Origin of the sequence: Hyphomonas sp. GM-8P (assembly GCF_003263315.1) — a bacterium.
GTDB lineage: Bacteria > Pseudomonadota > Alphaproteobacteria > Caulobacterales > Hyphomonadaceae > Hyphomonas.
In genome coordinates this window covers 1-56,060 of the sequence record NZ_AWFE01000013.1, presented here as the reverse complement: position 1 = coordinate 56,060, position 56,060 = coordinate 1, and the positions used below count along the sequence as shown (strand labels likewise).

The window sequence follows — 56,060 nt, the reverse complement described above, 5'->3', positions numbered from 1 at the left end:
TTCGAGGAAGGCACGACCTGCGCCGGGGTCTACACGGTTTCCCGGACGGCGTCGGCTGACGTGCTCTGGTGCCGGGAAGCGCTGCAAACAGGTAGCGGTACGGCGCGTGCCCTTGTCGCCAATTCCGGCAATTCCAACGCGTTCACCGGCCCGAAGGGCAAGGACAAGAACGACGCGACATTGAAGGCAATGAGCGAGGCACTGGGCGTTGCGAAAGAGCACTGCTTCCTGGCGGCGACCGGCGTCATCGGAGAGCCGCTAGCCGATCCGAACTATGTCGGCGCGTTTGTGCCCGAATTGGCGGACAAGCTGGGCACCCCGGACTGGGAGGCGGCCACGCGCGCCTTCATGACTACCGATACGTTCGCGAAGGGCGCCGGCACATCGATGGAAATCGACGGTCACACCGTGAACTTTGCCGGGATCGTGAAGGGCTCCGGCATGATCGCGCCGAACATGGCGACGATGCTGGCCTATGTCTTCACCGACGCCGCCATTGCGCACGATGTGCTGCAGGAATTGCTGGAAGAGATCACGAACGAGACCTTCAACTGCATCACGGTCGATGGTGATACATCCACGTCTGATACGCTGATGGTGTTCGCGACCGGCCAGTCTGGCATGGACCCGATCACCTCGAAGAGTGACCCGCGGCTCGACTCCGTCGCCATGGCTCTGCACTCGGTTTGCCTCGAACTGGCCCAGCTGGTGGTGAAGGACGGGGAAGGGGCGCAGAAATTCGTCACCATCCAGGTCGAGAGCGCCGTGTCGCAGATGTCGGCGAAAATCATCGCCTGCGAGATTGCCAATTCACCCCTGATCAAGACCGCGATGGCGGCCGGTGACGCAAACTGGGGGCGGATTGTCATGGCTGTCGGCAAGTCGCTGGAGCCGATTTCGGCCGCTGACCTCGCCATCTGGTTCGATGATGTTCAGGTCGCAAAGGATGGCGCGCGGATGCCGGACTACAGCGAGGAGGCTGCCAGCGCTGTGTTCGCGAAACCCGAATTCACGATCCGTGTCGATGTTGCCGCGGGCGATCAATCAGCCACTGTCTGGACCTGCGATCTGACGCACGGATATGTCGACATCAACGGCGCTTACCGGACATGACGCACCGGTTGGTCCTGGTCGTCGCCGCTGCGCTGTACAATGACAAGGGCGAGATCCTCCTGGCGCAACGCCCGGAAGGCAAACAGCTCGCGGGCCTGTGGGAGTTTCCGGGCGGCAAGGTAGAGCCCGGCGAAACGCCGGAGGCTGCGCTCGTGCGCGAGCTTCATGAGGAGCTGTCGATTACGGTTAAGGAATCGGAACTTCAGCCGCTCACTTTTGCGAGTTTCACTTACCCCGACTTTCATCTTCTTATGCCACTCTACAAGTGTCAGGCATGGTCAGGCGAAGTGCATCCACGAGAAGGCCAGGCCATCGCGTGGGTTCCTCCGGCAAACCTGTTTGATTACCCGGCCCCTCCTGCGGATCTTCCGCTGTTCGAGGTTCTTTCGGGGGGACACGCGACGGAGGGACCATGAGAGCCGCACGTGAACTGTTTTCGCATTTCCTCGGTAACGAGGAGGGTGCAACCGCGATCGAATATGCGCTGATTGCAGGCATCATCTGCCTTGCGATCGTTGGCGGCGCGACCGCCGTTGGCGCGTCAACCGGTGCTTCTTTCAACAAGGCAGCTGCCGGCTTCAACGGCTGAGCCGTCCTATTCGCCTTCGCTTTGCCGGCGCACCGCGTCGGCAAGGCTTGCCCTTGCAGAACCGGGCTTCAGGGGCTTTGGCTGTCCTGGAGCAGGGGCCCAACCCGAGACATGCACAATCTCGAAGCTCGCCCGTACCCGGCCGTCCGAGTCTACGTGGCGTTCCCGGTAGAGGCTGAGCGCCCGCTCCAGCACGGCTCGCGGCAGCGGCCGGATCATCCCGGGTGCCAGCGCGCTTTGCTCTCCCATCCCCTTCAGGTCAGACAACAGGCGCGCCGGATCGCGGTAGCGCACCACCACCGTGTCCCGGTCTGCCACAGGCAAAGCAAAGCCCGCCCGCTGCATCAGGCCCGCCATGTCTTTCAGACCCGGTAGCGGAGAGAGGCGCGGGGAGACGCCGCCGGTCAGGTCCGTTTCCGCTTCCATCAGGCATTCGCGAAGTTCTGCGAGCGTGCCCGCACCGAACAGGGCACCAAGGAACAGGCCGTCCGGCTTCAACCCCTGACGCAGGCGCACCAGCGTGCCGGGCAGGTCATTCACCCAGTGAAGGGAGAGGGCCGATACGATGAGGTCGAAATTGCCGGCTGCCAGATCCGGTGTTTCCTCGTCCAGCACGCCGGCATGGGTGCCGGCTGCGCGGGCAACTTCCACCATCGCAGGAGACAGGTCGCTGGCCTCGATGGCGTCAACCCGGCCGGTTTCGCCGAGAATCCGCGCCAGCCGCCCGTCGTGGCAGCCAAGGTCCAGCGCGCGCTCGAAACTGCGCGGCGTATCCTGAACACGGTCCGCAATGTCTCTCGACACACGCTCCTTCAGGAACGCATAGTCATCATAACAAGGGGCTGCCCGGTCGCGATTGCGCGCAACTCGGGCACGGTCGAACAGGCGCGGGGGAGCAGCGGGCGTCATGGCACGCGATATGGAGCAGCAGCGGAGCCGTTCAAAGGGCTTTCTGCGGATGGCGGCGGATTTCTTCTGGCCGCCACGGTCGCTCGTCAGCCGCGAACGTGGTCTCGGCAAAGGTCCGCTCGCCCCGCATGAATTCGGACAGATCCACTTTCTGAGCGGCGGCGTATGTGACCGTTGCGGTACGCCACTTGGCGCCGAACGGGATGAAGGGGGCGACTTGCGCTGCCTGCATTGCCCGGCCGCCGCGCTGGGACCGCACCCGCGCAGCATTTGTCTACGAGCCTGCCTCCCTGCGGCTGGTCCTGGACCTAAAGCGCTCCGGCCGGCGTGATGGGCTTGGCACGTTTTCCAGCTGGATGATGCGGGCGGGCCGGGGGGCTCTGCTGGATGAAGCCGATGTGATCGTTCCGGTGCTGCTGCATTATGCCCGGCTCGCCAGCCGCGGTTTCAACCAATCTGCCTGGCTTGCCGAGGCGCTGTCGCAACGGACGGGCGTGCCGGTCTCGGTCGATGCGCTGAAGCGGACCCGCCGCACACCGACCCAGGGCGGACTTTCCGCCAAGGCGCGGCGCCGCAATGTGGCCGGCGCCTTTGAGTTACGACCCAGCCGGGCCGGGCATGTCGAGGGTAAACGCGTCCTGCTGATCGATGACGTGCTGACCACGGGGGCGACACTCAGAGCCTGCACGCGTGCCCTGAAACGGGCAGGGGCGCGGCATGTGGACGTCCTGGTGCTGGCGCGCGTTGTACGGGAAACCGACATCACCATATAATTCCTGTAACGGTTCCAAGGAGCGAATTTATGGCGAAAGTCACGATCTATACCCGAGCCTTCTGTCCCTACTGCTCGCGCGCGGTGTCGCTGCTGCGAGAGAAACAGGTCGAGTTCGAAGAGATCGATGCCGGCATGAGCCCGGAAAAGAAAGCTGAGATGATCCAGCGCTCGAATGGTGGACGGACCTTCCCGCAGATTTTTGTCGGTGAGCATCACATTGGCGGCTGCGACGACATGATGGCGCTGGAACGGGCCGGCAAGCTCGACCCGATGCTTGCGTCGCCGTGAACGGAGAGGGCTGACCAGTGATCCGCTACGCGCTCCATTGCAAGGCCTGTGACGAGGATTTCGAAGCCTGGTTCGCTTCGTCTTCAGCCTATGAAACGCTCAAGGAAAAGCGCCAGGTGCGCTGTTCTGCATGCAATTCCTCGCGTGTGGAAAAGCAGATCATGGCGCCAGCGGTGAAATCCCCGAAGAAGAAAGACGCTGCCGCCGATCCGGAGAAGATGTTCGCCGCGTTCGCCGAAAAGGCACGCCAGCATGTGGCGGAGAATTTCGACTATGTTGGCGGCGATTTCGCCGAAGAGGCGCGCTCGATGTTTTATGGCGAACAGGAAGAACGTCCGATCTGGGGCGAGACGACCGAGGAAGAGCGCGAAGCCCTGAAAGAAGAGGGGGTGCCGGCCGCGCCTCTGCCGGAGCCTTTCACACCGCCCGTGCCGAAGCCAAAGGGCCAGCTGAACTGACAAAGTCTGCACCGTCTGCCATCTGCGGCAATACGGGCGCTATCATCCGCTTGACCCTTCGGCTGCCTTCGATAATACGGCAGGCAGCAATGATTTCACGGGGAGAGCCCTAAATGGCTGCCAGCGAATACCACCACGGCGAAATGGACATCCACGACCAGCAAGCCACCTGGGACGGATTCATCAAGGGAACCACTTGGGGCAGCCTGATTCTGACGCTGATGCTCGGCCATGCCGTTCTGGCTGTGGCCATCGGCATTCACTGGGCTGTTTCCCTGGGCCTGATGACGCTTGTAGGGATCGGGTCCGGCATCGTGCTGAACCTCGGCGGCCGCTGGTATGCGACGCTGGTGATCCTGCTGCTCACCGGCCTGTTCGTTCAGTTCATGATCTGGCTGTTCGGCGTCTTTATCTGACGCAGCCCTTATCCACATCGCAGGTTTCGCACATCGCTTCGGCCGGGTCGGCTTCGAGGCGATGCAGCCCTATGCGCCCTTCACATGTCAGGCAGAAGCCGTAGCATCCCTTTTCCATCCGGGAGAGCGCAGCTTCAATCCTTGCGAGTTTCTGGGCATAAGACTGCAGGCTGGTGCGCGCAGCCTGCTCGCACTCTTCTGCCGCCAGCCCAAGGCTTGACGGTGCAAGGGGGATGACATCCGTCTTCATCGGAAATCATGCTGCGACGGCTTTAAGGGGTTGGCAAGACGCGCCGGGCCAAAGAGTAGGCAGCCATATCGACTCTCGTGAAAAGCGAGCGATTTTCAGACGGATTCGGAGATACGGATGGCCCAGTCCCCCCTCATCCTCACGGATGTGACCAAGCGTTTCGGTAACTTCACGGCGGTCCGGGACCTGTCACTGGAAGTGCCGGAAGGGCAGATCATCGGGTTTCTGGGGCCAAACGGGGCCGGCAAGTCGACCAGCCTGCGTGTTTCGCTGGGCGTGATCCCGCCGGATGAGGGCGACGTGCGCTTGTTCGGGGACGTGCCGCACATACTTTCCCTGCGCAGGGTTGGCTTCCTGCCGGAGGAGCGCGGCCTCTACAAGAAGATGACGGCGCGGGAGACGATCGCCTATTTCGCGCGCCTCAAAGGCATGAGCGCCAGCGCAGCCAAGGCGCGCGCAGACGAGCTGATGGAGTCGACCGGTCTCGGCGAGTTCCGCAATACACGGGTCTCCAAGCTTTCCAAGGGCATGGCGCAGAAGGTGCAGATCCTCTCCACGCTCGCCCACCGGCCGGACTTCCTGATCCTGGACGAACCGTTCTCCGGTCTCGATCCGGTGAACCAGCAGGTGCTGGAAGACCTGATCCGCGCCGAGCATGCGCGGGGGGCGACGATCCTGTTTTCCACGCATGTCATGGAGCATGCCGAGCGGCTGTGCGACCGGATCGTGATGATGGCGCGCGGGCGAAAAGTGTTCGACGGCACGCTGCCGGAAGCCTTTGCCACGCTGGAGAAGGGCGCGAGCCTTGAGGTCGAGGAAGGGTTCGATCTTGGCGCCGCATTGGCACCGAAAGGGTTCGAAGCCCACCGCGCGGCAGACCGGGGTCATGGCGATGCCTGGCGGATTGCGCTGCCGAAGGGCGCCGGTCCGCAAGACGCGCTGCGCGCGGCCATCGAGGCTGGCGCGCCGATTACCGGCTTTGCGCCGGACGAGTCCCGCCTGCGCGATGTGTTCGTCTCCCTTGTGGGGGAGGCGGATGCGGCGGCGCTGGATGATCCGCTAGCGGAGCTGGAAGAGGGGGAGCTGGCCTGATGAGGAACATCTATCTCGTCTTCCGCAGGGACTATCTTGGCTATGTGAAAGCCTGGGGCTTCTGGCTGAGCCTTGCCGCCGTGCCCGCGCTGATGCTGATCGGTTCGCTGTTCGCGATGTTCGCGGCGCAGTCTTCGCCTGTGCGCTATTACACGGTGATCGAGCCCGGCCAGCTTTATGCTGAGGCGATCGATGCAGAGTTTGCCCGGAACGAAGCCGCGGCGATGGCGCAAGACCTGGCGGACCAGATGCAATTGCCTGATGGGGCCATGAACAATGGTGCAATGCAGACGCTCCGGGAACGGAAATTCATAGAGGTCTCACCGCCCGCTCAGGATATCGATGGCCTGCGCCCCTACCTGTTGGGTGAACAGCTCGTCTCGGGTCCGTTGGGCGACAAGCCGCTCTTCGCCGCCTTCATCCTGTCGAATGACGGCCAAACGCTCGAATACTGGAGCGATGACGTCAATATCAACACGCTGCGCTATGAGGCGGAAGACGCTGTGCGCCGCCTGGCCCGCAAGCACGCGCTGGAGGCGGCAGGCCTGGATCCAGACTTCATCCAGCAGGCGGACGACGGCGCCGTTCAGGTGCCTGCCCGGCGTATCCGAAGCGTGACCGAACAGGAATCCGCCGGCTCGGAAGTGACGCTGGCAGACCGGGCACCGGTCTTCGTCGCCGGGGCGCTCGCCTATTTCCTTTGGCTGATGGTGTTCTCGATCATCCAGTACCTGCTGATGGGCACGATCGAGGAGCGCTCCAACAAGATCTTCGACACGCTGCTGACATCTGTGCGCATGCCGGAACTGCTGGCAGGCAAGCTGCTGGCCGTGTTTGCGGTGACGTCCACCATGATGCTGGTCTGGGGTCTCTTCGCGCTGTCAGGCTCTGCCTTCCTTGCGACGCAGGTGCCGGGGGCAGGGGACATGATCACGCCATTCCTGGCCGCGGCGGCCAGCCCGCAGATCCTGCTGCCTGCGCTGGTCAGTTTCGTGCTCGGCTACATCATGTACGGCATGATCTTCATGGCGCTCGGCTCCCTGTGCGACACGATTCAGGAGGCGCAGACGCTGCTCAGCCCGATGATGATCCTGCTCATGCTGCCCATGTTCGCGATCTTCATCGCCTTCCAGGACCCGGGCTCGCCCGTGGTGGACTTTGCCACCTGGATCCCGGTGTTTACGCCGTTCCTGCTGATCCTGCGCATGCCGCATGATCCGCCCATGTGGGAAGTCGCGATGCAGATGGGCCTGATGGTGGTGACAACGCTCGCCGTGCTCTGGGTCTCCGTCCGCGTCTACCGCGCCGGGGCCGTCAACGGCGCCAGCATTGGCGACCTCGGCAAGATGCTGAAGGGTGTGGTACGAAAGAAGGCTGCTTAGCCCTCTACTTTGGACCTCGCGGCGATTGACAGAAAGCGAACAGTCACCCCAAATGTTATTTTGTAACTCTTGTGTTGACTATGCGTGCTTCCATACTTCTATTCGCAGTTTGCGCAGCTTGCGTCCGTCCAACTCCTGAACTCGACAGGCTTTTAGTGTTCGAGGGGAATGCAGAAGCTATGGCAGCTGCTTCTGCCGCAGCAGAGCAGTGCCAGATATCTCCAAGAGTCATTTGCACTTTCTCGGAGTGTAAACGGATCGACCCGCAATGTGCCCCCAAGGACGTGCCTTTCGACCGTGAAGCTTGCGCAGAATTTGATAAGGCAGTTCGGGTCGCTGTAGCACCGCTGTCAGTGTGTTCAGATCAAAATGCACTGGATGAAGATGAACTGCTGAAACAATGGTGCGATGTTTTTCTCGATGACTTCAATCACAACTCCTGTGTTGGACCATACGCCTATCGAATGGCTGAACGGGATTGGGCGGGCTCGCAGGCATATCGGCAAGCTGTTGAAAACAGCATGAGCGAAGAGCAGGCTGCTGAACTCTACTTGTCCGAAGTTGTACGGTATCGGGAGTTTGCACCGGATCAGAACTAAACAGACCGACGCCCCTAAACAAAAACCCCGCCAGATCGCTCTGACGGGGTTTTGGTTATCTTGCGATAAAAGCAGCGTCCTAGATGATGCCTTCGCGTTGGGCGCGCTTGCGGGCCAGTTTGCGGGCGCGGCGGACGGCCTCTGCGCGCTGGCGTGCTTTTTTCTCGGACGGCTTCTCGAAATGCTGGCGAGCCTTCATTTCGCGGAACAGGCCTTCACGCTGCATCTTCTTCTTCAGAGCGCGCAGGGCTTGCTCAACATTGTTATCGCGGACGACGATCTGTACGATGGTACTCTCCATTGGCTGGGGGCGTCGCCCCGATTGTGACCTTGTGTCGGCCAGACAGGCCGGAAAGCGGGCGCTATATCACGTGAAAAGGGATTTGGCCAAGCCCCCCTTTGCCATGGAGTTCAGTCATGACTGTCACACCTTCCCAAAAACTTCGCCGCCGCTGGCTGGATGCACTCCTGCCTGAGGTCGCTTTTGACGGCTGGACGGAGGCCGCTGCGGCCCGAGCGGCCAAGCAGGCCGGGCTTGGCGATGGTGAACAGGCCCTTGCGGCCCCGCGCGGCGTGATCGACCTGATCGACGGGTTTTTCGAAGACGCAGGGGAGGCGGCAAAGGCGGATCTTGCCTTACAAGACCTCTCCGCCATGCGCATTCCCGACAAGGTGAAGGCCGGCGTGCTCGCCTGGCTGAATGCGCTGGAGCCGAACCGGGAAGCCGTTCGCCGGGCGGTTTCGCGCGGCATGGTGCCGTGGAATGCCGGGCCAGCGCTGCAACGCGGCTGGGCCGTGGCCGATTTCATCTGGGAGGCCGCAGGCGACACGGCAGAGGATTACAACCGCTACTCCAAGCGGGGGCTGCTGACCGCCATTCTGCCACCGATCGTGCTGTATTGGCTGGACAACCCGTCCGAGGAAGACCTGGACGAATATGTCTCCCGCCGCCTTGCTCAGGCTTCGGGCGCCGGCCGAACCGCCGGCAAGATCCTGGGGCCGCTGCTTGACGCCATTGGATCTAAGAGTCCCAATAGCGGAAAGGCGCCGGGAGCGCGTAGCTAGGCAGAGACGGCTTGCGATCGATTTTTGAGGAAGTGTGTCGGACGAAGGTTTATCAAGCGCCCCAGGGGGCTGGGGGGGCTGATGGGTCCGGGGTGCGTGATATTCACCTCCGTCCGACAAGTCAAAGATGGCCGCGTGCGGGGGCGCAAGCAAGACCGAAAGGTGGCGGGATTGCCCCAATTCCTGCTGTTTCAGTGGAATTTCGGATTAAAAGACGTTTAGGCGAGCTTTCCCGCCCTCAATTCGCATTACAGGGGAGTCATAAACAGAGAAAATGAGCGAATTTCCGTCCCGTCGGGCCCAGAGCGAGCCGCGAATCGCTTTCCACAAAACCGAGATGAGACCGATTCTCGACGTCTACGGACGTTTGGTCATGGCAGGGGAGGCACGTGACTATGCGATCGGCATGCACAAGGACCACGCCATCTTCGCCATCTTCCGCCGGCATGCCGAGAACCCGACCTGGCGGATCGAGAAACAGCCCCATCTCGCCAACATGCAGGGCCAGTATGTCGTGTACGGACAGGCCGGCCAGGTTCTGCGCAGGGGGCGTGATCTGCAGCAGGTCTTACGGGTCTTCGACCGCAAACGCTTCACCGTCGTGAAGTAATTCCACAGGCGCTCTGTTAACCCTTTGTTTACTAAAAACTTCTTGCGAACAAGATGAGAACAAGATAGGAACATGCTTATTGGAACGGAGCATGAACATGAACATCTCAGTCAGTTTTCGGGGACGCTCTGGCAAGGCATGGGACTTCCAGCGTGTTCCAAAGGACGCCGCATGGGCCCGCAGCCCGGGCGCCGTCATCTTCGCAGCCCCCGACTCCTATGGCTGGCGCATCATCCGCGTGATGGAGCTGACCGGCCGGCCGCATGACCTGCAGCCGATCTGGGCGCTGGCAGAGGCGGAACGTTACGGCGCCTCGGCCGTGTTCCTCGCCCTCGAATTCGACGCCCGTGAACGCAAATGCATGGTCGCCGATATTGAGGAGGGCTTCAGCCCGGTCTGCCTCAACCCGCGAGACGCGCAGGACGTGCAGGCGGCGCCTGTCGCAGAAGACCTCGCCGCCTGATCCATCTTACTGCTCGGGCCCTTATTGCTCAGGCGCAGGCCGGTTCAGCGCCGCCTGTGCCTCAGCTGTTTCCGCCAGCCGCGTCAGCTCGATGAATTCTGCCCGGTAGCCGAATTCATCCTCGCCCTTGGCGCCTGCCGCCAGATCGCGGATTTCTTTCCAGCCAAAGCCTGCGCCGAGGTTCTCACCGCCGCGCAGCATTTCCCCGAACCCGGCCACGGCCGTTGCGAAGCGCACCCATTGCGGGGCTGCTGCCAGGCTGTCTGCCTTGTCGGCATCGGTCACGGCATGGGTCAGCAGGATGGACTCCGGCTCGCCCGGCGGCTTGTAGCGCAGCTTCACGAAGGCGTACTCGCTGGATGGGTCACCGCCCGCAGCGGGCCGGTCACCGTAGCGTAGCGGATCGATCTGCGCCGCGTCCGATCCGACAGGCGTGATGTCGTAGATCGCCGTGACGCTGGCGCCCGCGCCGATATCTCCGGCATCCACCTTGTCATTGTTGAAGTCAGCCCGGTCGAGCATCCGCGTTTCGTAGCCGATCAGCCGGTATTCCGCGATGCGGGCCGGGTTGAACTCGACCTGGATCTTCACGTCATCGGCAATCGGGAAGAGGTTGCCGCCAAGATCGTCGGCCAGCACTTTGCGGGCCTCGCTCAGCGTATCGACATAGGCCGCCGTGCCATTACCGGACTGGGCGAGTTTCTGCATCAGCGCGTCATTGTAATTGCCGCGTCCGAAGCCGAGGACGGAAAGATAGATGCCGCTCTCCCGCTTGCGGGAGATGAAGTCTTCCAGCTGTTCGGAGTCCGTGATGCCGACATTGAAGTCGCCATCGGTCAGCAGCATGACACGGTTCACCGCATCTTCTTTCAGGCCCTGTTCGGCCAGCGAATAGGCTAGGCGCAGGCCTTCGCCACCGGCGGTCGAGCCGCCTGCGCGCAGGTTTTCAAGGGCCGCGTAGATCTTGCGCTTCTCGCTGACCGGCGTCGGCGCCAGCACTTCGCCCGCTGCACCGGCATAGACCGCGATCGAGATCGTGTCGGCCGGGTCCATCTGGTCCAGCATCAGTTTCAGTGCCTGCTTGGCCAGCGGCAGTTTGTCGTCCGAATGCATGGAGCCGGAGACATCGACCAGCAGGGTCAGGTTCACCGGTGGGCGGGCATCGCGGTCAATGTCACGGCCCTTGATGCCGATCTGCATCAGCTGGCGGCCTTCCGCGAAAGGGGAGGGGGCGAGCGTTACGTATGTCGCGAACGGGTCGGCGCCGTCTTCCGGCTGTGGATAGGTATAGTCGAAATAATTGACCATCTCCTCGATCCGTACGGCATCCTTCGGCGGCAGCACGCCGCTTTTCAGGAACCGGCGGACATTGGCATAGGAGGCCGTGTCCACATCGATGGAGAAGGTGGAGACCGGCTCTTCGCTGGTAAGCTTTACCGGGTTCGGATCGACATCTTCATACTGGTCGCGGAATTCCGGTTCCGGCGCCATCATCATCGCGGGTGGCGGCGGCGCGGCGGCGGCATAGTCACCTGCGCTCATGGCGACCCTTTGCTCAGCCTGGGCCGTTGCAGGCGGTGGTGGTGGTGCGGGCGGCGGCGCCGCAATTTCAGTCGCAACTTCGTCGCTGCTGCCGCCTGTTTCGCTCGCACATCCTGTCAGAAGTGCAGCCGCTGCCGCACCTGCCAGAAGAAACCCGATTGTCGTGTTGCGCATGATCGTCCTCCACCTGCGTCCTGTTCATGACAGAATGGCAATATGGACGTGGCGGGAATTGGGCGGCGGCGGGACGATTCGGGCCCAATCCGGAAAAACCGGAGCGAAGATAAGGCTCAGTCCCGGATCTTCGCCGTGTACCAGCGCTCGATATCCTGTTCGAGGATGGAGAGCGGGCGCGGTCCTCCGGTGAGCACTGTGTCGTGGAACTCCACAAAGTCGAAGTCAGGCCCCAGCACACGCTCGGCCCGTTCGCGAAGGTCCAGCATGCGCTTGCGCCCGATCCAGTAGGCCGCGGCCTGTCCGGGCCAGACCGTGTAGCGGTCGACTTCCTGCGCCATCGGGCCTTCGGGTTGTCCGGTGATGGAAACGAGATAGTCGATCGCCTCCTGCCGGGTCCAGTGCATGCTGTGAATGCCGGTATCGGCCACGAGGCGTGCGGCGCGGAACAACAAGGACTGGAGGTAGCCAATCCTGGCCAGCGGATCGTCATGGTATAGTCCGATATCGTCCGCCAAAGTCTCGGCATAAACGCCCCAGCCCTCGCCATAGGCAACGTTCCAGATCATTTGCCGGATGAGGGGCAAGCGGGCTGTCTCAGCCGTCAGCGCGCTTTCGAGGTGATGGCCTGGCACCGTCTCGTGGAACACCAGCGTCGCCAGCGTAAAGGCCGGCCAGTCGGTCATGTCGGCCAGGTTGATCTCGAACAGGCCCGGGGCCGACCCATTCGCCGGAGCGGCAGAATAGAAGGCCGCAGGCGCGGAAGCTTCGAGGAATTCCGGCACCGCGCGAAGGGCTACCTTCGTGCGCGGTACTGTTGATACGATGGAGGGTAGGGCGGCTTCTGCCTTGTCCAGATAGGTCTGCATCAGTGCCAGAAGGGCGGCGTGGCCCTCCGGCGTCGCCTCGAAGATCTGCCCCGGTTCTGCTGCAAGCAGCGTCAGGCGCTCTGCCGCGCTGCCTTCGGTCAGGCCGGCCTCGAACAGGGCGAGTTCCAGCTCTGCCGTCAGCCGGTCGACTTCGCTGAGGCCCAGCGCGTGCAGGTCCTCGGCGGATACGCCCTGATCGGTATAGGCTTGCAGGGCGGCCTGGTAATACGCATCGCCATCCGGCTGCTGCCAGACGCCCGGTTGGGACGGCGCGCTGGCCTGCAGCGCCGTGAACGCGTCGGCGAGATGCAGGTAAGCGGGCTGGATTTCCTCGCCGACGACACGTTTCGCGCGCGCCAGAATGTCCCCCGCGTCTTCGAGGCTGAGGTCTTCCGGCCCTGCCAACTGGCTTTCCAGCGTGGTGATCAGCACATGTGTCTCGGTCGGCCCTTCCGCGAATTTAAGAGCAACGTCTTTCATGCGGGCGAGGATGAAATCCGGTGGCAGGATGCCGGATTTCGCATCGGCTTCGAGGCGCCGGCGTTCATCTTCCATCGCATCGGCAAACTGGGCGAGGCGGTCGACATAGGCCCGCGCTTCGGCAGCAGTGCGAACCGGATGGGCCCGGCTGAGCAGGTCCGGCACGTCGATATAGGCGCCGCGCATGTGGTCCATGACATAGGGGTAGGAAACACCTAGCCCGGTCTGCCCATGCCCGGATACGAACAGGGTTTCAGCCGTCTCGTACGCCGCCATGACCGTATCCAGGTGACGGGCCTGCGGACTGCCTTCAGCGGGGCGGGGAGTCGCGGCCAGCGCTTCCAGGATTTCCAGCCGGCTGACCCGGCGGCGTTCATAGGCGGCCTGGGAACGGTCTGTCAGATACCGATTGAAGGGAAAGCCAACCGCACTTTCGGTCAGGCCCAGCCGCGTGGCCAGTTCCGGATCGGCAGCCAGTTCCGTCATGGCGATGGACTGCAGGGTCTGATCCACCTCGCGTGCAATCCGTCGGGGCGTGCCGGCATCATCGACCTGCGGGCCGCAGGCGGCGAGCGACGCGCCCGCAGCCAGGCCCGCCAGCACCGTGCGGCGGCGGATGAGAAAACGCGTGTCAGACGTGGATTTCATGACGGTTTCTTCACCTCGTGATCACTGCATTTCAGGCTGGTTCGGGTGTTGTAGCCAGTGTTTATTTCCGGTAGGCAAACGCCCAATTATCTCAGATCGGAGAGACACACGTGAACACGCCTCCTGCAGCAGGCCCACAGGCCCTTACTGGCCAGGTCCTTTTTTACAAGCAGCCGCAGCCGCTGTCTCTGGAAGATCATGCCGGTCTCGGCGTGAAGCAGATCGACCAGCCGTTCGGATTCATGCGCGAAGCGCACGCCATTCCGGTAACGGTGACAGAATTCGGCCTCTGCGCCAGCTCGTACCCGGTGATTTTCGTCGGCGATGACAGGACACCGGTTGCCGTCATGGGCATCCGTCAGGGTCAGAACCTTTACGTCGGTGCTGATGGCCGCGTGATTGAAGACTATTACGTGCCGGCCTTCGCCCGCCGCTACCCATTCGTTTTCGCTGCGGATGACAACTCCGACCGTCTGGTCCTGTGCGTCGACCGTCAGGCACCGATGGTCACCAACCAGCCAGAAGTGGCGTTCTTCGAGAATGGCCAGCCGAGCAAGTTCACCAATGATGCGATCGAGTTCTGCAAGGAATTCGAGCGTCAGCGCCGCGCGACAACGGATTTCATCAAGATGATCCGTGACCTTGATCTGTTCGAGCAGAAGACCGTCACCTTCCAGCCGCGCAATCCGGACGGCACAGAAGCCGGCCCGCCGCAGAAAATCGCCGATTACTGGGCGATCTCCGAAGAACGCTTCAATGCGCTTCCGAATGAGAAATTCCTGGAACTGAAAGCCAATGGCGCGATCGGCGCAATTTACGCACACATGGTGTCGCTGCTGAACTGGCAACGCGTCATCCAGCGTGCGATGCGTATCCCGGTGTCCCCGAACCCGCAGCCTGCCAACGCCTGATTGCAGGCCTGTAAGCTAAAGAATGAAGGCGGCCTCTCGGGGCCGCCTTTTTTCTTGCAGGGCAGGTGCGTCGGGCTGACACATTTGCCATCACGCTTCCGCGAGGCCCTTCTGTAGGGGCCTGTTTGCGGGCATATGGGCCGCAACTCCAAGAAAACGGATCTGCTCAATGAAGTTTTCCGCCTGCCTTGCCGCCCTGTTTGGCGCCGTCTTCGTCTTCCTGCCGGCTGCCGCTGCACCGGTGGATGCAGGCCATGCGCGGGTAGAGCTGATCTCGGAGCGCGACGCCGCCCTGCCAGGGGAGACCGTCTATGCCGCGCTGAAAATGGATCTCGACGATGGCTGGCATGTCTACTGGCTGAATGCCGGGGATGCTGGCCTGCCGCCTCAGGTCATCGCCCAGCCGAGCAGTGACATCAAAGCCGGCGCAATCGGCGATATCGTCTGGCCGCTGCCGCATCTTCTTCCGGTCGTGGAAGGGGAGATCATGGATTATGGCTACAACCATCAGGTCGTGTTTCCTTTCCCGATCACCATTCCGGAAGATGCGATGGGGCCGGTGACGCTGGATGTCGTGGCCGATTACCTGATCTGTGAAGATACCTGCGTGCCGGAACAGGCGCGTGTGAAACTGAAGCTCGAGACCGATCAGGCTGAGGCCAATATCCGCGAAGGCGAACTGATCGGAAAATGGATTGCGAAAAGCCACGTTCCATTCCCCGGAGAAGCGCGGGTCCTGAAGAAGGATCTCAACTGGTCGCTCAGCCTTCGTCTTGATGGCGGCTTCGGCAAGGTCCGCTCCATCCGCTTTTTCCCGTTTGGTCACGATATACTTCACCCGGCCGCTCAGCCTGTTGAACTCGGCCGCCATGGCGCGACTGTGTCGCTGAGCGCCGCCGACATGACAGACGTCTCGAAGCCGCTCGACGGTGTGGTCGTGATCGAACAGGAGGACGGCGCCCGCACGGGCTATGAGATCAGCGCAGTGGAAGGCCCGCCTTTGCCCGACACATCCGGCCTTGGTCCTGTGGGGGGCGTAGGAATCCAGGTTGCCGCGTGGAAGCTGATCCTGCTTGCCATTCTGGGCGGCCTGATCCTGAACCTGATGCCTTGCGTGTTGCCGGTCTTGTCGATGAAGGCGTTCGGCATGGTGTCGGCGGTCTCCAGCGGCCATGCCGGGGAAGTGCGCCGCCATGGTATCTGGTACACGGCGGGTGTGCTGGTCTCCTTTGGTGTGCTGGCGGCGATTATTGTCGCCCTGCGGGCAGCGACGGGGCCGATCACGCTGGGCTTCCAACTGCAGAATGCGCCGGTTGTGGCCATCCTTGCCCTTGTCATGTTTGCCGTCGGCCTGTGGCTGATGGGCATGTTTGAACTCGGCACATCGCTGCAGAACCTTGGCTCAGGTCTGGCCGACCGGGACGGGGATGCGGGCGCGTTCTTCACAGGCGTCCTGGCGGCGGTTGTTGGCTCGCCGTGCGTCGGTCCGTTCCTTGGCGCGGCGCTAGGCGCTGTGATGGGGCATTCTGCGCCGGTCGTTTTCACTTTCTTCCTCGCCATGGGCTTTGGCCTCGCGTTGCCATTCCTTGTGCTGAGCTTCGTACCGAACCTCTACAAGCTGCTGCCGCGGCCGGGGAAGTGGATGGACACGTTGAAGCAATTCTTCGCGTTCCCGATGTTCCTGACCGCTGCGTGGCTGGCGAAAGTGCTGGGTGATCTGGCCGGGTCCGGCGCGGTGGCCTGGACGGCTGCTGGCGCGGTGGCAATCGCTTTTGCCGCCTGGCTCTGGCAGCGCGAGGCGCGACTGCCGCGCATTCTGGCAGCCGTCACGCTGGCGCTTACGCTGTTCGGTGTCACGGAACGTGCGATGGCGCCAGCACCTGCCATTGGCGCGTCATCCGCCTATGCCGCCAAATATGAAGCCGAGCCATGGAGCGCCAGCCAGGTGCAATCTCTGATCGCTGAGGGCCGGCCTATCTTCATCGACTTCACGGCCAGCTGGTGCGCGACCTGTCAGGTGAACAAGGCAACCACGCTGAAATCCAAGGCAGTGCATGACTTCTTCGCTGCCAATGATGTTGCGTTCCTGGTGGCGGATTTTACCCGCAAGGATCCGGCCATTGCCGCCGAACTGGCGCGGCATCAGCGCGCAGGCGTTCCCATGTATCTGTGGTATCCTGCCGGTTCCGATGAGCCGCAGGTCCTGCCGGAAATTCTCAACCAGGGGCTCGTCACCAGCCTGCCAGTCAATCCCTGACACAGACGGGACATGAGGGAAGAAAGAGACGGATGATCACGATCAATCGGCGAAACCTCTCGCTTGCCGCCGGTATGGCAGCTGCGGTCGCGCTGACGGCCGGGGCGCTGATTGCCTCGACAGCGCGTGCGGATTCAGGTCTCCCGGTTGGCCGCCCGGCACCTGCGTTCACCGCGACGGATTCCAATGGGGAGCAGGTCTCTCTCTCTCTGATTTCACAGGCCGGACTGTCGTGCTGGAATGGACCAATGAAGGTTGCCCCTTCGTGCGCAAGCATTATGCCCAGCCGCCCGGCAACATGCAGGGCCTGCAGGCCGACGCCAAAGCTGACGAGACGGTCTGGCTGACGGTGATCTCTTCGGCGCCCGGTAAACAGGGCTATGTGGAGGGCGCCGCCGCCAATCAGTGGACTGAGGAGCATGGTGCGGCACCGGCGCATGTGTTGCTGGACCCTGACGGATCGCTCGGCCGGCTTTATCAGGCGAAGACGACGCCTCACATGTTCATTATCGGCCCGAACGGTCAGGTTGCCTATCAGGGCGCGATCGACTCCGTTGCATCTGCCAATGTGGCAGACATCAATTCGGCGACCAATTATGTCCGTGAGGCCCTGACCAGCCTTGCTGCCGGAGAACCGATCGCAGTCAACACAACCAAGCCTTATGGTTGTTCGGTGAAATATTAGACGCGGCGGGCGCAAATACCCCATTGATCCACGAAGCACACCGCCCTAAAGGCGCGCCTCATGCTTCAGATTGTGCCCGAAACCCCAGACCTGCACGCCGAGGCGATCGAAGACCTCTTCGACCGCACCTTCGGCCCCGGCCACTTTGCCAAGACGGCGGAGCGGTTGCGCGAATACTCGCACTCGCTGCCCGAGATCAACCGTGTCGCCGTACTGGACGGGCAGGTGATCGCGGTTTGCCGCGTCTGGCCGCTGGTCGTCGGGCTTAACCGGGACAGGGCCTTGTTTTACGGGCCTGTCGCCGTGGCGCCTTCACACAGAGGCAGCCGTCTTGGCCTGACGGTCACTGGTGAAGCGCTGGAGGCCGGCAAGGCCGCTGGCTGGCCAGCGGCGATCCTGATCGGCGCGCCGGCCTATTTTGGCGAAATCGGCTTCACCGTGACGCCAAAGAACCAGCTGAGCTTCCCAGGTCCGCAGGACCAGGCCCGCGTCATGGTGAAAGACCTCGCCGGCGATGCCAGCAAACTGTCCGGTATGGTGACTGCAGCTTAGGTCAGCGCGAACCAGCCGCATGCCCCGGCAGTGATCAGCATGACCAATGCCGTGATCAACGTGCCAACACTGCGCCCGAAGCTGCTACCCGCAGATCCGCCAAGACCTATGGCGTGCAGGATCCGCCCAATCAGGAAGCTGCCACCGAGGCCATGGATCAGCAGGGCAGGGGCCGATAGCGCCCCGAGGCCGATCAGACCCAGCAGGACAACCGGCACGTCTTCAACCGCATTGCCCTGCACGCGCAGGCTGCGCTGCATGGCTTCATTGTTCCCGTCGCCGAAGCCAACCTTGTGTTTTGTGCGCACGCGCCCGACATTCGCTTTCAGCACCAGCATGAGCAGGCAGAAAAGACCGGCATAAAGCACGGCCGCTTGCATGGATGTCATGGATCAGTCCTCCCTTTTCGAAAAGCAGCATAGGCTGGACTGGCAGTCTTCGGAAAGGGGGATACTCGCGCATTTGTGTGCGGAAGTATCCAGCATGTGATTGGAGCCGGGGGTAGAGCCTATGTCTTGTTCAGCGCCATGGACCTGCTTGATGAAATCCTCGATACGCTTGCCCTCAAGGGTGTGATGTATTTCCGAACCGATTTCAATTCGGACTGGAGTGTCACCGTGCCGGACCTGGAAGGGGCCGCGCGGTTCCACCTTGTAGTACAGGGTGAATGCCACGTCCGCTTCGAATCCGGCGAGACGATTGTGCTGGGTCCGGGCGATCTGGTGCTGATCCCGCGCGGGCGCAGCCACATCCTTTCGGACAAACCCGTAGATGCCGCGCCATCCCTCGAACAGGTTCTTCAGGATGCCGATTATGACAATCGGGGCGTCCTGGTCGTGGGTGAAGGCAACAATGACGCGTCCACGCAGATGGTCTGTGGTCATTTCTCCCTGAGAGCGGGGGCTGAGCACCCGCTATTGGCGGCCCTGCCAGATTACATGTTCCTTTCCGGTTCGGCCAGGGCGAAGGCGCCCTGGCTGGATGAAGTATTGCGTCTGATCGCGCAGCGGATCTTCAGGGATCCGTTCGGGTCCTCTGCATCAGTCACCCGACTGTCGGAAATCGCCTTTATCGAGCTCATCCGCGCAGGTCTCGGCAATGGATCCAAACTGGACCGTGTCCTTGAGGCATTCCGTGATCCACATATCGGCAGGTCGCTGGAACTTATCCATGCGCGCCCTGGGGAAAGCTGGACGGTGGAGCGGCTTGCCCGGGATGTGGGCATGTCGCGCAGCCGCTTCGCCGAGCGGTTCAGCGACCTCCTCGGTATTGCCCCGATGGCCTATCTGTCGAACTGGCGTTTGCAGCGGGCGTTGGCCCTGCTGGAAGACAAGAGGCGCAGTGTGCAACAGGTTTCCTCGGAAATCGGCTACCAGTCCCAAGCTGCCTTTACCCGCGCGTTCGCCGGAAAATTCGGTCTTACGCCCAGCGAATACCGCCGCGCAGCCGCCTGATTTTTGCACGCCGTCCCATTCGGTTTGCCAAAACGCCCTAACTTCGGTGTGGCGATTGATCGATCCTCCTGAAATCAACAGATATCCGTTGTCGGAACAAACCGGCTAACAGAAATCACAGGAGACAGATATGATTTCACCGTTCAAGGCGGCTGCGACCGCACTTATGATCGCCTCCAGCGCTGCAGGCTTTGCCCATGCTGCAGATGAAAACAACGTGGCCGCCGGCCTGACTGCAGCGGGCGCGCCGCTGGGGCTTCACGGTTCGGATCCCGTCGCGCTGATCGAGATCGGCAATCGGGTCGAAGGCCGGGCTGACTACACGGTCGTCGAAGATGGCGTCGCTTACTACTTCGCTACCAAGGCCAACATGAACGCGTTCAAGAAGAACCCGGACCGCTACCTCCCGCAGAATGGCGGCTTCTGTACCTTCGGCGTGTCTGTCGGCAAGAAGTTCGACGGCGATCCGCAGTACGCGGCCGTTCGTGACGGCAAGCTCTATGTCTTCCTGAACGAAGACATTTTCCGGAACTTCCAGAAGGACGAAGCCGGCACGATCGCGAAGGCCGAGAAGAACTGGCAGAAGATCCAGCACACGGCTGCGACCGATCTGTAGTCATACCAACAGGCCGGGTGCCTCCGGGCGCCCGGCCCTTATACCCTTGAGAGATTCCAATGAATATCATTGACCATCTGAGCGTGGGCGTGCCGTCCATTGAGCCGGCCTGCGCGTTCTATGATGCGGTCCTTCAGGCACTGGGTGTCAGCCGCCTGGCTGCCACGCAAGGCTTTGCAGCATACGGCGACGGGGCGGTTCAGTTCCTCGTCATGGTTCCGGAGAACGGAGCGGTATACACGCCAGGCAACGGGACGCACATCTGCTTTAACGCGACCAGCCGGGATGCGGTGAACGCATTCCACAAGGCTGCGCTGGCGCAGGGCGGTACAGACGCCGGTGCACCCGGTCCACGCCCGGGTTATCCGACCCCAGATATCTATACCTGTTTTGTGAAGGACCCGTTCGGCAACAAGCTGGAAGCCATTCACAACGGCTTTTCGCCGCGGTCCTGAATCCGCGAGAGTGACATGACCGGCCCGGTGCCGGTCATGTTGCGGCTGCCGGAATCAGAAACAGTCCGCTACGTCCGCGATCCAGGCCTGCACGTCTTCCTTGGCTTCCAGAGGAGATTTTCCGTGTCTGACGAGGATCAGGTCTTTCTCCGGAACGAGAACCGTGTACTGACCTTCATAGCCGTTGCAGGAGAAGCTTCCGGGGCCGGCCATGCCGAGCCACCAGTGGGCGCCATAGCCGAGCGTTTCGACTTCCGGGACTGCAGGTGTGGGGGTGCGGGCATAGTCGACCCAGCCTTCCGGCAGGAGGCGGTTCCCATCCCACACGCCGTCGCGCAGATAGAGAAGACCAAAGCGGGCAAAATCCCGTGCGGTGCAATAGCAGAAGGACGAGCCGATGAATGTGCCTGCCGGATCGAATTTCGGAAGAGGAGAGCGCATGCCGATCGGGGTGAATAGTTCACGGAACATGAAGTCCCTGAATGCCTCTCCTTGAGCGTCCAGGGCGCGGGCGGCGCAGCGCGCCACAATATTGGATGTGCCGCTTGAATAGCTCCAGAACGTATCCGGTTCATGCTCCAGCGGCTGGCCGGCTGCATATGCGGCCACATCTTCCTGGCCGCTGCCGAACAGCATTTCGATCACGTCTGAAACGGAGCCCGGCACATAATCCTCAACGAACTTCAATCCGCTGGACATTCGCAACAGCATGTCCAGCGTAATGACACCTCGTGGATCATCCGCCCCTTGCCATTCCGGCACGTCCGCCGGCGCGTGGATATCGATCCTGCCTTCGCGCACGAGAATGCCGATCAGCGCCTGCGTGATGGATTTGGCCTCAGACCAGGACGGGAAAGTGCTGCCGGGGGTGAAATCGCGCCAGTATCGTTCGGCAACGATCCTGCCTCCCTGAACCGCAAGGAACGCATGTGTCTCGCCCATTGTGCCCGGGGCAGGGTCTGCGAAAGCCCGGTCCAGCAGGCTTTCCAGGCGGGCGGTATCCGTTCCCGGCGCGGGCGTGCCTTCGGACCAGGCCTTTGTGGGCCATGCGACTCCTGCCGGCTGATCAGGCAGGGGCGGCAATGGAAGATCGAATGGCATTGGAATGGCCTCCCCGAATTTGTGGTGTTTGCGGCAGCTAAACAGACCCAGCCGGGGCGACGCAAGAAGGGGGCTTGATTGCCTTAGCGGAATGTCACGTTCATAAGTGTAATGCGGAATACAGAGACGGTACTCAAAACTGTCCGGAATGGCCGCAAGGGAGAGAAACGGACCGGGTCGCAAGGCCACGGCAAGAGGCATGGACGGAAACACACAAGTTACGCCGGAAATCGAAACCATCCAGCCGTCTCGCGCGCCGCTGACCGCACATCTACGCAATCCGCGTGTGCGTTTGGGGCTGATCGCGGGCCTTGTTCTGCTGGTTTTGTTGGGACTTTTCCGCTTTCTGGCGGACCGGGCCGCTTATGTGTCGACTTCCGACGCACGGATCGCGGCGGACATGATCGCCGTTTCGACGGATATTTCAGGCAAAATCACCTCACAGCGCGTGTCGGCGGGCGACATCGTGAAGGCGGGCGACGTCATCTATACAATCGATGACCGGGAAGCGGCCTATACGCTGGCCGAATACGAAGCCCAGGCAAACCGCCTCAGGGCTGAAATCGCCCGGGAAGAGGCTCGGATCGGGCTGGCTTCGTCCAAGGCGGGCAGTGAGGTCGCTGCCCGTCGCGCCGGCACACAGTCGGCGTCGGCTTCCGTCGAAGCGGCGCGTTCAGATCTTGAAACGGCCCAGCTGGATTTCGACCGCACCCAAGGCCTGTTCGATCGGGGGCTTGTTCCACAGAGCGCGCTGGATCAGGCACGCAACGCGCTGGACACGGCCCGCCAGGGCCTGCTGCGGGCCGAGGCGGACCGGGACAGTGCCCGCGCCGAACAGAGGACCGCCTCCATACAGGGAGAGGAAGTCCGCCTGATCGAGCTGGACCTCGGCGTCCTGCGCGCCTCGTTGCAGCAGGCCGAAGCGCGCGTGGATGCCCAGCGCGTTGTCGTGGAACAGCATACGATCCGCGCGCCCATCGACGGGGTGATCGACGAGCTTTTCTACGATACCGGAGAGCATTCCCTGCGCGGTTTCCGTGTCGCGCTGATGCATGATCCGGATGCGGTCTGGGTGTCGGCGAATATCAAGGAAACCGACATCCGGAAAGTTGACACTGGCGCAGAAGTGCGTGTGAAAGCGGACAGTCATCCGGGCGCAAAGATCACAGGCCATGTGACCCGGATTCACAATGCCACGCTGGCTGAATCCGCCATGATGCCGAATCCCAACGCCAATGGCGTGTTCACGAAGATCACCCAACGCATCACGGTCCGAATCGATCTGGACGATCCGGGCCTGCGCCTGCGGCCGGGAACCATGGTGACGGTCCGGATCCGCAAGCAGGCCGCCGAAGATCCGGCGTGAGTACGGCAGCGGCCTCACCCGGCAAGGTTCCGGCACATGACATTCCGGCCATGGCCGGGTCCGCCGTCAGGCGGCGCTTTGAACAATTCGGCCCGAATTATCGCTGGATCCTGCTCGGCGCGATGCTGACCGGATCGCTCGCCACGATGCTGGCGGCGACAACAGTAAATGTTGCGCTGCCTGCGATCATCGGCGCCTTTGGTCTCGGTCAGGACCAGGCGCAATGGATGTCGACGGCCTTTCTCGCCTCGTCCACCATCGCCATGCTGGCAAATGCCTGGGCGATGCACACCTATGGTCCGCGGGCGACCTATGTCGTGGGCATGTGCCTGTTCATTGTCGGCTCTCTGATGGGGGCGGTATCGACGACGCTGGAAATGCTGATCCTGTCGCGCGCTCTGCAGGGTATTTCCGCCGGGCTCCTGCAGCCCATGTCGATGTTCCTGATCTTCCAGACCTTCCCGGACAATCAGCGCGGCACGGCGATGGGCATTTTTTCCATTGGTGTCGTCCTGGCACCTGCCTTTGGCCCGGCACTGGGTGGGATTGCTGTGGACCTTGCAAGCTGGCGTCTGGTGTTCGTCGCCACTTTGCCGCTTGCATTCGTCGCGCTTAGCGTCGCCCCTTTCCTGATGCCGACGGGGGAGGACCCCAATGTCCGTACCCGTCCGCCGCTCGACTGGCAGGGGCTGGGTCTCCTCACCATTTCCATCGTCAGCCTGCTGTCGGCCTTTGCAGGAGCGAACCGCGATGGCTGGGATTCCGACATCACCTATCTGAAATTCACCGTCGGTGTGATTGGCGGCATCAGTTTCGTCTTGTGGGAACGTCGGCATCCGTTCCCGGCGCTGAATCCGGCGATCTTCATGTACCGGCAATTCTGGTCCGCGGGATTGATCATTTCGGCGACTGGTATCGCCATTTATGCGTCCACCTACCTGATCCCGCTCTTCGTCCAGATGGTGCAGCATTATTCGCCAACCGCGGCGGGTGTGATGATGATTCCGGCCGGCCTCGCCATGGTGGTCGGCTTTCCCATCGCCGGACGCCTGACAGACCGGGTGGATGCCCGCTTCCTGCTGGCATTCGGCATTCTCAGTTTCGCTGCGGCAGCTTACCTGCTGGCGGGGGTTACTGCACTCACACCTTATTGGGTTCTGGTCGGCTGGATCTTCCTGTCGCGCGTCGGAATCAGTTTCTGCATGCCGCCGGCGAACACGACCGCGGTGCGCGCCTCTCCGCCGCATCTGCTCGCCTCGGCAACCGGTGGCGTCTCCTTCCTGATGCAGGTCGGCGGCGCATTCGGGGTGAACCTGTTGGCGATCTTGCTACAGCGCCGTCTGATCTTTCACGGCGATCACCTTTCTGTGGGTATGAATGAAGCAAACGCCGAAATGCTCTACCAGCATGCAATTTATGCGCAGGAACTGGAACGCAACGGCATGGCCGTGCTGCCGGCATTCCAGAACGCATTTGGCGTGATCGGACGGCAGGTCTCTGCCGAGGCCCAGGTGCTGGCCTTCCGAGACTGTTTCCACGTCGTTGCGATCTGGTTTGTAATCGTCTTCTTTGCCTTATTCCTGATGCCGAAACCGAAGCTGGAAGGCGCCGCACCGGCAGCTGCCCGCATGGCGGTCAATCCGGAAGCTGCGTAAGCAGGCCGGGTGAATTCTATCGGCCCTCGCGGCGCCAGGCGAGCAGCAGGAAGAGAACCAGCAGGGCGGCGGCGGCAATGCCGGGCAACAGGGCCTGGCTGGAAGAGGAGCGGACGGCATAAGCGCCGCGTTCGCGCAGGCCCAGCCAGTTGCCGCCCGCAGAAATGCCTCGTGCGCCAGAGCGGCGGATATCCGGCAGGCCGGATCCGTCGGCGTTCAAGCGGAACACACCGCCACCCGTTGCACGCGCCAATGGCTGCAACACTTTGATCGTGGACTGAAGGTCGGCATATTCCTTAGGGTTTGCCGGTCCGTTCAGGGCGACGGTTTCGAGTCCGCCGGCCCGGGCGCGGTAAAGGCCCAGCTGGTCGATGGGTGCCTCGGCGGTGAAAATACCGGGGCCGGTTTCAGTCCAGGCCGGTTCTATCGTTTCGCCTTCCGGTGTTTCGATCTGCAGCGGCGGGGCTGTGTCCATCAGGCTGCGAAGTTCAACTCTGGCGGTATCGCCTTCGGCAGTGAGCTTGAGACGGCGTTCCTCAAGTTCCGGTTCTTTCATCAACCAGTGAACGACCCTGCGGATCATCTCTGCGAACGGTCCCCCGCCATCATAGCCTCTGGCCCACAGCCAGATCTGGTCGGACATCAGCATGCCGACCCGGCCTTTGCCGACACGGTCCAATACCAGGAGCGGCTTCCCGTCGGGCGCAGCAAGCACCGTATCACCTGTTTCGGCGGTCGACTCGATATAACGCATCCAGCCGCCCCATCTGCGTCCTTCCAAAGGCGCGGTCACGGCGTGGCGTTTTCCGGCTTCCGTGAGGGCGGGAACGAATTCACCTGTCCGGACCACACCGGTAGGCGCGGCTGGGAGCACAGAGGCGAGGGGAGAGCGGGCGAGACTCGCCGGGCCGGCAAAATCCTCACCGGCTGCGATCAGCAAAGCGCCGCCCTCGGTCACATAGCGCGCCATATTCGCGAGATAGGTCTGCGTGATCACGCCCCGGCGCTCATACTGGTCGAAGATGATGAGATCGAATTCCGTGAGCTTTGCTTCGAACAATTCCTCGGTGGGGAAGGCGATCAAGGCCAGTTCGTCTTCGGTGGCGTTGTCGCTCTTGTAGGGCGGCCGCAGGATCGTGAAGTGGACAAGGTCGACGGAAGGGTCAGACTTCAGCAGGTCCCGCCAGGTGCGGCCCGCCTGGTTCGGCTTGCCGGTGACGAGCAGAACACGGAGACGATCGCGTACACCGGCCAGGCTCGCGGCCGTTCGGTTGTTCGCCATGGTCAGTTCCTGCCGGCCGGGCGGCGCTTCAACCACGACGATGTTCTCGCCGCGCCGTTCGATATTGATCGGAAGCGGGGTCGCTTCTCCGGCTTTCACGCGCACGCGTTCCGGAATACCGCCATTGACCGATACATCGAGATCAATCTCGCCGCCGTCAGGATCATCCACCCGCACGATCAGGTCTGCCGTCTCGCCGACGATGCCGAAGCTTGGCGCTTCGACCAGTTCGACCCGGCGGTCGCCCCGGTCGGGGTCACCCACAATCAGGCTGTGGACCGGGCCGATCACGCCTTCCGCATCCGGTTTGCCTGGAACGTCATGCAGCTGACCATCGGTAATCAGGATGGCGCCTGCGATCCGGTCACGCGGCACATCGGCCATCAGGCCTTCCAGCGCGCTGTAAAGATGCGTGCCATCATCGTTCGGATCACTCTCCAGAACGCGGACTTCGAGGCTTGGGTCTTCGGCAAGTTTCGCCTGCACCTCGTCATAGGCCTTGCGGGCGGCGGCTGCCCGGTCGCCGATATCCATACTTTCGGAACGATCAAGCACTACGGCTGCCACGGAGGGCAGGGGTTCGCGTTCTTCATGCACAAGGCTTGGATTGGAAAGCGCCGCAGCGAGCAGCGTCAGGCCCAGCCCGCGTGTCAGCCAGGCTCGGCCCCGCAGGAAAATATAGGCCAGCCATGCCAGCACAGCGATGCCGGATACGGCCCAGAGGACTGGCCAACCAAGAAAGGGATCGAACCCGATGCGGACAGCTTCGATCATTGCGGCATTCCATTCGGCAGGAATTGCGGCTCGTCATTATCCCGGTTGTTGCCCGGCGGGCGAGAGCGTGGACCGAAACTATCGGTGCCGCCATCGCTTTCACCCAGACGCTCCAGCAGGGCAGGCAGGTGGACCTGATCGTCCTTGTAGCTGCCCGTCAGAATATACATGACGAGATTGACGCCAAAGCGCCGGGCCATTTCGCGTTGGTCCTCGCCGCCATCAACGGAATAAAGATCACGTCCCCGTTCATCGATTGCCCAGGCGGAAATCCAGTCGGCATCCCCGATGAACAGACCGGAGACTCCATCGCCGCGCGGGGCGGACGCTGATCCAGCTTGTTCAATCCAGAGCTGGCGATCAGCGTAGCGACCCGGAAAGTCCGACAGCAGATAGAAAGACCGGGTCAGGACGTGGTTGCTCGGCACTGGTTGGAGCGGCGGTGCATCCAGTCCTTCGAGCAGGTTTTCAAGCCGCGTGATTTCAGTGGAGCCGGGGGTGTCACCGTCCCGCGTATCAATCACCAGGGCACCGCCGGAACGTAGATAAGCGTTCAGCCGCGCAATGGCCTTCTCCGACAATGGCGCGGCGCCCTGAGGCACGGCGAAGTAAATGAGCGGATAGAGCTCCAGCGGGCTGGATTCGAGATCCAGTTCGTCCGGCATGTCCGGTTCGACGGAGGTGCGGCTGAACAGTGTCGTCGACAAGCCGAACAGACCGGACCGGGCCCGTTCATTGAGGGCGATGTCGGGCGTCTTTACATAACCGAACCGCATCCGCAGGGCCGCGTCGACGTCCGACTGTGGCGCATTGCCTTTTGGTAGAGGAATAATGGTGGGACCGGTTGCAACGCGGCGATATGTGCCGTCCGGCATCAGCCGGTATTGATATTCCTGCGCGCTGGCGTCGGGCGCCGAAACAAGGGACAGGCCTGCCGCCAGCACAACCGCCGCCATACCTGTTTTTCGGCTCAGGCGTGGTAGGTGGCCGGCAACGAGCAGGGCGATAAACAGGTCCAGCGCGAGAAGTAGTGCAGCAAAGGCCAACAACGGTCCGGCAAGACGCAACGATCGTGCCTCGGCATCCCCCAGCAGGCGGGCAGCAGGCGGCCAGGACGCGATAAGGTCCGGCTTTGCGTTTCGCGCGGCATTGAGTGCGCGCGTGCCTGCGGGCCCCTGGTAAAGCCCGGGCGGATGCGCCTCGGATGGCTCAAGCGTATCAAAGTCCGCTGCCTTGAGCGGTGCAGCCGCCGGGCCGGGCGATTCCAGCCGTCCGTACCCGTCCAGAATCAGCTTGGGTGTGTAGGCGCCTTCCTCGTCATTCACAGACTCGCCCCGGCCGGCGGCTATGCAGCGGCGCAGCATTTGCGGGAAGAGGTCGGAGTAGGCAAGGTTGGCCCAGTCTGGCCCGGCTGTGATGTGGAACAGGATAATTGTTCCGGCACCGCGCCCATCGGCCGTGACCAGCGGCGAACCATCTGCAAGGCGGGCCCAGGTATGGTTCGAAAGCTCCGGTCCCGGACGGGCGAGGACCTGCTGCGTGACCCGTACGTCCGGCGGCACGTCCAGTCCGTCGAACGGAGAGGTGTCGGAAAATGGGGCAAGGGCCTGCGGTTCATCCCAGGCGAGGGCGCCGCCAAGCGCGCGCGACGCACGGCGCAGCGGCACGGGCAGCAGGTCATCCCCCTGCGCAGCAAGACGTGGCCCGGCAAAGCGGATCAGCGCGCCGCCGTTTTCCACCCAGTCCGCCAGCCGCTTTTCGTCTTCCGGCAGGATCTGCCCGACATCTGTGAGGATGATCGCATCTGGCGATTCAGCCACCAGTGTTTCGACGGTGCCTTCGGTGATGGAGGCGAACGGTTCCAGCGCCTTGCGCACATAGTGCATGTCCGAAAGCAGAGGCTGCGCAACCGCACCTGCATCGACGAGGCCCACACGGCGGGAGCGGTCAGAAGAGTCCCAAAGCCAAACAGTGCCGGCCCCTTGCCGGCCGGTCACAGTGAAGCGGGCAATGCGCGCAAGGGCTGCGGCGGGGATGGTGAAATCGGCGCTGGCTTCATTGGCTCCATCGACAAATGTCGCCTCGGAAGTTGCGAGCGCGGAGCCGTCTAGCGTCAGGGCAGAGACAAAGGCGCGTTCTTCCCCGCGGGAGTCGACCCGGCGGAGCGTGACCGAAACGGAGTCTGTTTCTGAGTTCAGCCGGGTGATGGCCGCGGGCGCATGCGGGGGAGCAGCAAACACGGTGAGCGGGGCACGAGCAGATAGATCTGCCGCGAAGGCCCGGCCTCCGGCGTTTTCCAGACCATCGCTGGCCCAGAAGATGCGGCCCGGTTTCAGTCCGGATTCTTCCAGCCGGGCGATGGCGTCTGCGCGGTCCGTGCTCCAGGCTTGCGGTCTCAAGGACGATATGCGCTTTGCGGCATCGGTGGTGCTCAGCCGTTCTGCAGGGTCGTTGTTCAGTTGCTGCGGCGCGGTCAGCAGCAGGTGGACTGGCATGTCGCGGCTGCCCGTGTCGAGCGTCGCTGTGGCGGCATTAACGAGCTCACTCCAGCGTGGGGCAGATGGCCAGCCATTGTCGATCACGATCAGGAGTGGGCCTGATCCTTCAACAGATTCCGTCTTGGCACCTGGCGCGTAGACGGGCTGAGAGAGACCGAGGATCGCGGCGGTGACGGCCAGGGTCCGGATCAGCCAGACCCACCACGGCGTGCGGGCCGGGGTTTCTTCCTTCGGCTCCATGCCTTCGAGGATGCGCAGGGACGGTAGCTCAATGTCCTTTGGTGCAGGCGGGGTGGCGCGCAGGATCCACCAGATCACCGGCAGGGCGATCAAGGCGGCCAGTGCCCAGGGTGCGCCGAACAGGAAGGGGCCGAATGCTGTCATAGCTTCGCCCCGAAGCTTTCAAGCTGGGCCTTCAGGCGGGCAGCGCTTTGCAGCAGAGGCTGGCTCGAAACATGGGAAACGAAGCGCCAACCCATTCTATTGGTCAGCTCACTGAGCGCATCACGCTGGGCCGCAAAGCGTTGGTGGTATTCCTCGCGGATGGTTTCCGCCCGGCCGAAGATGCGGGAGAGCGCAGATCCCGGCCGGTGCAGCTTTACGCGGCCTTCGAACGGGAAGTCGACTTCGATCGGGGAAGAGACGGCGAGCAGGATGCCTTCCGGGCATTTGCCGGCCAGGGGTGCAAGCCGCGCGCGCCATTCCGGGATTGGATCGTAAAAGTCTGAGGCGATGATAAGCGTCGCCGAACTGCGCGGTGGGGCAGGGAAGGTTCCGCCGGTGCCGCGGGAAAGTTCTTCTGAGAGCCGGTCGACCGCGCGCTTGCCGAAACTTGCGCCGCGTCCGCCGCCAAGTGCGCCGACCCGTTCGCCATCCTTGGACAGCATGATGGCGAGCGACAGCATGAGTACGGTCGCTTCCTCGGCCTTGGTGCGGAGCTCACCCTCGGCCTTCCATCGGAAGCCGGGATTGTCGTCGCACCAGAAAAGGACCGTGCGGGCGGTTTCGAGTTCCGTCTCGCGTACGAAGAGTTCATTGCCCTTGGCCGAGCGGCGCCAGTCCACCCGGTCGGCGGCATCTTCCTGTGCATAGCGCCGGTACTGCCAGAAATGTTCGCCCGTGCCGGGCCGACGCCGTCCGGCCGAGCCGATATGCGCCGCCTCGCTCGCCTCGGCCTTGAAGTTCAGGCCGGGCAGCTGGCGGGCAAGGGCTTCGGCTTCGGCACGAAGGTCGGCAGCTGGAGTCATCGGGCTGCGCTACGCCACCTTCCGCGCGAGATCGTTGATCAGTTCGGAAAGGCCGGGCGCTTCGCCGGTCGGGTCGTAGCGCATAGCCATGCGGTGGCCGAGGCAGGGTTCGGCGAGGGCTTCGACATCTTCGAGGCTTGGCGCGAACCGGCCGCGCAGGAGCGCACGGGACCGGGCGGCCAGCATCAGCGCCTGGCCGGCGCGCGGCGACGGTCCCCAGTCGACGAGGCGTTTGACATGCGGGTCGGAAGTCTGTTCCGGCCGCGCTTCGCGGACGAGCGAGAGAATGGCGGAGACAATCTTCTCACCAACAGGCATTTTCCGCACCAGCGCCTGCAGTGCCATCAGCCGCTCGGCATCCAGGGCCGGGCGTACGGTCTGGTCAGCGCCGCCGGTCGTCTCGATCAGGATGCGGCGTTCGGTATCGAGATCCGGATAGTTGACGTCGACCTTCAGAAGGAAGCGGTCGAGCTGGGCTTCGGGCAGCGGATAGGTGCCTTCCTGTTCGATCGGGTTCTGGGTCGCCAGCACATGGAAAGGAGCGGGCAAGTCATGCCGGACACCTGCCACAGTCACATGGCGTTCCTGCATGGCCTGCAGGAGAGCAGACTGGGTGCGCGGGGAGGCGCGGTTGATCTCGTCCGCCATGAGCAGCTGGGTGAAGATCGGGCCGCGCAGGAAGCGGAAGCTCCGCTGGCCGCTGGCGCTCTCGTCCAGAACTTCCGAGCCGAGGATATCCGACGGCATCAGGTCCGGCGTGAACTGGATGCGCTGATTGGTCAGGCCGAGCGCGGTGCCCATGGCCTCCACAAGACGTGTCTTCGCGAGGCCTGGTGCGCCGATCAGCAAGGCATGGCCACCTGCCAGAACAGCGGCCAATGAGAGCTCGACCACACGCTCCTGGCCGAACACGGCCTTGGCGATTTCGGCTTTCACCTGCTGCAGGGTTTCGGCGGCGGCCTCGGCATCGGCGACAATCGCCTCGGCAGTCACATCAGTATCAGCCATATTCTAAAAGCGTCTCCGGGTTTGCGTCATCTGCAATCAGACCTATTTGTAAGGCCTCTTCAAGGCGGAGGAAGGTGTGACATCCAGTTCAGCAACCACAATCAGCCTTGAAGAAACGCTGAAATCCATCCTGCCCGAGGGCAAGCTGGATGGAAAGCTGCCGCCTGTGCATCTCTGGAACCCGGAACACAGCGCCGACATCGGCATGGAGATTCGGGCTGATGGCGCCTGGTGGCATGATGGATCGCGCATTAACCTTGAGCGGCTGGTGAAGCTGTTTTCCCGTATCCTGCGCAAGGATGAGGACGGGAAGACCTGGCTGGTCACGCCCTACGAGAAAGTGATCGTCACAGTCGAGGATGCCCCATTCCTGGGCGTCCGGGTGGACCGTGTGGGCGAACCAGGCCGGGATCAGACGCTCGCCTTTCTGACCAATCTGGATGACATTACGCTGGCCGGACCGGACGCACCGATCCGCGTTGAGACCGATCCGGAGACCGGTGAGCCGTCGCCTTATGTGCTGGTGCGGGGGCGGTTGGAGGCGAAACTGACCCGCGCTGCCTTTTACGATCTCGTCGAGATGGCCGAGCCTTCGCCGGACAATCCGGACATTCTGGGTGTCTGGAGCCAGGGAACATTCTTTCCCATCGGCTCTGCGGCCTGAGGATAAAGGGCATGTCCTGGCGAGGCCTCGAAGACTTCATCGCGCGTGTCGAATCGCGGCTCGATCCGCCGGTGGGCGATGGCCGGCTGGGGGAGACGGGCGATATGGATTTCCTGTCGCCGGAAGAGGTGGCGATCATCCGTCCTGCGGCGGTGCTTGTCGGGGTTATTCCACGCGTGTCCGGCGCGACGGCATTGTTGACCGTGCGGCCCACCACGATGGCCGATCATGCCGGGCAGGTGGCGTTTCCGGGCGGCAAGGTGGACCCGATTGACCTCGACGAGGTGGCCGCCGCCTTGCGCGAATCGGAAGAGGAAGTCGGCGTTGTGCCGGACGATGTGCAGATCCTCGGCAAGGCGGCGCCGTATGTGACCGGTACGCGCTACCGCATCACGCCGGTTGTGGGCTTGCTGCCGGCGGACTTCGAACCTGTGCCGGACCCGACCGAAGTGGCCGACGTGTTCGAAACCCCGCTCGATTTCCTGATGGATGCCCGCAATCACCGGATGGGGGAGGCGATCTACAAAGGCAAGCCGCGGCGTTATTACGAGATGCCCCATAATGGCTATCGCATTTGGGGCGTGACAGCAGGAATTATCCAGCGCCTCTATGAAACGCTCTACGAAGCGTAAGGCTTTGTCTGTTTAGGGTTTCGCTGGTTTCGGCATCTGCCTATCCTGAGGAACATCACAAGCGAGGAACCGGGACATTGGCCGGACGGATACTCTTCGAACTCTTTTTCTTCTCGATCCCGTTTCTGGTGTTCGGGCTTTATCTGCTGGCCACAACGACGGCCGAGAATGAAGGCCGCCGGAAATGGCCGATCAACATGCTGTTCCTGATCGGTCTGGGCCTGGCGGTCGTGGCCTTTTTCGCGATGACATTCCTGGAGAAGCGCGAACCGGAAATGTGCCAGAAACCGACCCGTTATGTGGATGGCAAGCTTGTGCCGGGAGAGTTTTATCCCTGCGCGCATGATCTCAAGGATGCCGGCCGGGCAGGCAGCGAAGATCCGGGCGGGTCGATCGAGCTGCCCACCGACGGGACGGACATCACCGAAGATGGCTCAGACTGACCGGATACAAGCTGACTGGCTGAACGCGCCGGGGACACGCGCCGTGATGGCGGCGCTCGAAGCGGCGCGCCCCGGCGGCTCACGATTTGTCGGGGGCTGTGTGCGTAACACGCTGCGCGGCATTCCGGCAGATGACATCGACATCGCCACCCAGATCCTGCCCGATGACGTCATGAAGGCCATGCAGGCTGCGGGCATCCGGGCCCTGCCGACGGGGATCGAGCACGGCACCGTCACCGCGATCGTTGGCGGCAAACCGTTCGAGATCACCAGTTTGCGCAGGGATGTCGAAACCGATGGCCGGCGTGCCGTAGTTGCTTTCACGGAAGACTGGGCGGAGGATGCCGAGCGCCGGGATTTCCGCCTGAACGCCATCTATGCCGGTCCGGATGGAACCCTGCACGAGGTCGTACCCGGCAGCATCGAAGATGCTTTTGCCGGCCGCGTGATCTTTATCGGCGATGGTGATCAGCGCCTGAAGGAAGACTATCTGCGCATCCTTCGCTTCTTCCGGTTCAACGCCTGGTATGGCGCCGAGGTGGATGAAGACGGGCTCGCTGCCTGCACGCGGCAGAAAGACGGCCTCGCAAAGATTGCCCGGGAGCGGATCTGGAAAGAACTGAAACGCCTTCTGGAAGCGCCGGACCCATCTGATGCGATGCTGGCCATGGAAGAGAGCGGCGTGCTCAAGGCGGTATTGCCGGAGGCGACGGCAGGCGCATTGCCAGCCCTCGTGTCTGCTGAACGATCAGCAAATATGACGCCTGATCCGATGCAGCGACTGATGAGCATGCTGCCGCGCCGCCTGCGCGAAGTTCGCGAAGTCAGCCAGATCCTGCGTCTGTCGAATGCCGAGCAGGACAGGCTGGCAGATTGGGCGGACCCGGCGCTGGGACATATTGAAACGCTGAGTCCGGCAGAGCTGGCTGAAGCCTTTTACCGGTACGGGCCGGAGGTCGTTTGTGACCGGGCCCTTATAGAGGCTGCCAGCGGGACAGGTGACAGCCTGAAGCTCGTATTGGCCGCTGCTGCGCGGTGGTCGAGACCTGAACTGCCCGTCGGCGGGGCGGACGCGCTGGCAGCCGGTCTGGCCGGTCCGGCAATCGGCAAGGCGTTGGCAACGGCGGAGGAGGCCTGGATCGCTTCCGGCTTCACGCTGACACGAGATGCCTTGCTCGCCCGGCTCATCCGGGCGGATTAGCTGACCAGATATAGAGGTTCAGATATCCTGCGAAGGTGACCCAGGCCAGGTAGGGCAATTGAAGCCAGGCGGCGGGCTTCGAGATGCGGGCAAACTCTCCCATCATGGCGAGGATCAGCAGCCAGAGCGCGGTCAGCACGCCAAGCGCCAGCGGGATCTGCTTGAGGCCGAAAAAGAACAGGCTCCAGCCCACATTCACCATCAGCATGGCGAAATAAATGCCGAGCGCGCGGCTGGCGGCACTGGAACTCCCGGCGCGCCACAAGACCAGCAAGGCGCTGAGCGTCATCAGTGAGAAGAGAGCGGGCCAGACAATTCCGAACATCCAGTCCGGTGGTGTGAGAGAAGATTTCTCGAGTCCCGAATACCAGGGTTCCTTGCCGGAACGGGTGACAATTCCGCCCATAGCGCCGGCCAAAGCCGTCGCCAGCACCAGCACCAGACTGGCACCCCAGGGAGGGGCCCGGCTGTCGTCCACCATCAGGATTGTTAATATATCCGGAAACTGCCCAACCGTCTGCCGTCTACCCCAAGCGCGGGAATCTTGTGCCGCGAGGATGAGCTTTCTGACTGGAGACCGGGCGCTTCTGCCGGAATTGCGGGCCGGTCAGGGCCATTTCACCACGGGCGGCATGGAGGACAGGATGCTGGTGACATTGCCACCGGTCTTCAGTCCGAACGTCGTGCCGCGGTCGTAGAGCAAGTTAAACTCCACATAGCGGCCGCGCTGGATCAGCTGTTCTTCGCGTTCGGCTTCGCTCCATGCCTTCTGGAACCGCTTGCGTACGAGTTTGGGATAGATGCCGGCGAATTGCTTTCCGACTTCCTGCGTGAACGCGAAATCCGTTTCCCAGTCGCCCGTATTGAAACGGTCGTAGAAAATACCGCCGGTGCCGCGCGGCTCGTCCCGGTGAGGGAGGTGGAAGTAAGTGTCGCAGGTTTCCTTCATCTGCGCATAGTCCGCGCCGGGGTGCGTATCGCACGCTGCTTTCATGGCGGCGTGGAATTCCACAGAATCCTCGAAGGCCTGATCGCGCTGATAGGCGAGCAGGGGATTGAGGTCTCCGCCGCCGCCGAACCAGCTCTGGCTGGTTACAAGCATGCGCGTGTTCATGTGAGCAGCGGGCACATGCGGGTTACGCGGGTGAGCGATGAGCGAAATTCCCGAGGCCCAGAATCGCCCGTCAGACTGGTCAGCGCCGGGGATTTGTGCAGCGAAGCCTTCCGAGAAAGTGCCATAAACCTCTGAAAAATGGACACCGACCTTCTCGAACACCTTGCCGCGCATCAGGCCCATACGCCCGCCGCCCAGGTCCTCGCTGCCGTCGCCGCGTTTCCACTCCGTCAGCTCGAATTTGCCCGCATCGCCCCGGTACAAGGGCGGTTCAGCGGCCTGCTCAATGGCTTCGAAGCGGCTGCAGATGTCTTCCTGGAGGGCGCGGAACCAGTCTCGCGCGCGCTGTTTTTGGGTGTCGAGGTCGGTTATCGTCATGGGCATTGTCTTGTGGCGTAAGCTGCACAGCTTGCAAGCCCCCTGTTGTCACAGGGCTCAAGTCAGGATAACGCCCTTTTTCAGTGTATCTCAGGGGGCTGGCCCCGCGCCCACTTGCCGCAATGTGCGAGAGGGCGGGGTTCTGTAATTAGGGGCCAGAACTCTGCCTGTTGAGGACGGGAAAAGCGTGACCGATCAGACATCACTTGAGCACGGCGGTGCTGTTGACGAGGACCGCCGCAACTTTATTCACATCGCGACGGGAGCGGCAGCTTTCGGCGGTGCTGCCATGTTCGCCTGGGTCGCTGTCGACCAGTGGAACCCGGCAGCAGATACCAAGGCCGCATCGGCCCTGGACGTCGATATCTCCAAGATCCCGCTGGGCAGCGAAATTCGCGTGCTCATCGGGGGCAAGCCTTTCTTTGTCCGTCACCGGACCCCGGCTGAGATCGCTGCGGCCGAATCGGTGAACGTCGCATCGCTGCGTGACCCGCAGACCGATGACGAGCGCCTGAACCCGAAGCCGAACGGCGAACTGAACCGGGCTATCCTGATCACGTCAGGTTCCTGTACGCACCTCGGCTGCGTCCCGGTCGGTCCGGCACAGGGCAACACCGGCGACTTCGGCGGCTGGTACTGCCCGTGCCACGGTTCGCACTACGATACGTCCGGCCGCATCCGCAAAGGCCCGGCCCCCCGCAATCTTCCGGTTCCGAACTACCGCTATGTTTCGGACACCGTGGTCAACATCTCGCTGTAAGGACGGTAGCCCATGAGCGGACACGAATCCTCTTACACTCCGACCAATGCGTTCACACGCTGGCTGGATACCCGCCTGCCAATCATCCGGTTCGCCCAGGATACGGCAATCAATTTTCCGACCCCGAAGAACCTGAACTACTGGTGGACCTTCGGTGGCATCCTGGCGGTCTGCCTTGCCACCCAGATCATCACCGGTGTGATTCTGGCCATGCACTATGAAGCCAGCGTCGATGGCGCCTTCGCTTCGGTTGAGCGCATCATGCGCGATGTGCCTTATGGCTGGCTGCTTCGCTACATCCACGCCAATGGCGCCTCGATGTTCTTCCTTGCGGTCTACATTCACATGTTCCGGGGGCTTTATTATGGTTCATACAAAGCGCCGCGCGAAGTGCTCTGGATCCTCGGCTGTGTGATCTACCTGCTGATGATGGCCACGGCCTTCCTCGGCTACATGCTGCCCTGGGGCCAGATGTCCTATCACGGTTCCAACGTGATCACCGGCCTGTTCGGTGCGATCCCGCTGATCGGTGAGAGCATCCAGACCTGGCTGATGGGCGGCCCGTCCATCGGCAACCAGACCCTGCAGCGCTTCTTCTCGCTGCACTATCTGCTGCCGTTCATGATCGCGGCTGTCGTGATCCTGCACGTCTGGGCGCTGCACGTTCCGGGCAACAACAACCCAACTGGTGTCGAAGTTCAGGATGTCGAGAAGGAAACGGTTCCGTTCCACCCGTACTACACGGTGAAGGACGCCTTCGCGATCGTCATCTTCCTCCTCATGTTCGCGGTGTTCGTCTTCTACGCTCCGAACGTGCTGGGCCATGCCGACAACTATGTTGAGGCCAACCCGCTGGTCACGCCGTCGCACATCGTGCCGGAATGGTACCTGCTGCCATTCTACGCAATCCTGCGTGCCATCACCTTCGACCTCGGCCCGATCCCGGCCAAGCTGCTGGGCGTGATCTTCATGTTCGCGGCGATCGCGGTCCTGTTCCTGCTGCCATGGCTCGACACGTCTAAAGTGAAGTCCATGCGCTACCGTCCGGTGGCCAAGCAGTTCTTCTTCGGCTTTGTCGTGGTCTGCCTGCTGCTCGGCTGGTGTGGTGCGGCAAACCCGGATGACGCCGTAATCCCGGCGTTGCAGGGCGATCCGAAACTGGTCGTCAGCTACACCGAGAATGCGGTGGAAGTGACCAGCGAATACAAAGGCGGCGGTGAAGCCTACCACGACGCCAAGAGCTTCATGGAAACACTTCCGGCTGGTTCGAACCCATCGCTCTCCGCGGTGCCGGCGCCGACCTTCCAGTTCCGGCATCTCTCGCTGATCCTGACCTTCTGCTACTTCGGCTACTTCGTGATCCTTTTCTTCATCGGTCTGACCGAGAAGCCGAAGGAAGTTCCGGAATCCATCCACAAGTCGGTCCTGAAACGCCACAAGGCGTCGACGGCAACCGCCATTCCGGCGGAATAGGGAGCCAGAGGAACCATGAAAGCGCTTCGACTCCTCACTGCCGGCCTGGCCGGACTCATCTTCACCGCTGCGGCCCACGCTGCAGGCGGCGCCGAACACCCGCACCCGCCGGAAGGTGGCTGGCCGTTCGAAGGCCCGACGGGCCAGTTCGACCAGGCATCGCTGCAGCGCGGATATCAGGTGTATCATCAGGTATGCTCATCGTGTCACTCGATGAAACTGATGAGCTACCGGAACCTCGGTGAACCGGGCGGCCCGTTCTACGACCCGGCCTATCCGAACCCGAATGACAATCCGTTTGTGAAGGCATTGGCTGCCGAGAATGAAATTCTCAGCCCGACGCCGAACGACATCGGCGAATTCGATTACCGTCCGGCAACGCCTGCTGACACGTTCCGTAGCCCGTATCCAAACGTGGAAGCGGCCCGCGCTGCCAATGGTGGTGCAGCTCCGCCCGATCTGTCGGTCATCACCAAGGCCCGCCATGGCGGGGCCAGCTATGTCTTCCACCTCCTGTCGGGCTATCCGCATGACGACGCGTTCGTGAAGCGGGAAGTCGATGGCGAGACGGCCAACTATCTCGACATGTCGAAAGTCGGCGGTCATGGCGGCGAACACAGTGAAGGCTTCCTGAAGATCAATCCGGGCCAGTACTACAACCCGTACATGGCCGGTGACACGACGCCGAACTATGAAGGCGACCCGCGCCACGCACCGAAAGGTGGGTTCCTGGCCATGCCGCCGCAGCTGCTTGAAGGCCGCGTCGAATACACCGACGGCACAGAGGCAACGATTGAGCAGATGGCTTATGACGTCGCTCAGTTCCTTGCCTGGGCTGGTGAGCCGAAGCAGGAACACCGCAAGTCGCTGGGCCTCGCAGTCATGGCTTACCTGCTGATCCTCGCTGTCCTGCTGTGGTTCTCCTACAAGCAGATCTGGCGGAAGATCGAGCACTAAGGCTCGCTTGATCAGACAATCCGAATTGAAAAAGCCCCGGTTCTGCCGGGGCTTTTTTCTTGCAGCGGCGGCGATCCCGCTTTTATCTTCCTTGCCCTCAGGTGGAGGGAGTGATGGCAGAAGGAAAATTTTTGAGTATTGCGAACGCAGCCGGGGCGGTTGGCGGCGCTGTCGTAGGTGGTCTGGGCGTGATGTTCGCGCTGGGGGACACATCGCCCAAATCGCTGTCGGGCATGGCGTCTTCGCTCGACCGGATCGCTGAAAATCTTGAAAAGATACAGGATATTGACCCGTCAGCCGCCGGAGAAGCGGCCGACGTGCTGAAGCGGGCTGATCAGATCAGCCGCAAGGTCGCCGAGAAGGCCGTTGGTTTGGAACTGCCCAATGTCGATGGTGTCCTGCTCACGGACGAGGGCGTGGCGATCCCCGCCAGAGAGACCAAAACCATCGTGATGGGGAATGGCGACCGGGTGAGCATGAGCTACCTCGACCGGACCACGAAGGGCTATACCATGACGATAAATGGCCAGGAGGGACTATTCCCGATCGGCGCCCATATTCACACGTCTGAAGATGGAAAATGCTTCGTGGAGTTCCTGAGAACCGAGGACCATTTCACGAAAATCGTTGTCAGGGCCGTCTGTGAGTGAGCCTGAGACGATCGGCATGTCCGGTATTCGTCTCCGTCGCGCAGGGCCGGCGGATGGCACGCTTGTCGAGCACCTGACGCGCCGGATCTGGACGGGGCGGGTATCTGAGGAATCTACCGTTTTCCGGGAGACACCGGCATACGTCGCTGCGCAGCTGGAGAAAGGTGGCGGCGCGATCCTGCTGGAGGGTGGAGTGCCCGTCGGATCGGGTCGCTGGGTCCCCGTGCCCGGGCCCTCGGGGCAGGGGGCATGGATGGAAATCAAACGGATCGGCGTACTGGAGGCCTATCGCAAACGCGGCTTTGGGGAGGTCATCCTGAAGGCGCTCGAAGAGGCAGGCCGCGACGCCGGCGCAGAGGGCGCGCAATTGGCGGTTCGTCACGACCAGGTGAGGCTGGTCGACTTCTATGCCGGGCTTGGTTACGTGCTGGCAGATGATGTGGAACTGACCACGCCCAACCCGCGCTCTCCGCCACCCATCGGCATGCGCAAAGACTTCAGGACAACCAGATGAGCAAATGGACCCTCGGCATCATTGGCGGCTCCGGCCTTTACGAAATTGACGGTCTGGAAGACCGGCGGGAAGAAATCGTCGATACGCCATGGGGCGCGCCATCCGATGCATTGGTTCATGGCCGGATTGGTGATGTAAAACTGGTCTTCCTGCCGCGCCATGGCCGTGGCCATCGGCTGACCCCAAGCGAAGTGCCGTACCGTGCCAATATCGCTGCATTGAAGATGGCCGGCGTAACCGATGTGCTGGCCATTTCGGCCTGTGGCAGCCTTCAGGAAGCTTATGCGCCGGGCGATTTCCTCGCTGCCGACCAGTTCATCGACCGGACTTTTGCCCGTTCGAAAACCTTCTTCGGCGATGGCATGGTCGCACATGTCTCGATGGCCCGCCCGGTCTGTTCCCGTTTCAGCGCGATGGCGGCGGACGCAGCAGAAGCAGCCGGCGCGAAAATTCACCGCGGTGGCACCTATATCGCCATGGAGGGTCCGCAATTCTCGTCGCTGGCCGAATCAAAGCTCTACCGCCGGTGGGGCTGTGACGTGATCGGCATGACCGCGATGCCGGAAGCCAAGCTGGCACGGGAGGCGGAGCTGCCATATGCCATCCTCGCAATGGTGACCGATTATGATTGCTGGCGCGAAGAGGAAGAGGCCGTCACGGTGACCAATGTGCTGGAAGTCATGGCGCGGAACAGCACGCTCGGCCGGAAAGCTGTTGTAAAACTGGCGGAAAGTCTGAGTGGAACGGAGCGTACGCCGAGTCCGGACGGAATTGATACCTGCCTGGACTATGCCTTGATTACTGCTGAGGCAGCCCGCAACCCGGAAACAATCCACAAGTTGCAGGCGATTGCGGGACGCGCGCTGGGCGGCTAAGGTTTCCGTTCCATTAACCTGAATATTCGCGGGGCTGGCGTTTTCGGGCTGATCGGAGGGGAGCTCAGAATGAGTGAGTCGCAGTTCTACACGTTCATTACCGGCGGGGTCTCTCTGATGATCGCTGCCGGGCTGCTGGTTGCCTGGCATCTCTGGCGCATGCGCGAAGAACATCAGGCCGGCATCGTGTCGGCCCTGGATGGGGTCAGCCATGAATTGAGGATCAACCTCCAGCGGTTCGTTTCGGAGCTGGGCCAGGTCCACGCCGTTCAGGAGGCCGGACCGGACCTTCTTTTACCTGTGCGTCACCCGCAGCTGGATGGCGTCAATGCCTCCATGATCCGCGCGAACCGCAACGCACTGGCCGTGATCGGCAACACCTATCAGGAACTTGAGGCTCGCAAGATGGCGCTGCGCGCTGCGCTGGCCCAGGGGCGCGAGCCGGTCGATTCCATGGACGACGCAATGGATGCCACGATCAACGGCATCGCGACGCTTTACATGTGGGAAGTGCATGGTGGGGCCCGGCCGTCGGAAGTCGGCCGCGTCCGCTCATGGGACGTGCGCGACTGGATGAAGGGGCACAATTTCAGTCAGCAATCGCTGCCGGGCATGTATCTTCGCGACGAAGTGGTTGAACGTCTGCGTGCCTACGGCTTGCACCTCACGCCGAAGCCGCTGACCCATACGGCCCACGAATACTATTCCATGCAGTATGACCGGAAGACCGACATTCATGCGCCGTTTGGGCGGCGCAAGACACCGGAACAATTGGAAGAGGCTGCCCGCCGGGCCGAAGAAAAGGCCGCGAAGAAAGCCGCCAAGCAGGCTGAAAAAGAAGCCCGCAAGGCCGAGAAGGCGGCTGAAAAGGCAGCCGCCGCTGCGGCTGCAGAAGAAGAAGTCATGGGTGAAGACAGCCCGGTGGCCGATGAAACCTATTCCGATGAGACCTATGAACAAGGTCAGGTCTTCCAGTCATCCGACGACGACACATCTGATATGATGGATGATGATGATGATGACGAACTCGGCATGCTGGAAGATGCCGAGCCGAACTCCCGCCCGAACTAGAACACAAGCCTAGCGGCGCTTCATGCTGCCCAGAATGCCGCGCAGGATGTAGCGGGTGAATTCGCGGGCAGCAGAACGGGCCGCCTGGTTGCCCGCCTTTTGCAGCGGAGACATGCGGCGGGACCGGCTCGAACTGGTTCTCTTGGTCCGGGCCTTCTTCTTTTCCAGTTCCTTTGCCGCTTTTTCTTCCTCTTTGGCCAGGCGTTCTGCTTCTTTGGCGGCTTTCGCTTCCTTGGCTTCCAGGATTTCGTAAGCGGACTCGCGGTCGACCACGCCTTCATATTTTCCGGCGATCGGGCTCTCATTGATAATCTTCTTGCGTTCGGCATCTTCGGCAGGGCCGAGCCGGGAAGCTGGCGGGCGAACGACCGTGTGCTGAACAATGCTCGGCGCGCCTTTGGCATCCAGTGTGGAGACCAATGCTTCGCCAACGCCGAGCGTGGTGATCACTTCTTCTGTGTCGAAGGCCGGATTCGGCCGGAAGGAATCGGACGCTGCGCGGACACCCTTGCGTTCCGCCGGCGTGTAGGCGCGCAGGGCATGCTGGAAGCGGTTGCCGAGCTGGGCGAGCACGCTCTCCGGCAGGTCGCGCGGGTTCTGCGTCACGAAGAAAACGCCGACGCCCTTGGAACGGATCAGGCGGACGACCTGTTCGATCTTCTGGAGGAGGGCAGATGGGGTGTCGTCGAAGAGGAGGTGAGCTTCGTCAAAGAAGAAGACGAGCTTCGGCTTGTCCGGATCGCCCACTTCCGGAAGCTGTTCGAAGAGTTCCGAGAGGAGCCACAGCAGGAAGGTGGAATAGAGTTTCGGGCTGTTGATGAGGCGGGTGGAATCCAGAACGCTGACGACGCCGCGGCCATCGGTGGTGGTCCGCATCATGTCCGGCAATTCCAGCGCCGGCTCACCGAAGAAATGTTCGGCGCCTTCGCGTTCCATGACCAGCAGGTTGCGCTGCAGGGCGCCCAGCGAGGCGGAGGCGATATTGCCGTATTCCTTGCTCAGCTCATCCCGGATTTCCTTGTCGCCCATATGGGCGAGCAGCTTGCGCAGATCTTTCAGGTCGAGAAGGGCGAGGCCGTTGTCGTCGGCATATTCGAAGGCGATGTTCAGCACGCCTTCCTGCGCGTCGGTCAGCCCCATCAGGCGCGACAGCAGCAGCGGGCCCATTTCCGAAATGGTGGTGCGGACGGGGTGGCCTTTCTCGCCGAACAGGTCCCAGAAAATCGTGGGGGCGCCGGAATAGGAATAGTCGGCGAGGCCGATCTTTTCAGCACGGGAGACGAGTTTCGGATGAAGCGGATGCTTTTCGCTGCCCGGCACGCAGATGCCTGAGAGGTCGCCCTTCACGTCGGCGCAGAAGACCGGCACGCCGGCATCGGAAAAGCCCTGGGCGAGGATCTGGAGCGTTACGGTCTTGCCCGTGCCCGTCGCACCGGCGACGAGGCCATGCCGGTTGGCGATCTTCAGCAGCAATTCCTGTGCGACGTCCGGTTTGCCGGTGCCATTGGCGTCTGCGCCGCCGATGAAAATGGAGTCTGTCATGAATGCCCCGCCTCTTTCGTTCCTGCCGGAACGCTAGAGAATTCGCCGGATTCGGCAAGGGCCGGGGTGCAAAGGCCTGGCACAGCGGGGGGCTGCTTGACGCAGAGCGGGGCTGGCGCCACGCTCAGCGCAGGCAGAAGGGGAATCCGGACATGAGCCGAGCCGCCACGACAGGGATCTGGGTCATCGCAACTGGCGTGATCATCGCGTTCCTTTACTGGACACGCGCCATTCTCGCGCCATTTGCGCTTGCCGTGTTCCTGTTCCTGACCATCGAGGGCTTCGCCACGATGATCGACAACTGGACCCGGTTCCTGAAGATCGGCCATGCCCGGATCATTGCGATCCTGCTGGTCCTGGGCGGCTTCATTGGCTTCATCGGCCTGATGGCAAACGGCATCGCCGAATTCGGTCGCGACGCCGGCGAGTACGAAACCAAGATCAACGGCCTGATCCAGGAGGCCTATGATGTCGTGCACATGACTGGCGCCCCGACACTGCAGGAATTGCTGTTCAACGAGACCGGCCAGCGATTCTTTGCCACCATCGCAAACGCGACCGGTGACCTGTCTGGCGATGTCGTTCTGATCCTGATCTATGTTGCGTTCCTGTTCCTGGCCCAGTCCGGGTGGTCGCTGAAGCTCGACAATATCTTTCCCGAAGCGGAAGCGCGGACGCAGGTGCGGGAGGTGGGGGAAGAGGCCCGGCGCGGGATCGAAAGCTACCTTTGGACCCAGACTGTGATCTCGGCCCTGATCACGGTGCTGACCTATGGATCGCTACTGGCGCTGGGCGTGAAAAATGCGCTGTTCCTATCGGCGCTGATTTTCGTGCTGAACTACATTCCCACGGTGGGCTCCATCGTCGCTGCGCTGGTGCCGCCGCTCTTTGCGCTGGTGCAGCCAAGCATGCCGGTCTGGGTGCCGGGCGTTCCGCCGCAGGACACATATATCTACGCCGGAATCGTTCTGGCGGTGGTCAGTTTCTGGCAATTCTCCATCGGTAATTTCATCCAGCCACGTATGATGGGAGAATCACTCAACCTGTCGTCGTTGGTGGTGCTGCTTGCGCTGGCGATCTGGGGTGTGATCTGGGGGATCCCCGGCATGTTCCTGTCCGCCCCGCTGACTGTGTTGATGATGGTGCTGTTTGCACAGTCCGAAGGGACACGCTGGATCGCAATCCTCCTGTCCTCAGACGGCAATCCTCAGGGCAAGGGAGGGCTTCATGGGGAAAGAGTTACAGCCGACGCTGCACAAGATGGTGGAGCGTAAACGCAATTCATGGCAAGCCACAACCACACCGCGATATGAATGACTTGGGCTGTCAGCATTTCAGGAATTTATAAGTGGACTGATGCGCAGATCTTGCGAATAAAATATTTGATACAAAATATAGAATCAGGCCTCCGCGTGCGTCCCCCCACCCAGCCTGCGGATCAAGGCCTGTAGGGCCCGCCGGACACGTCCCCGTTCGGCGGGCCCGTTCTTTTGGCGAAAGCGTTTTGTATCTCGCCAGTGCAACACGGAAGTTTCATTTGAAACGATCAAGTTGAAGGACTAGGTGACCCGCGTTACACCGGAACACCTCCGAATCCTTCATTTCTCCCCGTGTGAGTCGCTCCCATGAACAATCAGACTGTTGCCACCGATCCGCTCGATCAGGTGCTGACGCAGGTCACCCTGGAATCCGGCAATGAAGAGCTGAGCGGCCTGGAACCGGCCGACATCGACGCATTGGCCCGGGGGCTCTGGAACTGGGCATCGGGTTTGCCGGAAGGTGAGCAGGATGTGCGTATTCTGGTCGATGCCGTAGGCGCGTCGGGCCCGCTGGGCCGCAGCATTCTTGAAGCCGCGGGACCGGACATGCCGTTCCTGGTCGATTCCCTTTTGGGCGAGTGCGCCGATCAGGGCTTTGAAGTGCGGACAATGTTCCATCCTGTCGTTCGCCTGGCCGATGGCCGCATGATCTCGGTAATCCAGATTCACCTGCCACGCCTGACAGAGCGCGAGGCAGACCGTCTGGTCAAAGGCGCGCGCCAGACGCTGGAACACACGGCACAGGCAGTCGCAGACTTCAAGCCAATGAAGGAGCGGATGAGGGAAGAGATTCGCCGCCTGTCCCTGCTGGAAGAACCGAAGCATGCCGACACGCACGAAGCCGTGGCGTTCCTGGAATGGCTGACGAAAAATCACTTCGTCTTTCTCGGCTGCCGCGAATACCGGTTCGAAACAGACGCTGAAGGCCGCGTGCTGCCGGAAGAACCAATCATGATCGAAGGCAGCAATCTGGGCCTGCTGCGTGACGAGGATTTGAACGTCCTGTCCCGGGATGCGGAGCCTTTGGTGCTGACGCCGGAGATTGGGGAATTGCTGGAAGAGCCGTTCCCATTGATCGTCGCCAAGTCGACCCTGATGAGTCGCATCCATCGCCGCGTCGCCTGTGACTATGTCGGGGTCAAAAAATATGACGAGCAGGGGCGTGTAAACGGGGAAGTGCGCTTCCTCGGTCTGTTCACGGCCGAAGCCTATGACGAAACGGCACGCTCCATTCCGTTCATCCGCCGCCGTGTGCTGAAAGTCATCGCCTCCTCCGGGGCAACGCCCGGCGGGCACACCGAGAAGGCCATCGCCAATCTGCTTGAGACCTGGCCACGCGATGAGCTGTTCCAGACCAGTTCGAAAACGCTGGCGCCGATGATCATGGGTGCGCTGCACCTGATCGGCCGGCCGCGCACCCGTTTGTTCCTGCGCCGGGACCAGTTCGACCGGTTTGTCTCCGCCATCGTCTACGTGTCGCGCGAAGCCTATGACACGACCCTTCGGGAGCGGATCACCGAAGCGCTGCTGACAGCCTATAATGGCAAACTCATCCGCTTTCAGCCTTATTTCGATACCGGGCCACTGGCACGTGTACACTTCCAGATCGCGATCGACCGGAACCATCCCGAACCGGACGTTGAGGCACTGGAAGCCGAGATCACCAAACTCGCCCGCACCTGGGACCAGGCCCTTCGCGAGGCCGTGATTCAGGCCGATCTCGACGAGGCCGAGGGGGAAGGGGCCCGCGCCTTTATCGGTGCGTTCAATGCTGCCTATCGCGAAGCCTTCACGCCGGAAGAGGCGATGCTGGATGTCGCCATGATGGCACGGCTCAGCGCCAATTCCCCCATCGTGGCCAGAGCTTACCAGACCCCGAATGAGGATCCGGACAAGATCCGGGTAAAGATCTATTCGCGTAACGGATCCATTCCGCTTTCGCGTTGCGTGCCCGTGTTCGAGAAGATGGGCCTGTTTGCGGCTTTTGAAACGGGTTATCCGGTGCGGCCGGGTGAAAAGCCGGTGCCGGATGCGCCGGATGTCTACTGGGTGCACGATCTCTCCATGCGCTCGGAAAACGGTGCGCCGATCGATCTCGATGAAGTGGCGCGTCGCCTTGAGGAAGCCTTTGTCGCTGTATGGAGCGGCTATGCGGAGAATGACGGGTTCAACCGTCTGATCCTGGCGGCCGGGGCCAGCTGGCGCGAGGCGGCCTTGATCCGTACGCTCTGCGCCTACCGGCGCCAGACGGGCCTCGATCAGCCGCAGGAGGTACAGGAAGGGGCGTTGGCCCGGTACCCGGCCCTGACTCGTCTGTTGGTCGACCTCTTCGCAGTTCGGTTCGATCCATCCAAGGATCTCAGCCTGCGCCAGCGTGAGCAAGCCTGCCGTGAAATTTGCGACAGTATCGAAGTGAACCTGCGGGATGTGTCCGCTCTGGCGGACGATCAGGTGTTGCGCCGCCTGACGGACCTCATCCTCGGTGTGCAACGAACCAATTTCTATCAGACGACTGCCGACGGCGGCCCGCACAGCTTTGTCAGCCTGAAGATCGCCAGCCGTGAGCTGCGGGAAGTGCCGGAGCCGAAACCGTTCCGCGAGATCTTCATGTCCAGCCCGAAGGTTGAAGGGGTTCACCTCCGCTTTGGTCCGGTGGCACGGGGCGGCCTGCGCTGGTCGGACAGGGCGGCGGACTACCGCACCGAAGTGCTGGGTCTCGTCAAAGCGCAGCAGGTGAAGAATGCAGTCATCGTCCCCGCCGGGTCCAAAGGCGGTTTCTATCCGAAACAGTTGCCGGATCGTTCAGACCGCAATGCCTGGTTCGAAGGTGGACGGGATGCCTACAAGGAATTCATTACGTCGCTGCTGGAGCTGACGGATAATCTGATCGACGGCGAAGTCACGCATCCTGCGGATACGGTCGTGTGGGACGGTGATGATCCTTACCTGGTCGTCGCTGCCGACAAGGGCACGGCCACGTTCTCCGATACGGCCAATGCCATCAGCCTCGAAAAAGACCACTGGCTGGGCGATGCCTTCGCCTCAGGCGGATCGGCCGGTTATGACCACAAGAAGATGGGCATCACGGCGCGGGGCGCCTGGGAAGCGGTGAAACGCCACTTCCGGGAAATGGGCAGGGATATCCAGACCGAGCCCTTCACGGTCATCGGCGTTGGCGACATGAGCGGTGACGTGTTCGGCAATGGCATGCTGCTGTCGCCAGAAATCCGCCTCGTGGCAGCGTTCAATCACATGCACATATTCATCGATCCGGACCCGGTCGATTCGAAGAAGAATCTGGCCGAACGTCAGCGCCTGTTCGACCTGCCACAATCAAGCTGGGAAGACTATGATACGAGCCTGATTTCCAAAGGCGGCGGCGTGTTTGCCCGGTCTGCCAAGTCGATCGAACTCACCGACGAGATCAAGGCGTTGACAGGGTTGAACGCTGATACCGTCACGCCCGACCAGCTGATCAACGCGCTCCTGAAATCGCAGGCGGACCTGCTCTGGTTCGGCGGTATTGGCACCTATGTGAAAGCGGACACCGAGACCAATGCCGAAGTCGGCGACCGGGCCAATGATGCCATCCGGGTCGGCGCGCACCAGCTGCGCGTGAAAGTGATCGGGGAGGGTGCCAATCTGGGTGTGACCCAGGCGGCCCGGATCGAGTTTGCCCTCTCCGGCGGACGGGTCAACTCTGACGCCATCGACAACTCGGCCGGTGTCGATTCTTCCGACCACGAAGTGAATATCAAGATCCTCGCTGCCGAAGCGATCCGTCTTGGCAATCTGGAAGAAGACAAGCGCAACGCCTTGCTTGCGGACATGACCGACGATGTCGCTGCCCATGTCCTGCGCCACAATTACGACCAGACCGCTGCCCTCACGCTGGCAGAAGCCACGGCGAAGCAGGATCATGAAGCGCTGGAGCGCCTGATGGTGCACCTTGAAAGCCGGGGCGTGCTGGACCGCGCGCTGGAGGGCCTGCCCGATACCGGCGACATGAAAGTGCGCGCCGATCACGGGCAGAGCCTCAGCCGTCCGGAACTGGCGGTGCTGCTGGCCTGGTCTAAGATCACCCTGTTTGATGACCTTGTCGCGTCCGACCTTCCGGACGATCCCTATTTCGAGGACGTGCTGAGGGCCTACTTCCCCAGCCCGATCGACTCCTACCACGAAGCGATGGACAATCACCGCCTGAAGCGGGAGATCATCGCGACGGTGCTGGCCAACCGGTCGCTCGATATGGGCGGCACGATCCCCGTCTTCCGCCTGCGGGAGATGACCGACACGACCGACATGGCCGCCATTGTGCGGGGCCTTGAGGCGGCACGGGTGGTGCTGGATTTCGAAGGCTTCCAGCGCGAAGTCGACGCGCTCGACAATGTTGTTCATGCAGATGTTCAGACGGACCTGCGCCTCCTTGCCGCGCAGGCAATGAGCGCGGCAGCGGCCTGGTTCGTGACGTCCATGCCGAAAGGCACGTTGCAGGAACTTGTGGACGCCACCCACGCCCCGCTCAATGAGTTCAAGGCCTCGCTCGCCGACATCCATACGCAATTCCCGGCGGCGCAGATCGAGCGGTCGACCCGTACGCTGATGCGGCGTGGCGCCCCGGAAGAACTGGCGCGCTGGGCATCTGCCATGAGCCTGTTTGCCCAAGGCCTCGTCGTGGTGGACCTGGCTCGCGAGACCGGTGAGAAAGTGCCCGTTGCGGGTGAGTGCTTCTTCCAGATCGGCGAAGCGCTACGCCTCGATCGCCTGCGGGTTACCGCTTTGGATGGCTTGTCCAAGGCCGGCTTCTGGGACCGTGTCGCCGGGCGCCGCCTGATTGTTGAACTGGTGCAGACGCAGGCCGATGCGGCGCGCGATGCCCTCGCGGCGGGCGGGGCAGCGGCCTGGCTGTCCAAGCATCAGGATGGTCGCCGGGACCTGCTGGCGACGCTCACGGAACTCGGCAGGGAAAAAGCCTGGAGTTTTGCGAAATTTGCACTCGCCGCCGATGCCGTGCGCCATTTCATGAAACGCTAGACATAAACTCGCGCCAAACAAAAAGCCCCGCATCCGGTAACAGATGCGGGGCTTTGATTTGTGGTGCTGACGGATCAGTCTTCCGAGAAGATGGCCTTCACATCGTCAGCAGTGGCGGCCCGGAGGGCACTGCAGTTTTCACCGCGTTCGACACCCTGCGCCAGAGAACGCTCATAACCCGGCATCAGGTCGGCCTGGCTTTCAAAGAAGGCTTTGGCGTCTGCCACATCTTCCGCCGTGCAGAACGCGCTGGCCATCTTCGGCATCTGAGGCTTCCGGATCAGCGGGATCTTCGCCACGATGCTTGCGAAATTGTCCTTGATCAGTGGCCAGACGGTCGACTGCGCCTTCTGGTTCGCCAGCGAGTAGTTGTAGATCGAGTAGAGTTCGTTGCCTGAGACCTCGTCGCTGAGGGACAGTTTGAACAGGTCGGCCACGATGTCCGGCGTGGCTTCGCCAGCAATGGCGGAGAGGATGATCACGCGTTCTGTCTGGTTCTGCGAGGTCCGCACGAAGTCGATTGCACCCCGATAGAAATCCCAGTCGCCATTCTCGACGCCCGCTGCGACCGCAGCATAGAGGTCTTCTGAGGGCAGGGCGGCTGGATCCGCGTCCTGGCCGATTCCCATATAGGCTTTGCCGCGTGCCGCGACTTCCGCGCGATCATCGGCGCGGTTCCCGTCTTCCAGCAGCAGGCTCCAGAGCGACGGGGCGAGCAGGCGCTCCGAGGTCGACAGTGCCGGGGCCGGGCGTTCGGAGAGATAGGTCCAGACCGGGCCATAGGTTGTCTCGATCCAGTCGGCGAGGCTGGCCTTGCCGTCTTCGTCCAGCATGGCCTTCAGCGAACCGATTTCGCCGATGGAGGAATAGATCGCCGCTGCCGACCCACCGGCCGACGTTTCCAGTGCGGACACGAGATCTGCCGCGCTCAGCTTGCCAGCGTCGAACCCGGCGCCGATGGAATCGAGCAGCATCATCTGCTCGGCCGGGCTGAGCGAGGCATAGTTTGCCTGCAGGGCTGCGGCATTGTCCGCATCGGTCTCAAACCGCCAATAGCCAGCACCACCGGCATTCGGTATCACCCAGTCCGGGCAGGCGTCGAGCGTGATTGTGTTTGTTTTCGCTGATAGCATCTGGCGGACGACACGGTCGCCGGAGGCGTCATGGATACGCGCTGCGAACGGGATTTCCCAGGTCTGGGCATCCGTGTCGATCCTGGAGCCGAGCGGCGCGTAGCGGCTCTGTGTGACCGAGATTTCACCTCCCGTGGGCGCAGAACAGCTCACAGTCACATCAAGGAACGGGATGCCCGGCTGGGAGATGAAGGAGGTGAATGAGGACACGACGCCCGGCTGGCCGGAGCCATCGGCCAGACTCTGCATGAAGTCCTGCGTTGTGGCCACGCCATCTTCGAAGCGGCGCATGTGCAGGCGGATGCCATGGCGGAACGTGTCTTCGCCCAGATAGGTCTCGAACATGTTCAGCACCGCGCCGCCCTTGCGGTAGGTGATGGAATCGAACGCGTCGCCGATATCGCCATTTGTCAGGATCGGGTTGCGGATCTGGCGGGTCGAGATGAGGCTGTCGGTCGGCATCGCGTTGAGGCTGGAATTGATCGGGCCCAGGGACCAGTCGCCTTCTGGGTCGATGGCATTCATCGTCTTCGTGCTGATCCAGGTCGCGAAGGCTTCGTTCAGCCAGATATCGTTCCACCAGGCCGGCGTGACCAGGTTGCCGAACCATTGGTGGCCCAGTTCGTGTGCGTGGGTGCTGTAGATGCCACGGCGCCGCGCCAGAGACGTACGGTCGTCGATCAGCAGGGCGGCTTCGCGGTACACGATGGCGCCCGCATTCTCCATGGCGCCATAGGCAAAGTCTGCCGCAGCGATCAGGTCCAGTTTTCCGTATGGATACGGATAGTCGAAATAGGATTCCTGCCACTCGACCATTTCGTCAGTGATGTCGAGCGCGTCCTTGAGCTTCTCGCCTTTGCCGGCTGGCGCGAAGGCGCGTAGGGGAACGGGTTCGGGGCGCAGGTCCGTTGCCGGGATCGGGTCGGCCACGACCTGGTCATAGGGCCCGACCATGATGGCAACGAGATAGGACTGAAGCGGCCGGGTGGTTGCGAAATGGTGGCGGACGAGGCCATCGCCGAGGTCTTCCGCTTCGGTTTCAGCGCCGTTCGCGGCGACTTCCATTTCGGCGGGCGCGGTCACGGTCAGCGTATATGGGGTCTTGAAGCGCGGCTCGTCGAAGGAGACGAACATGCGGCGCGCGTCGATGTCTTCGAACTGGGTAACGAGATAGGGAAGGCCGCCTTGCTCGACCTTGTAGAGGCCGGCAAGGTGGAGATTGTACGGCGCTTCATATTTGAGGACGAGCGTCGCATTGCCGGCCGGAAGCGGCGCGTCGAAATCGATACGCGCAACCCCATCCGGTGTCTGGTCTCCGGTGAATGTGGCGCCGATTTCCATCCCGTCCGGCAGGACCGCCTTGATCGAGGAGACCACCGGGCCAAGGGCGTGCAGCCAGATGCGGGAATGCGGCTTTTCCAGAATCAGATCGATCTCTTCATACCCGGTGAAGGTCGCCGCATTCGGGTCCGTCACCAGATCGAGCCGGTAAGCCGTCGGGCGGACACCGGTCGGCAGCTGGCCTCTCGGAATTTCAGCCTGGAGAACCGGTGCCTGCGCCGCAGCGGTCTCTGCTTCAATGGATGCCGCGGCGGAGTCGGCCGGCGTGCTGCAGGCCGACACAAGAATGACGGACGCTGCGCCTGCGAGGAGAGCGGTTGCAAATCTGGTTTTCATGGGAGGCAGTCTCTTTGGTCAATTCTGAGGCTGTTTTTGAACCACAGCTTTTTCCGTTCGGATAGACGTTCTTTACTCCTGTGGATTAATTATCGTCGGCAGGCTGCAGGAGGCTTGCCTGCCGATGACCCGACTTTACCACTGGTGCCTGGACCCGGCCGGACGGCTGGTGCGTCTGTGTCTGGCCGAAAAAGGGCTGGATTTTGAAACAGTTGAGTCCTCTCCCTGGGCTCCGCATCCCGATCTGCGCCTGCTCGGCCCGGGCGCCGTGGCGCCGGCATTGCTGCAGGAAGGGCCTGATGGACGTATCGTCGCGGTGGGCACGCGGGCGATCTGCGAGTTCCTGGAAGAATCGGTCGACAGCCACCACTTGCTGCCACCGGATCCCAGCCAGCGCGCTGAAGCGCGGCGCCTGTGGGCGTGGGTGGAGGAGGGCTTCGAGGAAGTCACCGACACGCTGCTGACCGAACGGGTAATGCAATGGGTGCGGCGCGACCGCCAACCGGATTCGGAAAAGCTGCGCCGGGGTGCACACACACTGCGCGGTCGTCTGACCTTCCTGAATGCGCTGGTGGAGACCCATGGCTTCATCGCCGGGCGGGACCTGACGCTGGCCGACCTCGCGGCAGCGGCGCATCTGTCCGCCTGCGATTATTTCGGCGACATCCAGTGGGAAGCGGTGCCGGACCTGCGCACCTGGTATGCGCGATTAAAGTCGCGGCCGAGCTTCCGTCCGCTGCTTGCCGACCGGCTGGATGCCGTGCGACCTTCTCCGCACTATGCCAACCTTGATTTCTGATCCGGCGGGCCGCGCCGAATTTGCCAGGCAACAGGCCCTGACGCTCGGTTTCGATGCGGTCGGCATCGCGCGGGCGGATGAAGCCTGGGCGGCGTCGGAGCGGCTGGAGGCGTTCGTCGAGGCGGGCCGGCACGGCACCATGGACTGGATGGAGACGACGCTGGAGCGGCGCCGCACGCCGGTGTCGATGTGGGCGGGCGCTAAGTCCGCCGTTGCCGTCGCGCTGAATTACGGTCCGGACCATGATCCGATGGAGACGCTGAAACAAGCTGAGGCCGGGAACATTTCCGTCTATGCGCGGGGGAGGGACTATCACGATACGCTGAAGTCCCGCCTGAAACAGCTCGCCAGGGAATTCGTCGCGAAAACCGGGTCGGAGGTGAAAGTCTTTGTCGACACTGCGCCGCTGATGGAGAAACCCCTGGCGGCAAAGGCCGGGCTTGGCTGGCAGGGCAAGCATACGAACCTTGTCAGCCGGGAGCTTGGCTCCTGGTTCTTTCTCGGCGTGATGCTGACCGATGCGGACCTCGTCCCCGATGCTCCCGAAGCGGACCATTGCGGCAGCTGCCGGAACTGCCTCGATGTCTGCCCGACCAAGGCCTTCCCGGCGCCCTACCAGCTCGATGCGCGGCGGTGTATTTCCTATCTCACCATTGAACACAAAGGCCCGATCCCGGAGGAATTCCGCGCGGCCATGGGCAACCGGATCTATGGCTGCGACGACTGCCTGGCTGTCTGCCCGTGGAACAAGTTCGCAAGCGCGGCCAGCGAAGCGGCCTTCCATGCGCGCGCCGAACTGAAACTGCCCGGACTCGACGAGTTGGCGGCGCTGGACGATGCGGCTTTCCGCGAAGTGTTCTCCGGCTCGCCCATCAAGCGGATCGGGCGGGACAGGTTCGTGCGCAATGTCTGCATCGCGATCGGGAATTCTGGCGGGAACTCCGGCGCCTCCCGGTTCGTTCCGCTGCTGGAGGATCTGTTGCAGGATGCCTCTGCGCTGGTGCGCGGGGCGGCTGTATGGGCCCTCTTGCAACTGGATGCGGAGCGGTTCTCTCTCGCGCGTTCACAGAATGTGGCCGGGGAAACCGACCCCGATGTGCTGAGGGAATGGAACAGAGGCGCATGAAAAAGCTCCGGCAGAAAAAGCCGCAAGGCCGCAGCCTGATAGATTATCTGGGCTGGGCACTGAAATTCGTGCTCGGCCTGTTCGTGGGCGTGCATATTTACGCCCTCGTGCTGAAGGCGGCGCCGGTGCCCGGTACGGTCCTGATGGCGCAGCGCGCGATTGGCGGTGAGCAGATCAAGCGCAACCTGGTCTCCATCGACGATATCTCTCCCAACCTGGTCCTCGCTGTCATTGCGGCGGAGGATACGCGTTTCTGCCAGCATACCGGCCTCGACCGTGACGCGATCGAAAAGGCGATTGACGAATACAAGCGGGGCAAGGGCTTGCGTGGCGCCTCCACCATCACTCAGCAGACGGCGAAGAATGTCTTCCTCTGGAATGGCGGCGGCTTTGCCCGCAAGGGCGCCGAAGCCTGGTTTGCGACCTTCATCGACGGCATGTGGGGCAAGCGCCGGGTGATGGAGGCCTATCTGAACGTTGCCGAATGGGGCGACGGGATCTTCGGCGCCGAAGCGGCGGCCCGGGCGCGGTTCGGCAAGTCCGCCGCTGAGCTGACAGAACGCGAAGCCGCGCTGCTGGCAGCGGTTCTGCCGAGCCCCAACAAATGGCGCCTTGACCCGCCGGGGCCTTATGTCTCCCAGCGCGCGGGCACGCTGCAGGCCCGCATGCGGGTGGTCCGCTCCGAAGGGCTCGCATCCTGCGTACTGGACGAGCAGGCCGTGCGCCGGTCCGCTCCGAAACGGCCAGCAGACCCGAAGCCGTCTGCGCCGGAGGAGATCGGCCCAGAGGTCCAACCTGAAACGCCTGCCGCGCGGCCAGGCCTGCCGGATTTGCCGCCTGTGCCGGAAGAGGGCCCGGAAGCGCTGCCGCAGGATGAGGCGGTAACCGAGTCCCCCGATGAGTTCGACAGCTTCCTTCAGGACGCGCAGGACAGGTTCGGGCAGGAGACCACGCCCCCGCCCACCGCAGAGCCGGCGCCAGAGCTAGAGCCTGAGCCGGAGGCGCCGGACAATGCGTTCGGTCCAACGGATCTGCGGCCGCGTGCGGAAACGCCAGACTGATCGCCCCCGCCAGAACCTGCGATGCCCGTGAAGGCGCTTTGTGGGTGAACTGAA

At 62.2% G+C, this 56,060-nt stretch carries 54 protein-coding genes (1 of these 54 running past the window's edge); 38 read left to right on the top strand and 16 right to left on the bottom strand.

All coding sequences use genetic code 11. The features are described 5' to 3' along the window. The 3 genes in view from argJ to HY26_RS01925 are tightly spaced (each overlapping or abutting the next) and all read left to right on the top strand, a layout consistent with a single transcriptional unit that may run on beyond the window. Positions 1–1,113, top strand: partial view of a bifunctional glutamate N-acetyltransferase/amino-acid acetyltransferase ArgJ gene (argJ, locus tag HY26_RS01935; RefSeq protein WP_034769610.1) — the 3' portion only. 135 nt of this gene lie to the left of the window's left edge; only the last 1,113 of its 1,248 coding nucleotides appear in the window; its start codon lies off the left edge, out of view; the stop codon is at positions 1,111–1,113. Beyond that, positions 1,110–1,529, top strand: coding sequence for an 8-oxo-dGTP diphosphatase MutT (mutT, locus tag HY26_RS01930; RefSeq protein ID WP_065383342.1), 420 nt, complete (start codon positions 1,110–1,112; stop codon positions 1,527–1,529). Before argJ ends, mutT begins: the two co-directional genes overlap by 4 nt. Then, on the top strand, positions 1,526–1,702 hold the full coding sequence (locus HY26_RS01925; RefSeq protein WP_081813235.1) for a Flp family type IVb pilin: 177 nt from the start codon (positions 1,526–1,528) through the stop codon (positions 1,700–1,702). Before mutT ends, HY26_RS01925 begins: the two co-directional genes overlap by 4 nt. Positions 1,703–1,708: 6 nt before the next feature. Here the strand turns inward: HY26_RS01925 and HY26_RS01920 are convergent, their stop codons facing one another. Next, positions 1,709–2,611 carry a methyltransferase domain-containing protein gene (locus HY26_RS01920; RefSeq protein ID WP_065383341.1) on the bottom strand — a complete coding sequence of 301 codons (903 nt, stop codon included), beginning with the start codon at positions 2,609–2,611 and terminating at the stop codon, positions 1,709–1,711. Positions 2,612–2,642: 31 nt separating this feature from the next. Next, positions 2,643–2,843, bottom strand: a complete 201-nt coding sequence (locus tag HY26_RS19175) for a hypothetical protein (RefSeq protein WP_233350950.1) — start codon at positions 2,841–2,843, stop codon at positions 2,643–2,645. Between HY26_RS19175 and HY26_RS01915 the strand changes: the two genes are divergently transcribed. From HY26_RS01915 to HY26_RS01900, 4 genes are all read left to right on the top strand, one after another. Further along, positions 2,815–3,384 carry a ComF family protein gene (locus HY26_RS01915; RefSeq protein ID WP_065383340.1) on the top strand — a complete coding sequence of 190 codons (570 nt, stop codon included), beginning with the start codon at positions 2,815–2,817 and terminating at the stop codon, positions 3,382–3,384. The two genes, HY26_RS19175 and HY26_RS01915, sit on opposite strands and share 29 nt — an antisense overlap. Positions 3,385–3,413: 29 nt before the next feature. After that, positions 3,414–3,674: a glutaredoxin 3 gene (gene grxC, locus HY26_RS01910; protein WP_034769604.1), complete on the top strand. Its 261-nt coding sequence runs from the start codon at positions 3,414–3,416 to the stop codon at positions 3,672–3,674. Positions 3,675–3,691: 17 nt separating this feature from the next. After that, the gene (locus HY26_RS01905) at positions 3,692–4,132 is read left to right on the top strand and encodes a DUF1178 family protein (protein ID WP_034769602.1); all 441 of its coding nucleotides are present in this window, start codon (positions 3,692–3,694) and stop codon (positions 4,130–4,132) included. Between the two features lie 113 nt (positions 4,133–4,245). Beyond that, positions 4,246–4,548, top strand: coding sequence for an aa3-type cytochrome c oxidase subunit IV (locus tag HY26_RS01900; RefSeq protein WP_034769599.1), 303 nt, complete (start codon positions 4,246–4,248; stop codon positions 4,546–4,548). Here the strand turns inward: HY26_RS01900 and HY26_RS01895 are convergent. After that, positions 4,541–4,798: a hypothetical protein gene (locus tag HY26_RS01895; protein WP_065383339.1), complete on the bottom strand. Its 258-nt coding sequence runs from the start codon at positions 4,796–4,798 to the stop codon at positions 4,541–4,543. The genes HY26_RS01900 and HY26_RS01895 overlap by 8 nt on opposite strands. Positions 4,799–4,915: 117 nt before the next feature. On the opposite strand from HY26_RS01895, the gene HY26_RS01890 reads away from it, so the two are divergent. The 3 genes from HY26_RS01890 to HY26_RS01880 all read left to right on the top strand — a co-directional run bounded on the left by HY26_RS01890 (position 4,916) and on the right by HY26_RS01880 (position 7,871). After that, positions 4,916–5,890 (top strand): ABC transporter ATP-binding protein, encoded by a 975-nt coding sequence (locus tag HY26_RS01890; RefSeq protein ID WP_034769597.1) that lies wholly within the window; start codon positions 4,916–4,918, stop codon positions 5,888–5,890. Then, positions 5,890–7,272: an ABC transporter permease gene (locus tag HY26_RS01885; protein WP_034769595.1), complete on the top strand. Its 1,383-nt coding sequence runs from the start codon at positions 5,890–5,892 to the stop codon at positions 7,270–7,272. Before HY26_RS01890 ends, HY26_RS01885 begins: the two co-directional genes overlap by 1 nt. A 179-nt stretch (positions 7,273–7,451) precedes the next feature. Continuing rightward, positions 7,452–7,871, top strand: coding sequence for a hypothetical protein (locus tag HY26_RS01880; RefSeq protein ID WP_139068995.1), 420 nt, complete (start codon positions 7,452–7,454; stop codon positions 7,869–7,871). Positions 7,872–7,950: 79 nt separating this feature from the next. On the opposite strand, the gene rpsU is transcribed toward HY26_RS01880, so the two are convergent. Then, positions 7,951–8,172 carry a 30S ribosomal protein S21 gene (gene rpsU, locus HY26_RS01875; RefSeq protein WP_034769592.1) on the bottom strand — a complete coding sequence of 74 codons (222 nt, stop codon included), beginning with the start codon at positions 8,170–8,172 and terminating at the stop codon, positions 7,951–7,953. A 116-nt stretch (positions 8,173–8,288) separates the two neighbouring features. Between rpsU and HY26_RS01870 the strand changes: the two genes are divergently transcribed. The 3 genes from HY26_RS01870 (at position 8,289) to HY26_RS01860 (ending at position 10,009) form a co-directional block, all read left to right on the top strand. Further along, entirely contained in the window at positions 8,289–8,936 is a 648-nt protein-coding gene (locus HY26_RS01870; RefSeq protein WP_112072814.1) for a COQ9 family protein, read from the top strand. A 274-nt stretch (positions 8,937–9,210) separates the two neighbouring features. Further along, entirely contained in the window at positions 9,211–9,546 is a 336-nt protein-coding gene (locus HY26_RS01865) for a DUF2794 domain-containing protein (RefSeq protein WP_034769585.1), read from the top strand. A 97-nt stretch (positions 9,547–9,643) separates the two neighbouring features. Further along, positions 9,644–10,009 carry a hypothetical protein gene (locus HY26_RS01860; protein ID WP_139068899.1) on the top strand — a complete coding sequence of 122 codons (366 nt, stop codon included), beginning with the start codon at positions 9,644–9,646 and terminating at the stop codon, positions 10,007–10,009. 21 nt (positions 10,010–10,030) lie between these two features. Here HY26_RS01860 and HY26_RS01855 read toward each other — a convergent pair whose 3' ends face one another. Both HY26_RS01855 and HY26_RS01850 read right to left on the bottom strand, forming a co-directional pair. Next, positions 10,031–11,725 carry a VWA domain-containing protein gene (locus tag HY26_RS01855; protein WP_065383121.1) on the bottom strand — a complete coding sequence of 565 codons (1,695 nt, stop codon included), beginning with the start codon at positions 11,723–11,725 and terminating at the stop codon, positions 10,031–10,033. A 116-nt stretch (positions 11,726–11,841) separates the two neighbouring features. Continuing rightward, complete coding sequence (locus tag HY26_RS01850; protein WP_065383120.1) at positions 11,842–13,722, bottom strand: DUF885 family protein; 1,881 nt, start codon at positions 13,720–13,722, stop codon at positions 11,842–11,844. Between the two features lie 110 nt (positions 13,723–13,832). On the opposite strand from HY26_RS01850, the gene HY26_RS01845 reads away from it, so the two are divergent. From HY26_RS01845 to HY26_RS01830, 4 genes are all read left to right on the top strand, one after another. Continuing rightward, positions 13,833–14,633, top strand: a complete 801-nt coding sequence (locus tag HY26_RS01845) for a SapC family protein (RefSeq protein WP_034769573.1) — start codon at positions 13,833–13,835, stop codon at positions 14,631–14,633. 169 nt (positions 14,634–14,802) lie between these two features. Then, entirely contained in the window at positions 14,803–16,890 is a 2,088-nt protein-coding gene (locus tag HY26_RS01840; protein ID WP_034769572.1) for a protein-disulfide reductase DsbD, read from the top strand. 232 nt (positions 16,891–17,122) lie between these two features. Next, positions 17,123–17,575, top strand: a complete 453-nt coding sequence (locus HY26_RS01835) for a thioredoxin family protein (RefSeq protein ID WP_233351502.1) — start codon at positions 17,123–17,125, stop codon at positions 17,573–17,575. A 60-nt stretch (positions 17,576–17,635) separates the two neighbouring features. Continuing rightward, entirely contained in the window at positions 17,636–18,127 is a 492-nt protein-coding gene (locus HY26_RS01830) for a GNAT family N-acetyltransferase (RefSeq protein ID WP_112072813.1), read from the top strand. On the opposite strand, the gene HY26_RS01825 is transcribed toward HY26_RS01830, so the two are convergent. Further along, the gene (locus HY26_RS01825) at positions 18,124–18,516 is read right to left on the bottom strand and encodes an MAPEG family protein (protein WP_034769570.1); all 393 of its coding nucleotides are present in this window, start codon (positions 18,514–18,516) and stop codon (positions 18,124–18,126) included. The two genes, HY26_RS01830 and HY26_RS01825, sit on opposite strands and share 4 nt — an antisense overlap. A 138-nt stretch (positions 18,517–18,654) precedes the next feature. Here HY26_RS01825 and HY26_RS01820 point away from each other — a divergent pair, with 138 nt between their 5' ends. The 3 genes from HY26_RS01820 to HY26_RS01810 all read left to right on the top strand — a co-directional run bounded on the left by HY26_RS01820 (position 18,655) and on the right by HY26_RS01810 (position 20,652). Further along, on the top strand, positions 18,655–19,581 hold the full coding sequence (locus HY26_RS01820; RefSeq protein WP_034769560.1) for an AraC family transcriptional regulator: 927 nt from the start codon (positions 18,655–18,657) through the stop codon (positions 19,579–19,581). Positions 19,582–19,711: 130 nt separating this feature from the next. Then, complete coding sequence (locus tag HY26_RS01815) at positions 19,712–20,197, top strand: YHS domain-containing (seleno)protein (RefSeq protein WP_034769558.1); 486 nt, start codon at positions 19,712–19,714, stop codon at positions 20,195–20,197. Positions 20,198–20,256: 59 nt separating this feature from the next. Further along, positions 20,257–20,652, top strand: coding sequence for a VOC family protein (locus HY26_RS01810; protein ID WP_034769556.1), 396 nt, complete (start codon positions 20,257–20,259; stop codon positions 20,650–20,652). Positions 20,653–20,706: 54 nt separating this feature from the next. Here HY26_RS01810 and HY26_RS01805 read toward each other — a convergent pair whose 3' ends face one another. Further along, complete coding sequence (locus HY26_RS01805; RefSeq protein ID WP_081813234.1) at positions 20,707–21,753, bottom strand: serine hydrolase; 1,047 nt, start codon at positions 21,751–21,753, stop codon at positions 20,707–20,709. A gap of 199 nt (positions 21,754–21,952) precedes the next feature. Here HY26_RS01805 and HY26_RS01800 point away from each other — a divergent pair, with 199 nt between their 5' ends. Next, the gene (locus HY26_RS01800; protein WP_034769554.1) at positions 21,953–23,119 is read left to right on the top strand and encodes an HlyD family secretion protein; all 1,167 of its coding nucleotides are present in this window, start codon (positions 21,953–21,955) and stop codon (positions 23,117–23,119) included. Further along, complete coding sequence (locus HY26_RS01795) at positions 23,116–24,774, top strand: DHA2 family efflux MFS transporter permease subunit (protein WP_233348871.1); 1,659 nt, start codon at positions 23,116–23,118, stop codon at positions 24,772–24,774. Before HY26_RS01800 ends, HY26_RS01795 begins: the two co-directional genes overlap by 4 nt. Before the next feature lie 16 nt (positions 24,775–24,790). On the opposite strand, the gene HY26_RS01790 is transcribed toward HY26_RS01795, so the two are convergent. From HY26_RS01790 to HY26_RS01775, 4 genes are read right to left on the bottom strand one after another with little or no spacing between them, the layout of a single operon-like run. Next, positions 24,791–26,830, bottom strand: a complete 2,040-nt coding sequence (locus HY26_RS01790; RefSeq protein ID WP_034769552.1) for a hypothetical protein — start codon at positions 26,828–26,830, stop codon at positions 24,791–24,793. Continuing rightward, complete coding sequence (locus tag HY26_RS01785) at positions 26,827–29,712, bottom strand: DUF4159 domain-containing protein (RefSeq protein WP_081813233.1); 2,886 nt, start codon at positions 29,710–29,712, stop codon at positions 26,827–26,829. The genes HY26_RS01790 and HY26_RS01785 overlap by 4 nt, the downstream gene beginning before the upstream one ends. Further along, a complete protein-coding gene (locus HY26_RS01780; RefSeq protein WP_034769549.1) occupies positions 29,709–30,575 on the bottom strand; it encodes a DUF58 domain-containing protein in 867 nt (288 codons plus the stop codon). The genes HY26_RS01785 and HY26_RS01780 overlap by 4 nt, the downstream gene beginning before the upstream one ends. 9 nt (positions 30,576–30,584) lie before the next feature. Further along, complete coding sequence (locus HY26_RS01775) at positions 30,585–31,583, bottom strand: MoxR family ATPase (protein ID WP_065383102.1); 999 nt, start codon at positions 31,581–31,583, stop codon at positions 30,585–30,587. A gap of 76 nt (positions 31,584–31,659) precedes the next feature. Here HY26_RS01775 and HY26_RS01770 point away from each other — a divergent pair, with 76 nt between their 5' ends. The 4 genes from HY26_RS01770 to HY26_RS01755 all read left to right on the top strand — a co-directional run bounded on the left by HY26_RS01770 (position 31,660) and on the right by HY26_RS01755 (position 34,523). Continuing rightward, positions 31,660–32,247: a DUF1285 domain-containing protein gene (locus HY26_RS01770; protein ID WP_083180715.1), complete on the top strand. Its 588-nt coding sequence runs from the start codon at positions 31,660–31,662 to the stop codon at positions 32,245–32,247. Positions 32,248–32,258: 11 nt separating this feature from the next. Next, a complete protein-coding gene (locus HY26_RS01765; protein WP_051600323.1) occupies positions 32,259–32,879 on the top strand; it encodes a CoA pyrophosphatase in 621 nt (206 codons plus the stop codon). 77 nt (positions 32,880–32,956) lie between these two features. Further along, positions 32,957–33,322, top strand: coding sequence for a DUF6111 family protein (locus tag HY26_RS01760; protein ID WP_065383101.1), 366 nt, complete (start codon positions 32,957–32,959; stop codon positions 33,320–33,322). After that, positions 33,309–34,523 carry a CCA tRNA nucleotidyltransferase gene (locus tag HY26_RS01755; RefSeq protein ID WP_034769542.1) on the top strand — a complete coding sequence of 405 codons (1,215 nt, stop codon included), beginning with the start codon at positions 33,309–33,311 and terminating at the stop codon, positions 34,521–34,523. The genes HY26_RS01760 and HY26_RS01755 overlap by 14 nt, the downstream gene beginning before the upstream one ends. Here the strand turns inward: HY26_RS01755 and HY26_RS01750 are convergent. Both HY26_RS01750 and hemF read right to left on the bottom strand, forming a co-directional pair. Continuing rightward, on the bottom strand, positions 34,507–35,004 hold the full coding sequence (locus HY26_RS01750; protein ID WP_034769540.1) for a TspO/MBR family protein: 498 nt from the start codon (positions 35,002–35,004) through the stop codon (positions 34,507–34,509). The genes HY26_RS01755 and HY26_RS01750 overlap by 17 nt on opposite strands. 126 nt (positions 35,005–35,130) lie before the next feature. Further along, positions 35,131–36,015 carry an oxygen-dependent coproporphyrinogen oxidase gene (gene hemF / locus HY26_RS01745; protein ID WP_034769537.1) on the bottom strand — a complete coding sequence of 295 codons (885 nt, stop codon included), beginning with the start codon at positions 36,013–36,015 and terminating at the stop codon, positions 35,131–35,133. Between the two features lie 187 nt (positions 36,016–36,202). Here hemF and petA point away from each other — a divergent pair, with 187 nt between their 5' ends. From petA to HY26_RS01710, 7 genes are all read left to right on the top strand, one after another. Then, positions 36,203–36,775: a ubiquinol-cytochrome c reductase iron-sulfur subunit gene (petA, locus tag HY26_RS01740; RefSeq protein WP_034769535.1), complete on the top strand. Its 573-nt coding sequence runs from the start codon at positions 36,203–36,205 to the stop codon at positions 36,773–36,775. A gap of 12 nt (positions 36,776–36,787) precedes the next feature. After that, positions 36,788–38,248 carry a cytochrome b N-terminal domain-containing protein gene (locus HY26_RS01735; RefSeq protein ID WP_034769533.1) on the top strand — a complete coding sequence of 487 codons (1,461 nt, stop codon included), beginning with the start codon at positions 36,788–36,790 and terminating at the stop codon, positions 38,246–38,248. A 15-nt stretch (positions 38,249–38,263) separates the two neighbouring features. Further along, positions 38,264–39,205: a cytochrome c1 gene (locus HY26_RS01730; protein WP_065383198.1), complete on the top strand. Its 942-nt coding sequence runs from the start codon at positions 38,264–38,266 to the stop codon at positions 39,203–39,205. A gap of 131 nt (positions 39,206–39,336) precedes the next feature. Beyond that, positions 39,337–39,855, top strand: a complete 519-nt coding sequence (locus tag HY26_RS01725) for a hypothetical protein (RefSeq protein ID WP_155843679.1) — start codon at positions 39,337–39,339, stop codon at positions 39,853–39,855. Next, positions 39,848–40,369 carry a GNAT family N-acetyltransferase gene (locus HY26_RS01720; RefSeq protein WP_139068936.1) on the top strand — a complete coding sequence of 174 codons (522 nt, stop codon included), beginning with the start codon at positions 39,848–39,850 and terminating at the stop codon, positions 40,367–40,369. The genes HY26_RS01725 and HY26_RS01720 overlap by 8 nt, the downstream gene beginning before the upstream one ends. Next, entirely contained in the window at positions 40,366–41,244 is an 879-nt protein-coding gene (locus tag HY26_RS01715; RefSeq protein ID WP_065383196.1) for an S-methyl-5'-thioadenosine phosphorylase, read from the top strand. Before HY26_RS01720 ends, HY26_RS01715 begins: the two co-directional genes overlap by 4 nt. 69 nt (positions 41,245–41,313) lie before the next feature. Beyond that, positions 41,314–42,315, top strand: coding sequence for a hypothetical protein (locus HY26_RS01710; protein WP_065383195.1), 1,002 nt, complete (start codon positions 41,314–41,316; stop codon positions 42,313–42,315). Positions 42,316–42,324: 9 nt separating this feature from the next. Here HY26_RS01710 and HY26_RS01705 read toward each other — a convergent pair whose 3' ends face one another. Then, entirely contained in the window at positions 42,325–43,857 is a 1,533-nt protein-coding gene (locus HY26_RS01705) for a helicase HerA-like domain-containing protein (RefSeq protein ID WP_034769519.1), read from the bottom strand. A gap of 152 nt (positions 43,858–44,009) precedes the next feature. Between HY26_RS01705 and HY26_RS01700 the strand changes: the two genes are divergently transcribed. Both HY26_RS01700 and HY26_RS01695 read left to right on the top strand, forming a co-directional pair. Next, positions 44,010–45,131, top strand: coding sequence for an AI-2E family transporter (locus HY26_RS01700; protein WP_051600338.1), 1,122 nt, complete (start codon positions 44,010–44,012; stop codon positions 45,129–45,131). Between the two features lie 351 nt (positions 45,132–45,482). Further along, positions 45,483–50,210: an NAD-glutamate dehydrogenase gene (locus HY26_RS01695; RefSeq protein WP_065383194.1), complete on the top strand. Its 4,728-nt coding sequence runs from the start codon at positions 45,483–45,485 to the stop codon at positions 50,208–50,210. A gap of 74 nt (positions 50,211–50,284) precedes the next feature. On the opposite strand, the gene HY26_RS01690 is transcribed toward HY26_RS01695, so the two are convergent. Further along, positions 50,285–53,020 (bottom strand): M1 family metallopeptidase, encoded by a 2,736-nt coding sequence (locus HY26_RS01690; protein ID WP_112072812.1) that lies wholly within the window; start codon positions 53,018–53,020, stop codon positions 50,285–50,287. 124 nt (positions 53,021–53,144) lie between these two features. Between HY26_RS01690 and HY26_RS01685 the strand changes: the two genes are divergently transcribed. Genes HY26_RS01685 through mtgA form a run of 3 tightly spaced genes read left to right on the top strand, consistent with a single transcriptional unit; the run spans position 53,145 to position 56,006 of the window. Further along, the gene (locus tag HY26_RS01685; RefSeq protein WP_034769514.1) at positions 53,145–53,819 is read left to right on the top strand and encodes a glutathione S-transferase family protein; all 675 of its coding nucleotides are present in this window, start codon (positions 53,145–53,147) and stop codon (positions 53,817–53,819) included. Then, on the top strand, positions 53,800–54,945 hold the full coding sequence (gene queG / locus HY26_RS01680; protein ID WP_034769511.1) for a tRNA epoxyqueuosine(34) reductase QueG: 1,146 nt from the start codon (positions 53,800–53,802) through the stop codon (positions 54,943–54,945). Before HY26_RS01685 ends, queG begins: the two co-directional genes overlap by 20 nt. Next, positions 54,942–56,006, top strand: a complete 1,065-nt coding sequence (gene mtgA / locus HY26_RS01675; protein WP_065383138.1) for a monofunctional biosynthetic peptidoglycan transglycosylase — start codon at positions 54,942–54,944, stop codon at positions 56,004–56,006. Before queG ends, mtgA begins: the two co-directional genes overlap by 4 nt. Positions 56,007–56,060 lie beyond the last annotated feature (54 nt).

Excerpts from the sequence above, each read along its gene's own strand:
- HY26_RS01900 (WP_034769599.1), top strand. The coding sequence starts at position 4,246 with ATGGCTGCCAGCGAATACCACCACGGCGAAATGGACATCCACGACCAG.
- hemF (WP_034769537.1), bottom strand. The coding sequence starts at position 36,015 with ATGACGATAACCGACCTCGACACCCAAAAACAGCGCGCGCGAGACTGG.
- HY26_RS01815 (WP_034769558.1), top strand. The coding sequence starts at position 19,712 with ATGATTTCACCGTTCAAGGCGGCTGCGACCGCACTTATGATCGCCTCC.
- HY26_RS01860 (WP_139068899.1), top strand. The coding sequence starts at position 9,644 with ATGAACATCTCAGTCAGTTTTCGGGGACGCTCTGGCAAGGCATGGGAC.
- mutT (WP_065383342.1), top strand. The coding sequence starts at position 1,110 with ATGACGCACCGGTTGGTCCTGGTCGTCGCCGCTGCGCTGTACAATGAC.
- HY26_RS01765 (WP_051600323.1), top strand. The coding sequence starts at position 32,259 with ATGTCCTGGCGAGGCCTCGAAGACTTCATCGCGCGTGTCGAATCGCGG.
- HY26_RS01780 (WP_034769549.1), bottom strand. The coding sequence starts at position 30,575 with ATGACTCCAGCTGCCGACCTTCGTGCCGAAGCCGAAGCCCTTGCCCGC.
- HY26_RS01810 (WP_034769556.1), top strand. The coding sequence starts at position 20,257 with ATGAATATCATTGACCATCTGAGCGTGGGCGTGCCGTCCATTGAGCCG.
- HY26_RS01870 (WP_112072814.1), top strand. The coding sequence starts at position 8,289 with ATGACTGTCACACCTTCCCAAAAACTTCGCCGCCGCTGGCTGGATGCA.
- HY26_RS01800 (WP_034769554.1), top strand. The coding sequence starts at position 21,953 with ATGGACGGAAACACACAAGTTACGCCGGAAATCGAAACCATCCAGCCG.
- HY26_RS01820 (WP_034769560.1), top strand. The coding sequence starts at position 18,655 with ATGGACCTGCTTGATGAAATCCTCGATACGCTTGCCCTCAAGGGTGTG.
- HY26_RS01920 (WP_065383341.1), bottom strand. The coding sequence starts at position 2,611 with ATGACGCCCGCTGCTCCCCCGCGCCTGTTCGACCGTGCCCGAGTTGCG.
- HY26_RS01865 (WP_034769585.1), top strand. The coding sequence starts at position 9,211 with ATGAGCGAATTTCCGTCCCGTCGGGCCCAGAGCGAGCCGCGAATCGCT.
- HY26_RS19175 (WP_233350950.1), bottom strand. The coding sequence starts at position 2,843 with ATGCAGGCAGCGCAAGTCGCCCCCTTCATCCCGTTCGGCGCCAAGTGG.
- HY26_RS01785 (WP_081813233.1), bottom strand. The coding sequence starts at position 29,712 with ATGACAGCATTCGGCCCCTTCCTGTTCGGCGCACCCTGGGCACTGGCC.
- HY26_RS01895 (WP_065383339.1), bottom strand. The coding sequence starts at position 4,798 with ATGAAGACGGATGTCATCCCCCTTGCACCGTCAAGCCTTGGGCTGGCG.
- HY26_RS01805 (WP_081813234.1), bottom strand. The coding sequence starts at position 21,753 with ATGCCATTCGATCTTCCATTGCCGCCCCTGCCTGATCAGCCGGCAGGA.
- HY26_RS01840 (WP_034769572.1), top strand. The coding sequence starts at position 14,803 with ATGAAGTTTTCCGCCTGCCTTGCCGCCCTGTTTGGCGCCGTCTTCGTC.
- HY26_RS01775 (WP_065383102.1), bottom strand. The coding sequence starts at position 31,583 with ATGGCTGATACTGATGTGACTGCCGAGGCGATTGTCGCCGATGCCGAG.
- HY26_RS01705 (WP_034769519.1), bottom strand. The coding sequence starts at position 43,857 with ATGACAGACTCCATTTTCATCGGCGGCGCAGACGCCAATGGCACCGGC.
- HY26_RS01885 (WP_034769595.1), top strand. The coding sequence starts at position 5,890 with ATGAGGAACATCTATCTCGTCTTCCGCAGGGACTATCTTGGCTATGTG.
- HY26_RS01890 (WP_034769597.1), top strand. The coding sequence starts at position 4,916 with ATGGCCCAGTCCCCCCTCATCCTCACGGATGTGACCAAGCGTTTCGGT.
- HY26_RS01695 (WP_065383194.1), top strand. The coding sequence starts at position 45,483 with ATGAACAATCAGACTGTTGCCACCGATCCGCTCGATCAGGTGCTGACG.
- HY26_RS01850 (WP_065383120.1), bottom strand. The coding sequence starts at position 13,722 with ATGAAATCCACGTCTGACACGCGTTTTCTCATCCGCCGCCGCACGGTG.
- HY26_RS01855 (WP_065383121.1), bottom strand. The coding sequence starts at position 11,725 with ATGCGCAACACGACAATCGGGTTTCTTCTGGCAGGTGCGGCAGCGGCT.
- HY26_RS01790 (WP_034769552.1), bottom strand. The coding sequence starts at position 26,830 with ATGATCGAAGCTGTCCGCATCGGGTTCGATCCCTTTCTTGGTTGGCCA.
- HY26_RS01710 (WP_065383195.1), top strand. The coding sequence starts at position 41,314 with ATGAGTGAGTCGCAGTTCTACACGTTCATTACCGGCGGGGTCTCTCTG.
- HY26_RS01750 (WP_034769540.1), bottom strand. The coding sequence starts at position 35,004 with ATGGTGGACGACAGCCGGGCCCCTCCCTGGGGTGCCAGTCTGGTGCTG.
- HY26_RS01755 (WP_034769542.1), top strand. The coding sequence starts at position 33,309 with ATGGCTCAGACTGACCGGATACAAGCTGACTGGCTGAACGCGCCGGGG.
- HY26_RS01830 (WP_112072813.1), top strand. The coding sequence starts at position 17,636 with ATGCTTCAGATTGTGCCCGAAACCCCAGACCTGCACGCCGAGGCGATC.
- HY26_RS01735 (WP_034769533.1), top strand. The coding sequence starts at position 36,788 with ATGAGCGGACACGAATCCTCTTACACTCCGACCAATGCGTTCACACGC.
- HY26_RS01730 (WP_065383198.1), top strand. The coding sequence starts at position 38,264 with ATGAAAGCGCTTCGACTCCTCACTGCCGGCCTGGCCGGACTCATCTTC.
- HY26_RS01715 (WP_065383196.1), top strand. The coding sequence starts at position 40,366 with ATGAGCAAATGGACCCTCGGCATCATTGGCGGCTCCGGCCTTTACGAA.
- grxC (WP_034769604.1), top strand. The coding sequence starts at position 3,414 with ATGGCGAAAGTCACGATCTATACCCGAGCCTTCTGTCCCTACTGCTCG.
- queG (WP_034769511.1), top strand. The coding sequence starts at position 53,800 with ATGCCAACCTTGATTTCTGATCCGGCGGGCCGCGCCGAATTTGCCAGG.
- mtgA (WP_065383138.1), top strand. The coding sequence starts at position 54,942 with ATGAAAAAGCTCCGGCAGAAAAAGCCGCAAGGCCGCAGCCTGATAGAT.
- HY26_RS01700 (WP_051600338.1), top strand. The coding sequence starts at position 44,010 with ATGAGCCGAGCCGCCACGACAGGGATCTGGGTCATCGCAACTGGCGTG.
- HY26_RS01925 (WP_081813235.1), top strand. The coding sequence starts at position 1,526 with ATGAGAGCCGCACGTGAACTGTTTTCGCATTTCCTCGGTAACGAGGAG.
- HY26_RS01685 (WP_034769514.1), top strand. The coding sequence starts at position 53,145 with ATGACCCGACTTTACCACTGGTGCCTGGACCCGGCCGGACGGCTGGTG.
- HY26_RS01825 (WP_034769570.1), bottom strand. The coding sequence starts at position 18,516 with ATGACATCCATGCAAGCGGCCGTGCTTTATGCCGGTCTTTTCTGCCTG.
- HY26_RS01915 (WP_065383340.1), top strand. The coding sequence starts at position 2,815 with ATGAAGGGGGCGACTTGCGCTGCCTGCATTGCCCGGCCGCCGCGCTGG.
- HY26_RS01880 (WP_139068995.1), top strand. The coding sequence starts at position 7,452 with ATGGCAGCTGCTTCTGCCGCAGCAGAGCAGTGCCAGATATCTCCAAGA.
- HY26_RS01690 (WP_112072812.1), bottom strand. The coding sequence starts at position 53,020 with ATGAAAACCAGATTTGCAACCGCTCTCCTCGCAGGCGCAGCGTCCGTC.
- rpsU (WP_034769592.1), bottom strand. The coding sequence starts at position 8,172 with ATGGAGAGTACCATCGTACAGATCGTCGTCCGCGATAACAATGTTGAG.